The following is a 56,514-nucleotide window of genomic DNA, read 5'->3' as shown; positions in this document are numbered from 1 at the left end:
GTAGATCCAGGCGTCCGCGGCCAGCCAGCCCTGGGTTTCCAGGGCCGCGCAGGCCGGCTCCAGCAGGTCCTTGCCAAAGGGCGGATCGAGAAACACCAGGTCGAAGGGCGTCTCCGCCGGCTTGGCCAGCGCCTGCAGGGCGTCGGTCTGGCGCACCTCGGCGTGGGCGCAGCCGAGGGCCTGCAGATGGCCGCGCAGGGCACTGGCGGCCTGGGCATTGAGGTCGAAGGCCAGCGCCTGGCCGGCGCCGCGGGAGAGGGCTTCCAGCAGCAGGGCGCCGCTGCCGGCGAAGGGATCCAGCACCCGCGCGCCCGGGGTGACGGCGGCCAGCCAGTTGAACAGGGTCTCGCGGACCCGGTCCGGGGTGGGTCTCAGGCCCAGGGCATCGGGAAAGACGAAGCGCCGGCTGCGCCAGTCGCCACCGATGATGCGCAGTTGGTTGGCGGTCTTCTGGGCCATGCTAGTGCTCCGGAACGCCGCTGGGCGGCAGGTTGGGAAGAGGGCGGGGTGGCGGCAGCGGCTGCTGGACGACCCGCGGGCCGGCGGTGACCACGACGAGCTTTTCCGGATCCAGGTGGCGCTGCAGGGCGGCATGCACCTGCTCCACCGTCAGGCGGCGGATCTGCTGCAGGAAGTCGTCCAGGTAGCTGCTGGGCAGGTCGTAGAAGCCGATGTTGCCCAGTTGCGCGACGATGGCGCCGTTGCTGGCGTTGGCCAGCGGAAAGCTGCCTTCGATCTGCCGCTTGGCGCGGTCCAGTTCGGCCTGGGTGGGGCCTTGGGCCAGGTAGTCGCGCAGCAGGTCGCGGACCAGCGCCAGGGTGGCATCGCCCAGTTCGGCGCGGGTCTGCAGGCCGATGGTGAAGGGACCCGGCTGACGCATAGGGGTGAAGCCCGAGCTGACGCCGTAGGTGAGACCGCGGCGTTCGCGCAATTCGGTCATCAGCCGACTGCCGAAACCGCCGCCACCGAGGATCTGGTTGCCGACGAAGAGGGCGGCATAGTCGGGATCGCGGCGGGTGATGCCGAGCTGGCCGAGCAGCAGACGCGTCTGCTGGGCCGGGACCTCCAACTGCACCCGCGCCGGCGCGGCAGGTGCGGGCAGCGGCAGCGGCGGCAGGGCCGGACCGCGGGGCAGGGCGCGCGACAGCTGGGCGGCGATCTGTTCGGCGCGGGTCCGATCCAGATCGCCGGTGAGGGCGATCACGGCATTGCCGGCGGCATAGGCACGGGCATGGAAGGCCCTGAGGCTGGCCGCCTCTACCGGCGCCAGGCCGGCGGCCGTGCCCCGCGGCGAATGGGCATAGGGGTGGTTGCCATAGAGGCGCCCCTGCAGGGCTTCGCCCGCCAGGCTGGCCGGTTCGCGGCGGCTGGCGGCGATCAGCGTCAGCAGCTGGTCGCGGATGCGCTGGATGGCCTCGGTGGGAAAGGTCGGGCGGCCGACTACGTCGGCCAGCAGTGCCAGGGCCGGTTCGCTGTGGGCCGGATCGGCGAGGGTGCGCAGACCGACCACCGCCTGATCACGATAGGCGCCGTTGCTGAAATCGGCGCCCAGGCGCTCGAAACCGTCGGCGATGGCGCCGGCATCGCGTCCCGGGGTGCCTTCGTTGAGCAGGCCGTTGGTCAGCATGGCCAGGCCCGGGGTGGCGCCATCCTGGCTGCTGCCGGCGGCAAAGATCAGGCGCACGTCGAACATCGGCAATTCCGGCGCCGGCACGAACAGCACCTGGGCGCCCTCGGCGGTGCGCCAGCGCTGGATGTCCAGCTGGCGACCCAGGGGTGGTGCGTCCTTGAGCGTCCTGAGGCTGTCCACGGCGGGATAGGCGCGCGCCAGGTCGCCGACCGGGGTGGCGGACTGGCAACCGGCGAGCAGGCACAGCGACAGCCAGAACAGCGGCTTCATGGGCGATTCTCCGCGGTGGCTGCGGGCTCGAGCTGGGCCAGGGTCAGGCGCTCGCGGGTGAAGTAGGTGCGCGCCACCCGCCGCAGGTCGTCGGGGGTGACCCGGCCCAGTTCTTCGAGCAATCGATCGCCCTGGCGCCAGCCGAGGCCGACGCTTTCCAGCTGACCGATGCTGCTGGCCTGGGCGGTGATGGAGTCGCGGCCATAGACCAGCCCGGCCACCAGCTGGGCGCGGACCCGGGCCAGTTCCTCGGTGCTGGGCGGCTCGCGCTTGAGCAGGTCCAGCTGCGCCCAGAAGGCCGCTTCCAGCTGGTCGAGGGTCTTGCCGCGCTGGGTGTTGGGGGTGCCGCTGAGCAGGAAGAGGCTGTCGCCACGGGTGTAGGCGCCATAGGCGGCGCGCACGCTGCTGGCCACTTCCGCGCCGCGTTCGAGACGGCTGGGCAGGCGCGCGCCCGAACCGCCGCCGAGCAGGGCGGCCAGCAGTTGCAGCGCATAGGCATCGCGCGGCTGGGCGGCGGTGGCCAGGCTGGGCACGTTGAAGCCCATCAGCAGACTGGGCAGTTCGCGGGCCTGCAAGGCCAGGCGGCGCTCGCCCGGCGCCGGCAGCTCCAGCGGGCGGCGCGGTGCGGGCAGGTCGCTGCGCGGGATGGCGCCGAACCAGCGCTGCACCTCGGCACGGATCGCCTGGGGCTCGACGTCGCCCACCACCACCAGGGTGGCGTTGTTGGGCGCGTACCAGGTCTGGTACCAGCGGCGCAGGTCGTCCACGCCGAGGCGCTGCAGATCCTGGGGCCAGCCGATGGTGGGGTTGCGGTAGCCGCTGGCCGGGTAGGCGGCGGCCTTGAAGCGTTCGAAGGACAGTGCCTCGGGGCGGTCGTCGGTGCGCAGCCGGCGTTCTTCCTTGATGACTTCCAGCTCGCGGCTGACTTCGTCCGGTTCCAGGCGTAGGTGCTGCATGCGATCGGCTTCCAGCTCCAGGGCCACCGGCAGGCGATCGCGGGCGAGCAGCTGGTAATAGACGGTGTAGTCGTCGGTGGTGAAGGCATTCTCCTCGGCGCCCAGGTCGCGCAGCAGGTGCGAGGCCTCGCCAGCGCCGAGCTTGCGGCTGCCCTTGAACATCAGGTGTTCCAGGGCATGGGACAGGCCGGTCGCCCCGGGCGCCTCCAGGCTCGAACCCACGCGGTACCAGAGTTGCACCACGGCGACCGGCGCCCGGTGATCTTCGCGGACCACCAGCTTGAGGCCATTGTCGAGGGTGAATTCCTCGGTGTTCTGCCGGCTGGCCGTGGCCAGGGCGAGGGTGGGGAGCAGGCTGAGCAGGACGACCAGGGCGGTCCGACGGGAGCAGGAGGCGGGCATCGCGAGAGCAGGCCTTGTAGCGCGGTAGGGGACGAAGCGGCTGCGTCCTGGGGACGGTCGCGCGTTTTTCGCCGACGGGGAGGTCTTCCGCCCGGCAGGCTGCTAGGATACGCATCCCTTTTCCCGACGGCCATGCCTGACGGTCGAGCCCCGCCTGGCGGAGCTCCCGCAGCCGGTTCGTCCGTTCGATACAGAGCCCCGCATGTTTGGATCCGACGACAAGAAGTCTCCCCCCACGGAGAAGAAAGGCCTGTTCGGCTGGTTCCGCAAGAAGACTGCCGAACCCGTAGAGACGCCTGCCGAAGCCCCCGCGCCTGAAGCCGAGGAACGTCTGCCCGAGTCGCTGGCCAGCGAGCCGGTGCAGCACCCGGAGCCGGTGCCCGAGCCGCCGGAGGCGATTCCCTCGCTGATCCCGGTGCCGGTCGCCGAAGAGGAGGCGCCGTCGCCGGTGGCGCTCACCGCGCTGGTCGAGCCGCTGGTGGCCGATCCCATCGCGCCGCCGGTCGAGGTCGAGCCGGTGAAGGCTCCCGAGGTGGAGCCCGAGCCAGTGGCTGCGCCGGTCGCGCCGCTGCCTCCGGCTGTGCCAGCGCCCACTCCTGAACCTGAACCTGCCCCGGTCGTACCGGTAGCGCCCGTTGCCCCGGTCCGTCCCGAGCCCGTGGTGGTAGCGCCCGAGCTTGAGCCCGCTCCGCTCGCCGTCGCCGCCACCCCGGGCGAACCCGCCAAGCCGGGCTTCTTCGCTCGCCTTCGCCAGGGTCTGTCCAAGACCAGCGCCAGTCTCGGCGAAGGCATGGCCAGCCTGTTCCTCGGCAAGAAGGCCATCGACGACGACCTGCTCGAAGAGCTGGAGACCCGCCTGCTGACCGCCGACGTCGGCGTCGAGGCCACCGGCGTCATCATGCGCAACCTGACCCAGAAGGTGGCGCGCAAGCAGCTGGCCGACAGCGAGGCGCTCTACCAGGCGCTGCAGCAGGAGCTCACCGAGATGCTGCTGCCGGTGGAACAGCCGCTGGTCATCGATACCTCGCACAAGCCCTACGTCATCCTGGTGGTGGGCGTGAACGGCGCCGGCAAGACCACCACCATCGGCAAGCTGGCCAAGCGCCTGCAGAACGACGGCAAGAAGGTCATGCTGGCGGCCGGCGATACCTTCCGTGCCGCGGCCGTGGAACAGCTGCAGGTCTGGGGCGAGCGCAACCGCATCCCGGTGATCGCCCAGCACACCGGCGCCGATTCCGCCTCGGTGATCTTCGATGCCGTCCAGGCCGCCAAGGCCCGCGGCATCGATGTGCTGATCGCCGACACCGCCGGCCGGCTGCACACCAAGGACAACCTCATGGAAGAGCTGCGCAAGGTGCGCCGGGTGATCGGCAAGCTGGACGAGGCGGCGCCCCACGAGACCCTGCTGGTGCTGGACGCCGGTACCGGCCAGAACGCCCTCAACCAGGCCAAGCAGTTCCACAACGCGGTGCCCCTGACCGGCCTGGCGCTGACCAAGCTCGACGGCACCGCCAAGGGTGGGGTGATCTTCGCCCTGGCCAAGCAGAGCGCCCTGCCGATCCGCTATGTCGGCGTCGGCGAAGGCATCGACGACCTGCGGCCCTTCGAGGCACGGCCCTTCGTCCAGGCCCTGTTCGCGGAGCGGGGCGTCTCATGATCCAGTTCGACCGCGTCTCCAAGCGCTATCCCAATGGTCACGTCGGCCTGCAGGAACTGAGCTTCCGTGCCGAACGCGGCGAGATCCTCTTCGTCACCGGTCATTCCGGCGCCGGCAAGAGCACCCTGATGCGGCTGATCCTGGCCATGGAAAGACCCACCGGCGGCAAGCTGACCCTGGCCGGCCAGGACATCTCGCGCATCACCAATGCGCAGATTCCCTTTCTGCGCCGGCAGATCGGCGTGGTCTTCCAGAACCACCAGCTGCTCCATGACCGCACCGTGTTCGACAACGTCGCCCTGCCGCTGCAGATCCTCGGCCTGTCCAAGCCCGAGATCGCCAAGCGCGTGGCCGCGGCGCTGGAGCGGGTCAGCCTCAAGGACAAGCTCGACGACTATCCGGCCGAGCTCTCCACCGGCCAGCAACAGCGGGTCGGCATCGCCCGCGCGGTGGTGCATCGGCCGGCCCTGCTGCTCGCCGACGAACCCACCGGCAACCTCGATCCGCGCCTGGCCTCGGAGATCATGGGCGTCTTCGAAGACATCAACAGCCTCGGCACCACGGTGCTGATCGCCAGTCACGACCACGCGCTCATCGCCCGGCTGCACCATCGCATGCTGACCCTGCAGCGCGGTCGCCTGATCGGCGACGAAGAGGAGAGCCAGTCATGAGCGGCAACGAACTGCCCCGTGGCCAGGAGCAGGGCGGCAAGCCCCAGCGTCCGCAGCGCCAGGCCCCGCAGAAACCCAAGAGCGACTGGCGCAGTCCGCTGCATGCCTACCTCGAAGCCCACCGCACCGGTCTGAGGGACAGCCTCCGGCGCATGGTGCAGCAACCCATAGGCACCTTCCTCACCTGCCTGGTGATGGGCATCGCCCTGGCGCTGCCCATGGGCGTGTCGCTGCTGCTGAAGAACGTCGAGCGCCTCGGCGGCTCCTGGCAGCGCGCGGCGCAGATCTCGGTGTTCCTCGACCTGCGCACCGGTCAGGACCAGGCCGAGGTGCTGATGAGCCAGATCAAGGTCCTGCCCGATGTGGCCGAGGCGCGCTGGATCAGTCCGGACGATGCCCTGAAGGAATTGCAGCAGGACGCCGGCCTCGGCGAAGCGTTGCGCGAGTTGCCGCAGAACCCGCTGCCCGGCGTCATCGCCGTGACGCCCAGGGAAATCGACAAGAGTCGCCTCGACATGCTGCGCAGCCAGCTGGCCGAGATGAACGGCGTGCAGCAGGTGCAGTTGGACATGCAGTGGGTCGAGCGGCTCACCGCCATCCTCAAGCTCGGCGAGCGCTTCGTCTTCGGCCTGACCGTGGTGCTGGTGATCGCCCTGCTGCTGGTGATCGGCAACACCATCCGCCTGGCCATCGAGAATCGCCGCACCGAGATCGAGGTGGTCAAGCTGGTGGGCGGCACCGACGGCTACGTGCGCCGGCCCTTCCTCTACATGGGCGCGCTGTTCGGCCTGGGCGCCGGCATCGCCGCCTGGGCCCTGCTGGTGTTCGGCCTGGGCTGGCTCAACGCCGCGGTGCTGGATCTGGCCGGCCTCTACGGCAGCGATTTCGCCCTCGGCAGCGTCGCCGTCGAGGACGGGCTGCAGCTGCTGATCGGCGCCGTGCTGCTCGGCTACATCGGCGCCTGGCTGGCGGTTGCCCGGCACCTGCGCGAACTCGCCCCGCGCTGACGAACGGCCGTTTCCGACACCTGCGGAAACGGTCTAAACCCCTGATGGCACAAGCATTTCGCGGTGGTTTTCAGCTAGGGTTAAGGGAACCTCGGCTAGTCTGGCGCTGTCCAAAAAATCAGTGTTAGACTGCCCAGTGCTTAGTGAATCGGAGGATTCGCATGACCACTTCGTTGCAACCTGTTCCTACATTGGTTCCCGGCGCCAGCCTGGAAGCCTATGTGCATTCGGTGAACAGCATTCCGCTGCTCACTCCGGAGCGGGAGCGTGAACTGGCCGAGCGCCTCTTCTACAAGGAAGACGTCGAGGCCGCCCGGCAGTTGGTGCTCGCGCATCTGCGTTTCGTGGTGCATATCGCCAAGAGCTATTCCGGCTATGGTCTGGCCCAGGCCGACCTGGTCCAGGAAGGCAATGTCGGCCTGATGAAGGCCGTGAAGCGCTTCAATCCCGAAATGGGCGTACGCCTGGTGTCCTTTGCCGTGCACTGGATCAAGGCCGAAATCCACGAATTCATCCTGCGCAACTGGCGCATCGTCAAGGTGGCCACCACCAAGGCGCAGCGCAAGCTGTTCTTCAACCTGCGCAGCCAGAAGAAGCGGCTGGCCTGGCTGAACAACGACGAGGTCCATCGCGTGGCCGAAACCCTGGGCGTCGAGCCCCGGGAAGTGCGCGAGATGGAAAGCCGTCTGACCGGTCATGACATGGCCTTCGACCCGGCTAGCGATGCCGATGACGATGCGGCCTATCAGTCGCCGGCCCAGTACCTGGAAGACAGCCGTTACGATCCGGCGCGTCAGCTGGAGGAAGCCGACTGGACCGACAGCTCCACGGCCAATCTGCACGAGGCCCTGGAACGCCTGGACGATCGCAGCCGCGACATCCTCTACCAGCGCTGGCTGGCCGAGGAAAAGGCGACGCTGCACGAGCTGGCGGCCAAGTACAACGTCTCGGCGGAGCGTATCCGTCAGCTGGAAAAGAACGCGATGAACAAGCTCAAGGGCAACATCGCCGCCTGATCCGGTTCGTGATCGAAAAGCCGCGCCCCAGGGCGCGGTTTTTTTATGCCTGCGAGAATGACTATCGCAGTCGGATGCCTGGGTAGCGTGGAAAACCGCGCAGCGTTTTCCACGTGCGATCCGTAACGCCAGACGGCCCGCCTGAGCTAGGCGCCTGATGTGGAAAAGGCTGCGCCGTTTTCCACGCTACGCCGCCTTGTGCCGCTGCCCGGTTATCTGCCGCGGCAGGTAGGAGAGAAAACCGCGCAGCGTTTTCCACGCGTGAACTCAAGCGTCGCCTAGGTAACGTGTTGGGCGAGCGTCTCGCGGAAAAGCCTGCGCCGATTTCTTGCTACTGCCCGGTCATCCGTCGCAGGTAGTCGCTGCCGCCCAGTTGCCGTTCCTGCTGGCGGATCCAGGCGGCGCGTTCGGCGACGTAGGCGCTGGGGCGGCTCGGGCTCCATTCGCGAGGATTGGGCAGCACGGCGGCCAGCAGGCTCGCCTGGCGGTCGGAGAGGTAGGGCGCGCCTATGCCGAAATGGTGACGGGCCGCGGCCTCGGCGCCGAACACGCCGTCGTCCCATTCCACGCTGTTGAGATAGACCTCGAGGATGCGCTGCTTGGACCAGAAGGTTTCCAGTAGCACGGTGAACCAGGCTTCGAAGCCCTTGCGCAGATAGCTGCGGCCGCTCCAGAGAAAGAGGTTCTTGGCGGTCTGCTGGCTGATGGTGCTGGCGCCACGCAGGGAGCCACCGGCTTCGTTGTGGCTGAAGGCCTGGCGGATCGCCGCCATGTCGAAGCCCCAATGCTCGGCGAAGTGCTGGTCTTCGCCGGCGATCACCGCCATCTTGAGATCGTCCGGCAACTCCTTCCAGGGTCGCCAGTCACGCTGCAGGTCGATGGGCTTGCCGTCGATCCAGGATTCGACCTTGCGTTCCACCATCAGCATGCTGCCCGGCGGCGGCACCCAGCGCAGGATCAGCACCAGGGCGGCGCTGAGGACGGCGAACCAGAGGGCGATACGCAGGAGACGGCGGAGGAGGGTGAGCAGCATCGGCTTGGTCTTTGGCGGTTAGCGGGCCATTATAACCAGCGCTTCTCTCCCATCGCCCGGTAAAACCCATGTTGCGTCTCTTCCTGCTGTTCGCGGCCCTGGCCGGTTTCACCGGTGTCGGACTCGGCGCCTTCGCCGCCCATGGACTCAAGGGCCGGCTGACCGCCGACTACCTGGCCGTGTTCCAGACCGGCGTGCTCTATCAGCTCATCCACGCCCTGGCGCTGTTCGGCGTCGCCCTGCTGTCGCTGCACTTCCAGGGGCGCCTGGTGGCCTGGGCCGGTGGCTTTTTCATCGCTGGCATCCTGCTGTTTTCCGGCAGCCTCTATTTGCTGACGCTGACCGGCATCTCGCGGCTGGGCATCATCACCCCCTTCGGCGGCCTGTGCTTTCTCGCCGGCTGGGCCTGCCTGGCCATCCTCGCCTGGCGCCTGAGCAGCCTCTGAGCGAGTGCTGGCCGTCGTTCCCGGCCCGGCGCCGCTGCAATGAACGCCCGACCGGCGTAGAATGCCGGCTCACCCCGTGACGATGCCTTTGCCATGCAGATCCTGTTGAACGGCGAATCCCTTGAATTGCCGGACGGTGCCACCGTCGCCGACCTGCTCGTGCGTCTCGACCTGACCGGACGGCGAGTGGCGGTGGAACGCAACCTCGACATCGTGCCGCGCAGCCAGCACGCCACCACCGCCCTGGCGGACGGCGACCGGCTGGAAGTGGTCCACGCCATCGGCGGCGGCTAGCCGCGCAAGAGGAATCCAGATGAAAGACACTCCCTTTACCCTGGCCGGGCGCACCTATGAGTCGCGCCTGCTGGTCGGCACCGGCAAGTACCGCGATCTCGAAGAGACCCGCGTGGCCATCGAGGCCTCCGGCGCCGAGATCGTCACCGTGGCGGTGCGCCGCACCAACATCGGCCAGACGCCCGGCGAGCCCAATCTGCTCGACGTGATCTCGCCCGAGCGCTACACCATCCTGCCCAACACCGCCGGCTGCTATGACGCGGTGGAAGCGGTGCGCACCTGCCGCCTGGCGCGCGAGCTGCTCGACGGCCACAACCTGGTCAAGCTGGAAGTCCTGGCCGACCAGAAGACCCTGTTCCCCAACGTCATCGAGACGCTCAAGGCCGCCGAGACGCTGGTTGCCGATGGCTTCGACGTCATGGTCTACACCAGCGACGATCCCATCGTCGCCCGCCAGCTGGAGGCCATCGGCTGCATCGCCGTCATGCCGCTGGCCGGTCTGATCGGCTCGGGCCTGGGCATCTGCAATCCTTACAACCTGCGCATCATCCTCGAAGAGGCCAAGGTGCCGGTGCTGGTGGATGCCGGGGTGGGTACCGCCTCCGACGCCACCATCGCCATGGAGCTGGGTTGCGAAGCGGTGCTGATGAACAGCGCCATCGCCCATGCCCGCGAGCCGGTGCTGATGGCCGAAGCCATGAAGCACGCCATCGTCGCCGGCCGCCTGGCCTATCTGGCCGGACGCATGCCGCGCAAGCTCTATGCCACGGCGTCCTCGCCGCTGGACGGCCTGGTCAACTAGGACCTGGCGCCATCGCTCACGCGCCCGGCCTCTGCCGGGCGTCTCTTTTTCCCACTATCGATAACGCCATGACCGATCATCAAGACGACCAGACCCCCGACCGCCCCCGGCGCACCATCAAAAGCTTCGTGATGCGCGCCGGCCGCATGACCGAAGGCCAGCAACGCGGTCTCGACCAGGGTTGGCCGCGTTTCGGTCTGGAGCTGACCGACGGCCCGCGGGATTTCGACCAGGTATTCGGCCGCCAGGCGCCGCGCACCTTCGAGATCGGCTTCGGCATGGGTCATTCCACCCTGGAAATGGCCGCCGCCGCGCCGGAGCAGGATTTCATCGGCGTCGAGGTGCATCGGCCGGGCGTGGGCGCGCTGCTCAACGGCGCCATGACCCAGGAGCGGACCAATCTGCGGGTCTACAGCTGCGATGCCCTCGAGGTGCTGCGCCAGTGCGTGGCCGATGCCAGTCTGGACCGGGTGCTGCTGTTCTTTCCCGATCCCTGGCACAAGAGCCGCCACCACAAGCGCCGTATCGTCCAGCCGGCCTTCGCCGAACTGGTGCGGCAGAAGCTCAGGGTCGGCGGGGTGCTGCACATGGCCACCGATTGGCAGGCCTATGCCGAACACATGCTCGAGATCATGAACGCCGCCCCGGGTTACCGTAACCTCGGCGACGCCTCGGGCTATGTGCCGCGCCCCGAGGAAAGACCCATCACCAAGTTCGAACGCCGTGGCGAGCGACTGGGGCATGGCGTCTGGGATCTCAAGTTCGAACGCCAGAGCTGACCGTGTATCGCTGACGAATCGAGCTTGAGCTGCCAACGGGCAATTGGCATGATGGCCAATTGCCCTGCTGTGATGGCGGTTGCAGTCGAATTCGCAGAGACACCTGGATGTCAGTCCTTTCCAAGAACGCCAACCGGCCCCGTGCCGCCCTTCGTGAGCGGCGGCTGCGATGAGGGACCTGGTCCGTCCCGATTCGCCCACGGCCGAGTTGCACGCCGTACGCCGCTGGCTCGAAGTCGAACGCAGCGCGCGCCAGCGCACCGAGCGCTCGCTGCACCTCATCGCTTCGGCCTTCGCCCTCTGCCGCGACGCCATGGCCGTGCTGACCGAAAGCGGGCAGATCATCGAAGCCAATGACGCCCTGCGCGCCCTGATGCTCAGCGCGGAGCGCAGTGTCAGCGGCCAGTACCTGTCGCACTACATCAAGTTGCCCGAGGCGGCCATCCGCACCTTCGAGCGCGACGGCTATGCCCTGTGCGAAGCCCAATTCCACGTCTCCGCCAAGCGGGTCACGCCGGTGGAGATCAGTCTGAGTCGCTTCGCCGGCGAGGCGGATCGCGAAGGCTATGTGGTCGCCAGTCTGAGGGACATCACCGAGCGCAAACGCGCCGAACAGGCGCTGGAGCGCATGGCGCTCAGCGATGCCCTGACCCAGTTGCCCAATCGCACCTCCTTCTACCAGGATTTCGAGACGCGCCTGCAGGAGCTCGAAGAGACCGGCAACCTCGCGGTGCTGTTCATCGATGTGGACGGCTTCAAGGAGGTTAACGACTCCCTGGGCCACGCCGCCGGTGACGAATTGCTCTGCGCCCTGGTGCGCGAGTTGCGCCAGGTGCTGGGCGCTGGCGAGGTGCTGGCGCGCTGGGGTGGCGATGAATTCGTCGCCCTGCTGGACGTGAGCGATCGCGACCAGGCCCGCCAGGTCGCCGAGCAACTGGTGCAGGCGGTGGGCCGGCAGCAGTGCATCGCCGGTCACGATATCCGCGTATCGGCCAGCATCGGCCTGAGTCTGGCGCCCGAAGAAGGGCTGGATGTGGAGACCCTGCTGCGCAATGCCGATGCCGCCATGTACGCGGCCAAGGCCGCCGGCAAGAGCCGGGTGTGCTGCTACGATCCGCAGCTGACCAGCGAGGCGCGCAGCAAGGTGACCCTGCTGGCCCATCTGCACGGCGCCATCGAGGCGGAGCTCATCACCTTCGTCCTGCAGCCCAAGTTCGATGCCCGTCAGCGCATGGTCAGCGCCGAGTTGCTGGCGCGCTGGAACTGTCCCGGCGTCGGGGCGGTGCCGCCCAACGTCTTCGTCGCCCTGGCCGAGCAGAACGGCATGGCCTCGGCCCTCGGACGACTGGCGATCCGCCGGGCCGCCGCTTGCGCCCGGGCCCTGCAGGACGCCGGTCTGCAGATCCCGGTGGCGGTCAACATCTCGCCGCTGCAGGTCGCCGATGATGAACTGGCCGAGGTCCTGGCGGCCGCCTGCGGCGAATTCGGTATCGCGCCCAGGGCGCTGGAGCTGGAGGTGACCGAGTCGGTGTTCCTGCAGCAGGGCACGCCGGAGCGGCGCCTGGCCGCCTTGCGCGAGCAGGGCTTCCGGGTGGCGATGGACGATTTCGGTACCGGCTATTCATCGCTGGGCTATCTGCACCGCCTGCCCTTCGACACCATCAAGATCGACCGCAGCTTTCTGCTGGCGGTGGACGCCGACGACCGATCCCGGCAACTGCTGGCCGGCATCGTCAGCCTGTGCCGGGCGCTGGAGATGCAGATCGTCGCCGAAGGGGTGGAAACCCAGGCCCAGTTCGAATTGCTCAAGGACCTGGGCGTGGACACCTTCCAGGGCTTCCTGCTGGGTCGCCCGCAATCCCTTGAGTGCCTGCTGGACGGTATCCGCACCCGCTGTCGCTAGCCGCGACGTTCGGCCAGCACGCCCAGCAGGCAGACACCGATCAGCAGCACCGGGGCCAGGGCGTAGTTGTTGAACTGCGCCAGGCCCTTGACCACCCAGGGGGTCAGGAAGGTCATGGCGGCGCCATAGATGGCCAGGCAGGCCAGGGCGAAGGCCGGGACCCGAACGGCGGTCGGCAGGCTGCCCAGGCGCGCCTGGATAAAGGCGTTGACCTGGCTGCCGAACAGCACCAGCAGGGTGGCGGTGACCGCCAGGGCCACCTCGTCCAGGTGGCTGCGGCTCCAGCGGGAGAGGTCGGCGATATGGTCAAGTACGAAGTCCAAGGCAGAGCTCCTCGTCAGTCAGGCAGAAAGGATTGCAAGAGGTCGTTCAGGAACAGCTGGCCGCGGGCGGTGGGGCGCAGGCGCTCCTCATCCTCGGCCAGCAGGCCGGCACGGCGCGCCACGGCCAGCGCTGGCGCCAGGCTGTCCAGCGACTGGCCGGTCCGCTGCGGATACCAGGCGGCGGGCACCCCGTCGACCAGGCGCAGGGCGTTCATCATGAAATCGAAGGGCAGGTCGGCCGGCTCCAGGGGTTTCGCGCCCGCCTGGAAGTCCTTGGCCGGGTCGAGATAGTCCTTGGGCAGGCGGGTCTTCCAGGTGCGCAGCAGGGTGCCGTCCGGGGCGCTGAGCTTGGCGTGGGCGCCGGCGCCGATGCCGAGGAAGTCGCCGAAGCCCCAGTAGTTGAGATTGTGCCGCGCCTGGCGCCCGGGCTGGGCATAGGCGGAGGTCTCGTACTGCTGGTAACCGGCGGCCGCCAGGCGCGCCTGGCCGGCTTCCTGGATGTCCCAGAGGGTGTCGTCTTCGGGCAGCTCCGGCGGCTGGCTCCAGAACACCGTGTTGGGCTCCATGGTCAGCTGGTACCAGGATAGGTGCGTGGGCGCCAGCGCGATGGCCTGCTCCAGATCGCCGAGGGCATCGGCCACGCTCTGCTCGGGCAGGCCGTGCATGAGGTCCAGGTTGAAATTGTCGAAGCCGGCGGCGCGCGCCCGGTCGGCGGCGCGGATGGCTTCGTCGCGGCCGTGGATGCGCCCCAGGGCCTTGAGCTTGGCGTCCTGGAAGCTCTGGATGCCGATCGACAGCCGATTGATGCCCAGGCCGCGATAGGCGACGAACTTGGCCTGCTCGAAGGTGCCAGGATTGGCTTCCAGGGTAATCTCGATGTCCGGCGCGAAGCTCAGCCGTCGGGCCACGCCGTCCAGCAGGCGACCCAGGGCCTCGGCGGAAAACAGACTGGGCGTGCCGCCGCCAAAGAAGATCGAGGTCAGCGGGCGGCCATGGACGTGCACCAGATCGTTGTCCAGATCCGCCAGCAAGGCGTCGACATACTCGGCTTCCGGCAGGGTCGGACCGGCCGCATGGGAGTTGAAGTCGCAATAGGGGCACTTGCGCACGCACCAGGGGATATGGACGTAGAGCGCCAGTGGCGGCAGGGCGAACACCTGGGTCACAGGCCGAGCCGTTGCTTGAGCTGGGCCATGGCGCGGGCGCGATGGCTGCGCTGGTTCTTTTCCGCCGGCGCCAGTTCGGCCGCGGAGACCGCTTCGCCATCGGGCTGGAACAGCGGATCGTAGCCGAAGCCGTGCTCGCCCTGGGCGGCATGCAGGATGTGCCCGGGCCAGAGACCCTCGCAGAGGATCGGCAAGGGGTCGTCGGCGTGGCGCACCAGCGCCAGCACGCAGACGAACTGGCCGCTGCGCTCGGCGTCGGGCACGTCTCGCAGCGCTTCGAGCAGCTTGGCGTTGTTGGCGGCATCGCCCTGGCCGTCGGCATAGCGCGCGGAATAGATGCCGGGGGCGCCGCCGAGGGCGTCCACCGCCAGGCCGGAATCGTCGGCCAGGGCCGGCAGACCGGACAGCCGCGCCGCGTTGCGCGCCTTGAGGATGGCGTTCTCGACAAAGGACAGCCCGGTTTCCTCGGGTTCCACCTGGCTGAATTCACCCACCGAGCGCACCCTCACCCGGTCGCCGAGCATGGCCTGGAGTTCCTTGAGTTTGCCGGCGTTGTGGCTGGCGAGCACCAGTTCGGTAAGGTCGGACATGGGAGACACCGCGTCGCGTTGAGAAGGGCGGCGTATTGTACGCGAAGCCGTGCCCAGGCTGGCCGCGCCACCCATGCCTTACGTCATATCGCGACGCGAAGGTCGTGCAGGTGCGGCGCGCTGACCCGGTAGATGCCGATCTCGCCGAGCAGGTTCGGCCACAGCTTGCTGGCCCAGCCATGCCGATGCAGGCGGTCCACGGCGAGACGATCCAGCACCTGGGCGCGCTGCTCGCGGCAGAGGCGCTCGAAGTCCTCGAAGGTGCAGAAGTGGATGTTCGGCGTGTTGTACCAGGTGTAGGGCAGGAAGTCGGAAACCGGCATCCGGCCCCGGCCGCCCAGGTACAGTCGGCAGCGCCAGTGACCGAAGTTGGGAAAGGTGATGATGCACTGGCGACCGACCCTGAGCATCTCCTGGAGAATGCGATCGGGGTACTGCATGGCCTGCAGCGACTGGGTCATGACCACCACGTCGAAGCTGTCGCTGGCGAAGTTGGCCAGGCCGCCATCGAGATCCTGCTCGATGACGTTGACGTCCTTGAGCAGGCATTCGGCGATCTTGTCCGGGTCGATCTCCAGGCCGTAGCCGGTGACCTGCTTGTGATCGCGCAGCCAGGCGAGCAGCTCGCCGGTGCCGCAACCGAGGTCGAGGACCCGGCTGCCGGCGGGGATCCATTCCTGAATGATGTCCAGATCGGCGCGCACGGCAGCTATACCTCGATGCGGGTCATGTAGTGGGAGAAGGCCTGCAGATAGCGCGGGATGGGGATGAGGAAGGCGTCATGGCCCTGGGGGGCGTCGACCTCCAGGTAGCTGACGTCCTTGCGCGCGGCCATCAGGGCGTTGACGATCTCCTTGGAGCGCGCCGGCGAGAAACGCCAGTCGGTGGTGAAGGAGACGATCAGGAAGCGCGCCTGCACCCCGGCCAGGGTCTTGGCCAGGTCGCCGCCCTGGGCGTGGGCCGGGTCGAAGTAGTCCAGCGCCTTGGTCATCAGCAGGTAGGTGTTGGCGTCGAAGCGGCCGGAGAATTCCTCGCCCTGGTAGCGCAGGTAGCTCTCCACCTGGAATTCGACGCTGTGGAAGTCGTAGTTGAGCTGGTCGGTCTTGAGTTCGCGACCGAATTTCTCGCCCATGGCCTCGTCGGACAGGTAGGTGATGTGGCCGACCATGCGCGCCAGCATCAGGCCGCGCCTGGGGATCACGCCCTTTTCCTGGAAGTGGCCGGCATGGAAATCCGGATCCGAGAGGATGGCCTGGCGCGCCACCTCGTTGAAGGCGATGTTTTCCGCCGACAGCTTGGGCGCCGAGGCGATGGCCAGGCAGTGGCGGATGCGCTCGGGATAGCTGATGGTCCACTGCAGCGCCTGCATGCCGCCCAGGCTGCCGCCGATCACTGCCGCCCACTGGGCGATGCCCAGGCGATCGGCCAGCCGCGCCTGGCTGTTGACCCAGTCTTCCACGGTCAGCACCGGGAAGTCCGCGCCATAGGGGCGGCCGGTGTCGGGATTGGGACTGCTGGGGCCGGTGGAGCCGTTGCAGCCGCCCAGGTTGTTGAGGGCGACGACAAAGAACTTGCGGGTGTCGATGGGCTTGCCCGGACCGATGCAGCTGTCCCACCAGCCCGGCTTGCGGTCGTCCATGCTGTGGTAGCCGGCCGCGTGGTGATGGCCGGAGAGCGCGTGGCAGATCAGCACGGCGTTGCTGCGGCTGGCGTTGAGCTCGCCATAGGTCTCGACCATCAGGTCGTAGGCCGGCAGGGTGCGGCCGCAGGCCAGGGCCAGGGGCTCGTTGAAGTGCAGCAGCTCGGGGGTGACCAGGCCGACGGAATCTTCGGGAATGACGCTGGGCATTGACGGCTCGTCCGGGGCGGGGCTCGCCAGTCTAAAGAGCACCGCCGGGAGCGGCAAGGGCAGGCATGGCGCGGCGGCCGGGGACCGCGCCACGGGTGGCGGGCGGGGCTAGCCGACCCGCGCCAGCGGCAGCGCGACCACGTTGTCGTGGCGCTGGGACGGCGCCGGCCGATTGATCTGCTTGAGCATGTCGCTGACCTCGCTGAGCTGCCCGTGCAGGACGTCCTCGTGCACCTGCAGCCGGCGCACCTGCTCCTGGCTGTTGAGATTCTGCTGGGTGAGCTGCTTGAGCGCCAGCATGCTGGTTTCCAGCAACTGCTTCTGCTCGCGGGTGTGCTGCACCAGCGGGGTCAGGGCGCCGTCGTTCCAGCGCAGCACCTGGGCATGGGCGCCTTCCTGTAGCGCCTGGACCTCCTGGGCCACGGTGGCGAAGAAGCGGCGACCCAGGGCGCTCTGCTCGGTGAGCAGGGTCTTGACCTGGCGCTGGACCTCCTCGGTCTTGAGTTGCAGCTGGCGCAGCTCGCGGACATAGGGGCGGATGCGCAGTCGCGGCGCTTCCAGGGGATGCAGCGGATTCTCGACATTGTGCCGCTGGTAGACCGCACCGAGCACCTTGTTGGCGCGGTCCGCTTCGTTGTCCAGGGCCAGCAGGTCATGCTCGACCACGCGAAAGAAGCGGGCGATGGACTGGTTGATGCCGACGGTGGTCAGGCTGGTGCGGAATTCCCGGCGGGCGGTGTCCAGATGGGCGTCCAGGCGCTCCGGCGCGACCAGGTCGGTCAACAGCTTGCGCTGCCCGGCGAGCATGTTCTGGGTGGTGCGCAGGTCCAGCAGGCGCCGATGGTAGAGATCGTATTCCTGGCGCGTGCGGGCGGTCTGCAATTCCAGGCCGGCGCCGGGCAGTTCCTCGTCCGCCAGTTGCGCGTACTGGGCGCGGATGGCTTCCAGGCGCTGTTCGATCAGGGTGCGGCTGGCGCCCAGCAGACCACTGGCCTGCTGCACGATGCGCTGCTGCAACAGGCGTTCGCGGGCGCCGACGATGCGTTCGGCGAGCAGCTGTTCGAGGCTGTCCAGCTGGCTGCGCGCGAGCAGTTCCAGGTCGCCGCGGACCTTGCCCAGCAGCGCCTGCTTGGCCGACAGCGGCAGGATGTGCTCGGCCGGCAGCGCCAGTTGCCGCGCGCTGGCCTGGCGGACGTTTTCCAGGGACTGGGCGACATGGGCGACCCCGCCGAGGTCGTCCCAGAGGCTGTCGATCTTGTTCATCACCGCAAACAGCCGCTCCGGGGCATCGCCTAGGGACGGCTTGACGCACTGCTCCCAGAGCGCGAGATCCGAGGCGGTCACGCCGGTGTCGGCACCGATGAGAAAGAGCACGGCCTGGGCGTGGGGCAGCAGCGACAGGGTCAGTTCCGGTTCGGCGCCCAGGGCGTTGAGACCGGGGGTGTCGAGGATGCGCAGGCCCTGGCGCAGCAGCGGATGGTCGATGCTGATCAGCGCATGGCGCCAGGCCGGGATGCTGACCAGGCCGTCGCTGTCGAGTTGTTCCAGCTGCTCGGGATCGAAGCCCAGCTGCACGGCGGCGGCGGTTTCCACCTCGCGGGTCTCGGTGACCTTGGCCAGCAGGGCGGCCATGGCGTCCGGGTGACGGTCGTCCAGGGGGAAGCGCTGCCAGGCCTCGGGCGCCTTGCGCCAGGCGGTCAGGCTGCGTTCGTCCAGGCGGCTGTCGATGGGCAGCAGCTGCAGATAGGGACCGTCGGCCGCAGCGTCGAAGAAGATCTCGGTGGGGCACATGGTGGTGCGCCCGGCCTGCGACGGCAGCATGCGCTGGCCGTAGTCGGCGAAGAAGAGGGCGTTGATCAGCTCGGTCTTGCCGCGCGAGAACTCGCCGGCGAAGGCCAGGGTGATGCCGTCGGCCTGCAATTCGCTCTGGCAGGTCGCCAGGGCGGCGTCCAGGGCGGGGGAGGCGAGACGATTACGCTGCAACCAGTCGCGGTAGCGGCCCAATTGGGTATCGAGTTCGGCTTTCCACGTGGCATAGGCATCGACGTGGCGGAACAGGCGTTCCATAGGGGACTTCCTTGACCTGAACAGCAAAGGCTGGACGGTGCCCCAGCGTCCAGCGGGACGTCAATGCCGCCTCCGCCACGACGCGGCGGGCGGTCGTGGCGGGTGCGCGAGTGGTGCGTCAGAGGAAGGGGGCGAGAATCTGCGGCATGCCGGTGGCCGCGGCCAGCTGGCCGATGACGAAGCGGTCCAGCAGATTGATCACGATGAAGGCGAAGATCGGCGACAGATCCAGACCACCCAGGCTCGGCAGGATGCGGCGGAAGGGAGCCAGCAACGGCTCGCAGATCTGGTTGACCAGTTCGGCCGCCGGATTGTGGGTCTGGGGCGCGACCCAGGAGAGGATGACGCTGACGATCAGGGCGAAGAAGAACACCTTGAGGAACAGTGACGCCACGCCCAGCAGCGCCCAGATCAGCAGGGCGGGGAACAGACCGCCGATGCTGGCGCCGAGCAGCACCACCACGACCATCATCAGCGCCAGCTGGACCAGGATCGCCAGCACCAGGGCCGCCAGATCGACGCCGCCGAAGCCGGGGATGATGCGCCGTACCGGCTTGAGCAGCGGCTGGGTGGCGCGCACGGTGAATTGCGACAGCGGATTGTAGAAGTCGGCCCGGACCAGCTGCAGGATGAAGCGCAGCAGGATGATCAGCAGATAGAGGCTGCCGAGGGTCTGGATGACGTAGACGAGAGCTTGTGCGAAAGCGGACATGGATACTCCTTATCGATCCGGCAACTGGGCCAGTTCCGCAGCCCGGTCGGCCGCGGCGGTGAGGGCTTCTTCCACCAGGTCCGCGAAGGCCCCGGCTTGGAAGGTTTCGATGGCGCGTTCGGTGGTGCCCTTGGGGGACATCACCGAGCGACGCAATTGTTCGGGGCTGCGGTCACCCTGGCAGGCCATGGCGGCGGCGCCGCGGGCGGTGTGCAGCGTCAGCTGCTGGGCGACCTCGGCCGGCAGGCCGAGCTTGGTGCCGGCCTCGGTCATGGCTTCCATCAGCAGGAAGAAATAGGCCGGACCGCTGCCGGAGACGGCGGTGACCGCGTCCAGTTGCCGTTCTTCCTCGACCCACAGGGCCAGACCGACCGCGGCGAGGATCTCCTGGGCCCGGGCGCGCTGCTCGGCACTGACCTGGTCATTGGCGAACAGGCCGCTGGCACCCAGGCGCAGCTGCGACGGCACGTTGGGCATGCAGCGCACCAGGGCGCGCTGGCCCAGCCAGCGTGTCAGGCTGGCACAGGTGATGCCGGCGGCGACCGAGACGATCAGCTGGTCCGGACGCAGATGGGGCGCCAGCTCCTGGCAGACCTCGCCCATGACCTGGGGCTTCACCCCCAGCACCACCACGTCGGCGTCGGCGAGTACGGCGCTGTTGCTGGCCTCGACGCGGATGCCATGCTCGCGGGCCAGGGCTTCGCGCTTGGCCGGATTGCGATTGCTGGCGCTCAGCTGCCGGGCCGGCACGCCCTGGGCGAGCAATCCGCCGATGATGGCGCCGGCCATGTTGCCGGCGCCGATGAAGGCGATGCGGGTGTCGTTCATCGAGACTTCCTAGGTTGAAGAGGCGGCGCCGTAGTCGCGGGCGCCAAAGAGGGCGGTACCGACGCGGACCCAGGTGGCGCCCTCGGCGATGGCGGCTTCCAGATCCTGGCTCATGCCCATGGACAGGGTGTCCAGGCCCAGGTTCAGGGCTTCGCCCAGGGTGCGCAACCGGGCGAAGGCAGCGCGCTGGCTGGCCGGGTCCTCGGTGGGTTCGGGGATGGCCATCAGGCCACGCAGGCGCAGGTTGGGCAACCTGCTGACCGCGGCGGCCAGGGCCGGCAGATCGTCGGGGTGGCAGCCGGACTTGCTGGCCTCGCCACTGACGTTGACCTGCAGGCAGATGTTCAGCGGCCCGCGCTCGGGCGGGCGCTGTTCGGCCAGGCGCTGGGCGATCTTCAGGCGATCCACCGAATGCACCCAGTCGAAGTGGCAGGCGATGGCGCGGGTCTTGTTGGACTGGATGGGGCCGATGAAATGCCACACCAGGGGCAGGTCGGCCAGCGCCGGCTGCTTGTCCAGCGCCTCCTGCAGATAGTTCTCGCCGAAGTCGCGCAGGCCCGCGGCGGCGGCCTCGCGCAAGGCGGCGGCGGGCTTGGTCTTGCTCACCGCCAGGAGGCCGACAGTCGCGGGATCGCGGCCTGCCGTCCGGCTGGCGGCGGCGATGCGTTCGAGTACGGTTGCGCTATTCTCGGCTATCGTGGACATTCAGCCCCTGCTTGCGTCGGCGCATCCGGCAGGCCTCGGCGTACCGGATGAGTGAGTGGCGGTGACCAGGTCAGACCGCCAGTGCTGCGCGGCATTCTACCTGCTTGCTCGACATCTGGGAGTCCCATGGATATCACCGAATTGCTGGCCTTTTCCGCGCGGCAAGGCGCCTCCGACCTGCACCTGTCCGCCGGCCTGCCGCCAATGATCCGCGTCGACGGCGACGTGCGCCGCATCAACCTGCCGGCCTTCGAGCACAAGCAGGTGCACGCGCTGATCTACGACATCATGAACGACAAGCAGCGCAAGGACTTTGAGGAATTCCTGGAGACCGACTTCTCCTTCGAGGTGCCGGGCGTGGCGCGCTTCCGGGTCAACGCCTTCAACCAGAATCGCGGCGCCGGCGCGGTGTTCCGGACCATTCCGTCCAAGGTGCTGAGCATGGAAGAACTGGGCATGGGCGAGGTGTTCAAGAAGATCACCGACGTCCCGCGCGGCCTGGTGCTGGTGACCGGACCGACCGGTTCGGGCAAGTCCACCACCCTGGCGGCCATGCTCGACTATCTCAACAACACTAAGTACCACCACATCCTCACCATCGAGGACCCCATCGAATTCGTCCACGAATCCAAGAAGTGCCTGGTCAACCAGCGCGAGGTGCACCGCGACACCCTGGGCTTCTCCGAGGCCCTGCGCTCGGCGCTGCGCGAGGACCCGGACATCATCCTGGTGGGCGAGCTGCGCGACCTGGAGACCATCCGCCTGGCGCTGACCGCGGCCGAGACCGGGCACCTGGTGTTCGGCACCCTGCACACCACCTCGGCGGCCAAGACCATCGACCGGGTGGTGGACGTCTTTCCGGCGGAAGAAAAATCCATGGTGCGCTCCATGCTGTCCGAATCCCTGCAGGCGGTGGTCTCCCAGACCCTGCTGAAAAAGGTCGGCGGCGGCCGGGTAGCGGCCCACGAGATCATGATCGGCACCCCGGCCATCCGTAACCTGATCCGCGAGGACAAGGTGGCGCAGATGTATTCCTCGATCCAGACCGGTGGCGGCCTGGGCATGCAGACCCTGGACATGTGCCTCAAGGCGCTCCTGGCCAAGGGGCTGATCAGCCGCGACGCGGCCCGCGAGAAGGCCAAGACGCCGGAGAACTTCTGATGGATTTCGACAGGTTCCTGCAGCTGATGGTGGACAAGGGGGCGTCCGACCTCTTCATCACCACCGGCGTACCCCCTTCGATGAAGATCAACGGGCGCATGACGCCGGTCACCAAGGATTCGCTCACGCCCGAGCAGTGCCGGGCGCTGGTGCTGGGGGTGATGAACGACGAGCAGCGCCAGGAATTCCAGCAGAAGCGCGAGTGCAACTTCGCCATCAGCGCCCGCGGCATCGGCCGCTTCCGGGTCAGCGCCTTCTACCAGCGCAACCTGGTGGGCATGGTGCTGCGCCGCATCGAGGTGAACATTCCCACGGTCGAGCAGCTGCGCCTGCCGGAGATCATCAAGAAGCTGGCCATGACCAAGCGTGGCCTGGTGATCTTCGTCGGTGCCACCGGCACCGGCAAGTCCACCTCGCTGGCGGCCATGATCGGCCACCGCAACAAGAACTCGGCGGGGCACATCATCTCCATCGAGGATCCCATCGAATACATCCACCAGCACCAGGGCTGCATCGTCACCCAGCGCGAGGTGGGCATCGACACCGAGTCCTTCGAGGTGGCGCTGAAGAACACCCTGCGCCAGGCGCCGGACGTCATCATGATCGGCGAGATCCGCAGCCGGGACACCATGGAGCACGCCCTGGCCTTCGCCGAGACCGGTCACCTGTGTCTGGCCACCCTGCACGCCAACAACGCCAACCAGGCGCTGGATCGCATCATCCATTTCTTTCCAGCCGATCGGCACGGCCAGACCTGGATGGACCTGTCGCTCAACCTCAAGGGCATCGTCGCCCAGCAACTGGTGCCCACCACCGATGGCCAGGGCCGTCGCGCGGTGATCGAGGTGCTGCTCAACACCCCGCTGGTCGCCGACCTGATCCGCAAGGGCGAGGTGCACGAACTCAAGGCGCTGATGAAGAAGTCCGGCGAACTGGGCATGCAGACCTTCGACCAGTCGCTCTATGGTCTCTATCGCGACGGCGAGATCAGCTACGAAGCGGCCCTGGCCCACGCCGATTCCGCCAACGACCTGCGCCTGATGATCAAGCTGGGTTCGGAAACGGACGCCGATCACCTCAATCAGCTTACCCGCAACCTCTCGGTGGACATGGGCGACGATCCGCCCAAGCGCTTCCGCTAGCCTTCGCCTTCGCCTTCGGCTGCCAGGGTCCTGGCCTCGCGCAGGGCGGTGACCAGCGCCTGGCGCGCCTGCTCCTGCTGCTCGGCATCCGGGGTGCGCAGGATGTACGAGGGGTGATAGGTGGCGATGATCCAGCGTTCGTCCAGCCGCAACGGTCTTCCCATGAATTGCGCCAGGCCCCTTGGCTTGCGTTTGAGCAGGGCTTCCAGGGCGGTCGAGCCCAGGGCCACCACCACGGTCGGCTGGATGTCGCGCAATTCCTGCTCCAGCCAGTAGCGGCAGGGGGCGATCTCCGGTCCCGGGGTGACGTGCTTGCGCCTCCTGCCCTGGGGGATCCATTTGAAGTGCTTGACCGCGTTGGTGAGAAAGACCTCGCTGCGCTCGAGGCCGGCTTCGGCCAGGGCCGCCATCAGCACCTGCCCGGCCGGACCGACGAAGGGCCGACCCGCCAGATCCTCCTGATCGCCGGGCTGTTCGCCCAGCAGCAGGACGCGCGCGGTGCGCGGGCCCTCGCCCGCCACCGGCTGGGTGGCCTTTTCCCACAGCTCGCAGCGGCGGCACTCGTCGAGGGTGGTGGGTAGCGGTCGCTCCGGCTGCGCACGTTCCGCGGCGATCAACACCTCGCGACCGCTCTGGCGACCCACGGCCTCGGCCTGGGCCAGGCGCTGGGCGCCGGCTCGGGCCTCGCTGAGCAGCGCCGGGATGAGCGGCCCTTCCGGCAGATCCTTCCAGAAGCGCGCCGGCATGTTGCCCCTCAGGGTGCGCGGATTGGCCCGCGCCGGATTGAAGGTGCTGCGGTAATAGGCGCGCCAGAGTTCGTCACCGGCATTGCGGTCGTCGTCTTCCGGCGTCTGCCGGGCCAGCTGCTGCAGCTCGGCGGGGCAGGGCTCCACCAGTTGCAGCGCCTGGCCGTCCCAGAGCGCGGCCGCCTCCGGGGTCGCGATCAGCCAGCTGCTGTTGCCCATGCGGTCGCAGAAATGTGGCGCCGCCAGGGCGAGGACGTCGTGGGCCGGCTGGTGCCAGGCCACCCAGGCCGGTGGGCCGGCGCTTTCCGCCCGCGGACGAAAGCGCAGGAAGGCATGCACATGGTGGATCTCGCGGCGGATCGCCTTGACCCGGCGCTGCAGTTCGCTGCCGTCCTCGTCACCGGCCAGCATCGCCGCGCGTTCGCCCCGGGCGACGCGCCAGAGCACCTGATAGAGCAAGGCCCAGCGATCATCGCTGCGAAAGCAGGCGGCGTAGTTCAGCGCCTCGGCCAGTTGTGGCGGGATCCGTATGGCGCCGCTGGGCGGAGCCGCCGTGACCTCGACCGGTTCGTCGAACAGATCGCCCAGGCCGCGACTCTCCTGCCAGCTCACCTGTGCCGGCGGGATACCCGCTTGCAGCAGCCGCCGCGCTTCCTTGCGCCAGCCGGCGAAGGTACCGTCGAAATCGACTCTCTGCATCTAGAGCAGGGCGAGCTGGGCGGGCGGTTCGGCGAGTTGCCGGCGCAGGTCCAGGGACTCGGCCAGGCGCGGTTGCGGGCGGTAGTCCTGGGTGATGATGAAGGGGCGCGCCTTCTCCACGCTGCATTTCAGGCGGATCAGGTCGGCATAGCGGATGCGTCGCTCGCGCCTGAGCTCCACCAGCCGCTTGGCCGACAGCACGCCGATGCCGGGCACCCGGGCGATCAGCGCCTGGTCGGCGCGATTGAGATCCAGCGGGAAGATGGCTCTGTTATGCAGCGCCCAGGCCAGCTTGGGGTCCACGTCCAGCGGCAGCTGGCCGTCTTCGGTAGGCAACTCCTCCGCCTGGAAGCCATAGCCGCGCATGAGGAAGTCGGCCTGGTACAGGCGGTGCTCGCGCAGCAGCGGCGGCGGTTGCAGCGGCACCGTGCCCGGGCTTTCCGGGATGGGGCTGAACGCCGAGTAGTAGACGCGCTTGAGGCGATAGGCGCCATACAGCGTCTGGGCGGTATCGAGGATGGTGCGGTCGTCGGTGGCATCGGCACCCACGATCATCTGGGTGCTCTGGCCCGCCGGAGCGAAGCGCGGCGCCTTGGCTTCGGCCTCGGCTTCCTCCAGGCCCAGGCGAATGTTGCCCATGGTCTTGCGAATGCTGCTGCCGTTCTTTTCCGGCGCCAGCTTGATCAGGCTGCTCTCGGTGGGCAGCTCGATGTTCACCGACAGGCGATCGGCATAGAGGCCGGCCTGGGCGATGATCTCGGGATCGGCGTCGGGAATGGTCTTGAGGTGGATGTAGCCACGGAACTGGTGCTGTTCGCGCAACAGCTGGGCGACCCGGGTCATCTGCTCCATGGTGTAGTTGGAGGAGCGGATGATGCCGGAGCTGAGGAACAGCCCGCTGATGACGTTGCGCCGGTAGAAGTCGAGGGTCAGCTGCACCACTTCCTCGGGCGTGAATCGCGCCCGCGGCACGTTGCTGCTGCGGCGGTTGACGCAGTACTGGCAGTCGTACTGGCAGAAATTGGTCAGCAGCACCTTGAGCAGCGCCACGCAGCGCCCATCGGGGGTGAAGCTGTGGCAGATGCCCATGCCATCGGTCGAGCCCAGGCCGTCCTTGCCCTTCGAGCTGCGTTTGGGCGCGCCGCTGCTGGCGCAGGACACGTCGTACTTGGCGGCATCGGCGAGAATGATCAGCTTGTCGGCGAGCTCCATCGAGATCTCCTGGACTGTGATTGCATACAGTATCCGGGAAGCGGAGCGTCGTTCAATGGCTTTGCGCCAGGCGGCGCCGAGTGGAGCGACACTCCGCCGGGCGGTAGTGCCCGGCGGAGCGAGGGGGAGGGATCAGGACTTGCGGGTACGCTTGGTACGCGGCTTGTCCGCGACGGGATCGGTTTCCGCCGCCAGGGTGGTGGGCTGCTGCAGCACGCGCTTGGCCGAGGCGAAACGCTTGGTCCAGTAGGGCTTGCTCAGATGGTCGACGCGCACGCTCTCGCCACTGCGCGGGGCATGGACGAAGCGATCGTTGCCCAGGTAGATGGCGACGTGATCGATGCCGCTGCGCTGACCGGTCTTGAAGAACACCAGGTCGCCGGCCTTGAGATCGCCACGGGCGACCTTGGGTCCCTTGAGCTGGGCCAGTTCCCGGGAGGTGCGCGGCAGCTTGACGTTGTGCACGTCACGATAGACGTAGTTCACCAGGCCGCTGCAATCCAGGCCGTTCTGCGGATTGGTACCGCCGAAGCGATAGGGCGTACCGACCAGGTCCATGGCGCGGGTCGCGACCTGGGCACCGACGTTGCGGGTGGCCGCCTGGGCGGTGGCCTGCTTACGGTGCAGGGCGCTGGTGGCGCGGGCGGCGTGCTTGGCGCGGGCGGCGGAGGCTGCCTGGGTGGGGTCCACCTTCGCGACGTGGCGAGCGGCGGCCTTGGGCGCGGGAGCAGCGGAGGCGTGCCGGGCGGCGGTCTTGGGAGCTGAGGCGGCGGTGACATGCCGGGCTGCGACCTTGTGGACCGGAGCGGCAGTGCGCGCTGCAGAGTTCTCTTTCGCTTGCACCGCCGCTGGCAGTACAAGACAGGCGGAGAGCCATGTCAGAAGAAATAAACGCATTGTCGTAGGGGTGTCTGAAGATCGAAGCGAGGGATTCTATACCAACCCTGTGGATATTTTGTGCACCTCTCATCAAGAAATTATGTAATTTTTAGCGGAAAGTGAGGTCCCTTGAGCGCCAACCAGTGAGACTCCCTGGGCATTCATCCAGTTTTCGACATAAAGTCACGGTGAAGGTAAGGGTGTAGGTAAGGCGGGTCTTTTCCTTAAGTCGCGAGGTCGCAGGCATGCAGTATCAGGACACCCACAGCAAGGTCATGGGCTATCTGCTGTGGACCTTCGGTTTTCTCGGCGCCCATCGCTTCTACTATGGCAAGCCGGTCACCGGCACCATCTGGTTCTGCACCCTGGGCCTGCTGGGCATCGGCTGGCTGATCGATCTGTTCCTGATCCCGGCCATGGATCGCGAGGCGGATCTGCGCTTCCAGTCCGGCTCCCTCAACTACAGCCTCGGCTGGATCCTGCTGACCTTTCTCGGCATCTTCGGCGTCCACCGCCTCTACCTGGGCAAGTGGATCACCGCCATCCTCTATTTCTTTACGGCGGGTTTCTTCCTGCTGGGCGTGCTCTACGACTTCTGGACGCTCAACTCGCAGATCTCCGAGGAGAACCGCCGGCGGCTGGTGCGCTAGGTCCGGTTGAACGGCAAAAAGAAGGGGCTCCGCGGAGCCCCTTCTTCTATTCAGGCGTCACGCCGGTAGGTGGTGCGGCCGCCCACCAGGGTGCGCTCGACGCGTCCCGCCAGGGTGAGGCCCTGGAAGGGGCAGTTGCGGCCGCGGGACAGCCAGGGCGTCGCGGCCTGGGCGGTCGGCTGCTGGACGAACAGCACCAGGTCGGCCGGCAGGTCCTTGGCCAGGCGGCCCGCCGCGAGGCGCAGCGCCTGGGCCGGGCCGCTGGTCAGGCGTGCCAGCAGGGTCGGCAGATCCAGCAGGCCGTCGGCCACCAGGGTCAGGGCCAGCGGCAACAGCAATTCGACACTGCTGATGCCCGGCTCGGTAGCGGCGAAGGGCGCCAGCTTGGCGTCCGCCTCATGGGGCTGGTGGTGGCTGGAGATGGCACCGATCACGCCGTCCCGCACCCCGGCTCTCAGGGCGTCGCGATCACGCGCGGTACGCAGCGGCGGCTTGACGTGATAGAGGCTGGAAAAGCCCTGCAGCGCCTCGTCGGTGAGCAGCAGCTGGTAGAGCGCCACATCGGCGGTCACCGGCAGGCCGCGGGCCTGGGCGGCGGCGATCATCTCCACCGCGCGGGCACTGGTCAGCTGCCCGAAGTGGGCGCGTACGCCGCTCTGTTCCACCAGCAGCAGGTCACGCGACAGGGCGATGGTTTCCGCGGTTTCCGGGATCCCGGTGAGCCCCAGGAAGCTGGCGGTGGGGCCTTCGTGGGCCAGACCGCCGTGGGCCAGCTCGGCATCCAGGGCGGTAAAGACCACGGTGAGGTCGAAGGTGGCGGCATATTCCAGCGCGCGCCGCTGCACCCGCAGGTTCTCGAAGGGTTGCAGGCCGTTGGTAAAGGCCACGCAACCGGCGTCGCGCAAAGCCATCAGCTCCGACAGCTGCTCGCCGGCCAGGCCCTTGGTCAGGGCGCCGATGGGATGGACGCGGGCGTGATCGGCGGTGCGCGCCCGATCGAGGATGAGTTCGGCCACCGCGGTGGTGTCCAGCACCGGACGGGTGGTGGGCGGACAGCACAGGCTGGTGACGCCTCCGGCCGCAGCGGCGCGGGTCTCGCTGTCGACGTTGCCCTTGCGGGTCAGGCCCGGTTCGCACAGGGCGACATCCAGGTCGACCAGGCCGGGGGCCAGGATCAGGCCGCTGGCGTCCAGCTGCTCGTCGGCCTGAAAGCCCTGGGGTGCTTCACCGAGGGCGAGGATGCGACCCTGGTCGACATGGACATCGCTGATCTGGTCGAGGCCGGTGGCCGGGTCGATCACCCGGGCATTGCGGATGCTCAGGCTCACTGCGCATTCTCCTGTAGCTGACGCTGGGCCGTCTGCCCGCTCATGGTCATCGACAGCACCGCCATGCGGACCGCGATGCCGTAGGTGACCTGGTTCAGGATGACCGACTGCTCGCCATCGGCGACCGCCGACTCGATCTCCACACCGCGGTTGATCGGGCCGGGATGCATGACGATGGCGTCGGGCTTGGCGCGGGCCAGGCGCTGGCGGGTCAGGCCGAACAGCCGGTAGTACTCGCCTTCGCTGGGCAGCAGGCCGCCCTGCATGCGCTCGCGCTGCAGGCGCAGCATGATCACCACGTCCACGCCGTCCAGGCCCTCGGCCAGGTCGGTGCAGGTGCGCACGCCATAGAGCTCTTCGAGACCGACCGGCAGCAGGGTGCGCGGGGCGACCACGCGGATGTCGCGGCAGCCCAGGGTGCGCAGCGCCAGCATGTCGGAACGGGCGACCCGGGAGTGCAGGATGTCGCCGACGATGGCCACCGAGAGGTTGGCGAAGTCACCCTTGTGGCGGCGGATGGTCAGCATGTCGAGCATGCCCTGGGTGGGGTGCGCATGGCGGCCGTCACCGCCATTGATGATGGCCACATCCGGGCAGACGTGCTCGGCGATGAAGTGGGCGGCGCCGGAATCGGCGTGGCGCACCACGAACATGTCGGCGGCCATGGCTTCCAGGTTGCGCAGGGTGTCGAACAGCGTCTCGCCCTTGCTGGTGGAGGAGGTGGAGACGTTGAGGGTGATGACGTCCGCCGACAGCCGCTTGGCGGCCAGTTCGAAGGTGGTGCGGGTGCGGGTCGAATTCTCGAAGAAGACGTTGCACACGGTCTTGCCGCGCAGCAGTGGCACCTTCTTCACTGCCCGGGCCCCGACCTCGAGAAAGGAGTCGGCGGTATCGAGCAATTCGGTGAGGAGTTCGGCGGGCAGGTCGTCGAGTGACAGGAAATGGCGCAATTGGCCCTGGGCGTTGAGTTGCAGCGAGCGCGTAGCGTCGGTCATGGCAGCAGATCCAGGTCAGGCGGCGGGGACGTCGCGGTATTCGAGGGCGAGCGGCGAGGGGCCGGTCAGCTTGACGCGCTGGGTGGGGGCCAGGCTCAGGGTGGCGCCCACCACGTCGGGCTGGATCGGCAATTCGCGGGCATTGACGTCCAGCAGGCAGACCAGGGTCACACTGGCGGGACGGCCATAGTCGAAGAGTTCGTTGAGCGCCGCGCGCACGGTGCGGCCGCTCATCAGCACATCGTCCACCAGCACCAGGTGGCGACCGTCGATCTCGAACGGCAGGGCCGAGGGGCGCACCTGCGGATGCAGGCCCTTCTGGGTGAAGTCGTCGCGGTAGAAGGAGACGTCCAGGCTGCCCAGCGGGGTGTCCAGGCCGAGTTCGGCCAGCAGGGCCTCGGCGACCCAGAGGCCGCCGGTGTGGATGCCGACGAAGCCGGGATCGGTGATGCCACGGCGCTCCAGCGACAGGCGCAGGTCGGCGGCCAGCCGCGGCAGGAGCTCGGCGGGAGAGGGCAGGTGCATGGCTACTCCGATTGCGGGCGCGCGGCCCGTTCCAGTTGTTGGGTCAGCCAGCCTTCCAGGAGGAGGGCGGCGGCAAGGGCGTCCACCGGGCGTTCGCGATAACCGTCGCGCTGACCGCCCTGCAGGCGCTCGCCCTTGGCGGCATAGGTGGTGAGGCGCTCGTCATGGGTATGCACGGGCAGGCCGTAGCGCCCCTGCAGGCGGCGGGCGAAGCGTTCGGCGCGCTCGCTCATCTCGCTGGGCGTGCCGTCCATGTTCAGGGGCAGCCCGACCACCAGGGCGGTAGGCCGCCACTCGTCCAGCAGGCGCTGGATCTGCTGCCAGTCGGGTACGCCGTTCTGCGCCTTGAGGGTGAGCAGTTCACGGGCCTGGCCGGTCACGGCCTGGCCGACGGCGACGCCGATCTGCCGGGTGCCGTAGTCGAAGCCCAGGTAGAGTCCGCTGGGCGCGCTCATGCGTGGCCCGCCTGGCGCGAGAGCAGGCGCAGGTCGACCCCGAGCAGGGCGGCGGCCGCGCTGAGGCGCTGCTCGCTCGGCGTCTCGAACAGCAGGGCGCTGGTGGCCGGGGTGGTGAGCCAGAGATTGGCGGCGAGCTCTTCTTCCAGCTGACCGGGTCCCCAGCCGCTGTAGCCCAGGGTGATCAGGTGGCGGCTCGGGCCGGTGCCGTCGGAGAGGGCGAAGAGCACGTCCGGCGAGGTGGTCAGGCTGAGGGCTTCGAGTTCCAGGGTGTTCTGGAACACCGGGCCGGCGTCGTGCAGCACGAAGCCGCGATCGGTCTGTACCGGGCCGCCGGCATAGAGCACGACCCGGGCATCTTCCAGAGTGGCCGGTATCTCGGGACGCAGCTGTTCGAGCAGATCGTCCAGGTGCAGGCCATTGGGCCGGTTGATCACCAGGCCCATGGCGCCATCCGGGCCGTGGTCGACGAGGTAGATCACCGTCTCGGCGAAATTGGGATCGTCCATCTGCGGCATGGCGATCAGGAGCTGGTGCTGTAGGGTGGTGCTGGAGGTCGGCTTCATGACCGGCAAGTTTCCCGGTTGCGCGGTCCGGCTTCAAGTCCAACGGTGTCCCGGGCTATTGACTGGACAGGCGGTCGCCGCGCTCGAAGCGCCAGGTGCGGATGATCTCCAGCCGGTCGATGTCGGCCAGATCGCCGCTGAAGGGGGCGAAGGGCGCCGCCAGCCGGACGATGCGCAGCGCCGCCTGGTCGAGTACCGGGCGTCCCGAGGATTCCAGCACCTGGACCTCGTAGAGCGAGCCGTCCTTGTTGATGGCCACCAGCAGGCGCAGGCTGCCGTAGAGCCGGTCGCGCTTGGCCTGCTCGGGGTAGTTGAGATTGCCGATGCGCTCGATCTTGCGCCGCCATTCTTCCTTGTAGCGGGCGCCCTTGTCCTTTTGCGTCGAGGCGGCATTGATCCGCCAGATCTTCGGCCGCTTGGCGTATTGCTGGCGCTCCTCGGCGAGCTGGGCTTCCAGGCTGGCGAGTTCGGCGGCCTGGCTGTCGGACTCGGGGCTGGGTGCATCGCGCTGCTCCCGCTCCGGCGTCTCGCGACTGGGTTCGGCCTTGGTCGGGCGCGCGGCGCGGGTGGTCACCGCGGCCTTGGGTGCCTGGGCGCGATCCGCCGCCGGCGGGCGAGCCGGAGGCGCGGCCTGGCGGATCTCGCTGTCGTGGAAGGGCGCCTGCACCGGGGTGCTCGGCGCCGCCGCCTTGTCCAGCGTACCGCTGCCCTGCTGGTTTTCCTGGGCCAGGAAGTCGGCCTGCTTGGGCGCTTCGTCGCTCTTGAAGCTGGCCAGCGTCACCTCCAGGGTGCGACTGATCTGGGTAGGCTCGGGCAGCGAAAAGCCGACGCCGAGAATCAGCACGACGTGCAGCAGGGTCGCGATGAGCAGCGTGAAGCCCAGGCGGTCGGCGGGACGAACCTGGGCGGCGGGGGAAGAGGCGGTGCTGGGCATTGACTGGGTCGGCAAGGGCAGAGGACGCGCGGCAGGGCTGGCGCCAGTCTGCGGATTGTGTCCGCGGTTGTCCATGCCGCCGCGGGCGGCATGGACGCGCGCCTCAGCCCGCGCGTTTCTGCGCGATCACGTCCATCAGGCGCTCGGCGATGCGGGTGTCGTAGGCCGCATCGATCTCACGGATGCAGGTCGGGCTGGTGACGTTGATCTCGGTCAGGTGTTCGCCGATCACGTCCAGGCCGACGAAGAACAGGCCGCGTTTGCGCAATTCCGGGCCCACCGTCGCGGCGATCTCGCGATCCCGTGCCGACAGCGGCTGGGCGACGCCGCGACCACCGGCGGCCAGGTTGCCGCGAGTCTCGCCCTGGGCCGGAATGCGCGCCAGGCAATAGTCCACGGGTTCGCCGTCGATCATCAGGATGCGCTTGTCGCCGTCCTTGATGCCGGGCAGATAGCGCTGGGCGATGATCTGCTGGGTACCGTGGGCGGTCAGGGTCTCGAGGATCACCGAGAGATTGGGATCGCCTTCGCGGTGACGGAACACCGAGCTGCCGCCCATGCCGTCCAGCGGCTTGAGGATGACGTCGCCGTGGGTGCGGGCGAATTCGCGGATGATGTCGGCGCGGCGGCTGACCAGGGTCGGTGGCGACAGCTGGGGAAACAGGGTGGCGAAGAACTTCTCGTTGCAGTCGCGCAGGCTGGCGGGCCGGTTGACCACCAGGGTACCGCCACGCTCGGCCTGCTCCAGCAGGTAGGTGGCATAGACGAACTCGTTGTCGAAGGGCGGATCCTTGCGCATCAGGATCACGTCCAGCTCGCGCAGGGGCAGGTCGACGTCTTCGCCAAAGGCGAACCAGCGCTCCGGATCCTGGAACACGTCCAGCTGCCGGCCACGGCCGCGGGCCTCGCCATCGACCTGGTACAGGTCCTGCATCTCGAAATAGTGCAGGGTCCAGCCGCGCGCCTTGGCCGCCCACAGCATGGCCATGGAGCTGTCCTTCTTATAGGAGATGCGTTCGATGGGATCCATGACGATCCCCAGACGGATACTCATTGACGCTAGACCTCGGTTCTACGTGGGCAAGGCGTCAGAATAGCCCTTCGATCCCCTTCAGTGCCAATGCTTGCGCGATCGTCGTGGCGGGCGGGCCGGTGGTCCGCCACCAGGGGATCTGCGTGGTACGTCACGGTATTGTGTGCTACAAAGAGGCGCCGCCAAAGTGCCCGGATCGACATCATTCACGTTGCATCGACGATGAGCTGGTAGCTTGAACATGGAACAGTATTCGGAAGGGCTGAAGGTCATGGTGATCGACGACTCGAAGACGATTCGTCGGACCGCCGAGACCCTGCTCAAGAAAGTTGGCTGCGAGGTCATCACCGCCATCGATGGATTCGATGCGCTCGCCAAGATCGCCGATAGTCATCCCCACATCATCTTCGTGGACATCATGATGCCGCGACTGGATGGCTATCAGACCTGCGCGCTGATCAAGAACAACAGCGCCTTCCGCGCGACGCCCGTCATCATGCTCTCCTCCCGTGACGGACTCTTCGACAAGGCCAAGGGCCGCATCGTCGGCTCTGACCAGTACCTCACCAAACCCTTCAGCAAAGAAGAGCTGATCGGTGCGATCAAGACCCACGTCCCCAGTTTCACTCCGCTCGAACAAGCGTCCTGAGTGTCCTGAGGCGGGCGATTCTATCTAGTAGGAAATTTTCATGGCTCGAATTCTGATCGTCGACGACTCTCCCACCGAGATGTACAAGCTCACCGCCATGCTGGAAAAGCATGGTCATCAGGTGCTCAAGGCCGAGAACGGCGCCGACGGCGTCGCCCTGGCCCGCCAGGAGAAGCCGGACGCGGTCCTGATGGATATCGTCATGCCCGGCCTCAACGGCTTCCAGGCGACCCGGCAACTGACCAAGGATGCCGAGACCAGCCATATTCCGGTGGTCATCGTCACCACCAAGGACCAGGAAACCGACAAGGTCTGGGGCAAGCGCCAGGGCGCCAAGGACTACCTCACCAAGCCCATCGACGAAGACACCCTGCTGCGCACCCTGGCGGGTGTCCTGCAAGGCTGAGGTCTTTCGTCCGTTTCTCGCGGCAGCGCCCCACTGGGCAGGGAATCCTATGAGCGACGCCACCACGCCCTACGAGCTCTTGCGCCTGATCGATCTGCGCTGCCGCGAGCGGGCAGCCGGTCTGCCGGCGCAACAGGAAAACCAGCGCAGCTGGAGCGGCATCGGCTTTCGCCTCGGTGAATTGCGCTTCGTGATTCCCATGGGCGAGGTCAGCGAGATCCTGCCGGAGCCGCGTTTCACCGCCTTGCCCGGCGTCAAGCCGTGGCTCAAGGGCGTGGCCAACGTGCGCGGTCGCCTGCTGCCGATCGCCGACCTGGGGCAGTTCCTCGGCGTGAAGATCCAGGCCCTGCGCAAACAGCGGCGCATCCTGATCGTCGACCATGGCGACCTCTTCGTCGGATTGGCGGTTGACGAAGTCCTGGGTATGCAGCATTTCGACATCGAGGCCTATCGCGAGCACGCCGACAGCGTGCCGTCGGGCCTGCACTTCTTTCTGGAAGGTGTCTTCCAACGCGACGTGCCCTGGCTGGTCTGCAGCCCGCGCGCCTTGGTCGAGCATCCCGAATTCATGGACGTCGCGGCCTAGGTCGCCAGACGTCCGGACGCTGCAAGGCGGATCGGGGTCGGGATGGCAGGAGCCGTCGCCGACGGGTGGGGGTAGGGCGCCGAACACCGGTTTCAAGCGAACCGGTCCGGTGTCCGACAAGGATAGAACTAAAGGAACCAAGGTCCAGGCGGGGGCCGCTGATGAACAAACTCAATACCGGGAAACTCAACGCGTGGGTCGCGGGCATGTTCGTGGTGCTGATCGTCGCGATCGTGCTGCTGTTCGCCAACTTCGCGTACCTGGGCACCCAGACCAACTACGACAACCAGTACCAGGGCCAGGCCACCGAGCTGCGCATCCTCTCGCAGCAGCTGGCCAAGAGCGCCAGTGAGGCCGCCACCGGCAAGGCCGAGGCCTTCAAGGACCTGCGGCAGGCCCGTGCCGAATTCGAGCGCCGCCTGAACATCCTGCGCAGCGGTGATCCGCAGACCGGCCTGCCGCCTTCGCCGGCGATCCTCGGTCCGCGCCTGGATACCCTGGAATCCCAGTGGGAAAACCAGCGCAAGCAGGTCGACACCATGCTCGGCAGCGAGCAGACCGTGCTGTCCCTGCACCAGCTGTCCGGCGCCCTGGCCGATACCATTCCCCAGCTGCAGGTCGAGAACGAAGAGATCGTCGACATCCTGATCGAGCGGGGCGCGCCCGCCAGTCAGGTGGTGGTGGCCCAGCGTCAGGCGCTGCTCGCCGAGCGGATCCTCGGCGCCATCAACAAGATCCTCACCGGCGACGAAGCCGCCGTACAGGCCGCCGACAGCTTTGGTCGCGACGCCAGCCTGTTCGGCCGGGTGCTCAAGGCCATGCGCGAAGGCAACGCCTCCATGGGCATCGCCAAGATCACCGATCCCGAAGCGGTCGGTCGCCTCAACGAAGCCAACAAGCTGTTCGAATTCGTCTCCGGCAACGTCGACGAGATTCTCGCCACCTCGCCCGAGCTGCTGCAGATCCGTTCCGCCGTGGGCCTGATCTATCGCGGCTCCCAGGCGCTGCTGGGTTCCGCCTCCGACCTCAGTGGCAGTTATGCCGCCCTGGCCCAGAGCCGCAAGATCAATACCGTGGGCAGCTACCTGCTGGTGTTCATCGCCCTCGGCGCCATCCTCTGCATCGGCTATATCCTGGTGCGCGACACCCGCCGCCGCCTGGCCGAGACCGACGAGAAGAACCAGCGCAACCAGACCGCCATTCTGCGCCTGCTGGACGAGATCGCCGACCTGGCCGACGGTGACCTGACCGTGCAGGCCACGGTGACGGAAGACTTCACCGGCGCCATCGCCGACTCCATCAACTACTCCATCGACCAGCTGCGCGAACTGGTGGAAACCATCAACCAGACCGCCGTCCAGGTGGCTGCCGCCGCCCAGGAGTCCCAGGACACCGCCACGGTGCTGGCCGAGGCCTCGGAACACCAGGCCCAAGAAATCGCCGGGGCTTCCGCGGCGATCAACGAGATGGCCGTGTCCATCGACCAGGTATCCACCAACGCCTCCGAATCCACCGCGGTGGCGGAGCGCTCAGTGGCCATCGCCAACAAGGGCAACCAGGTGGTGCACAACACCATCATCGGCATGGACAGCATTCGCGAGCAGATCCAGGACACCGCCAAGCGGATCAAGCGCCTGGGCGAATCGTCCCAGGAGATCGGCGACATCGTCGGCCTGATCAACGACATCGCCGACCAGACCAACATCCTGGCCCTGAACGCCGCCATCCAGGCGTCCATGGCCGGTGACGCCGGCCGCGGCTTCGCCGTGGTCGCCGACGAGGTCCAGCGCCTCGCCGAGCGTTCCTCGGGTGCCACCAAGCAGATCGAGGCCCTGGTCAAGGCGATCCAGACCGACACCAACGAAGCGGTCATCTCCATGGAGCAGACCACCTCGGAAGTGGTGCGCGGGGCCGCCCTGGCCCAGGACGCCGGTGTGGCCCTGGAAGAGATCGAGAAGGTTTCCCAGAGCCTGGCCGGGCTGATCCAGAACATCTCCAACGCCGCCCGCCAGCAGTCTTCGTCCGCCAGCCACATCTCCAGCACCATGAACGTGATTCAGGAGATCACCTCGCAGACCTCGACCGGTACCACCGCGACCGCGCGCAGCATCGGCGAGCTGGCCAAGCTGGCCAGCGAGATGCGGCGTTCGGTTTCGGGCTTCAATCTGCCGAACGAGCAGCCGCTGGGCTGAACACAGCGGCCACATCGCGGTGTGGCGAGGGGGAGACGGGGTGGGGGAGTCGAGTTGGGCGTTGCGCCGTGCTCCCGAGCTGCCGGATGCGGACTTCGAGCGTTGGCGACAGTTGCTGGAAACCCGGGCCGGCATGGTGCTGGACGATCGCCAGCGCAGCTTTCTGCAGATCCAGCTGGCCGCGCGCATGCGCGAACTGGCAATCGCGGACTACGACAGCTACTACCAGGTCGTCTGCGCCGGCATCGGCGGGCGCATCGAATGGGTCCGGCTGCTCGACCGCCTGACCATCCAGGCCACCCGCTTCTTTCGCCATCCGCCGTCCTTCGCGCTGCTGGAAACCTATGTGAACGAGTTCGCCAAGACCGCCGAGGGCGATAGCCTGACCCTCTGGAGCCTGGGGTGTGCCAGTGGAGAGGAAGCCTTTTCGATGGCCATCAGCACCGCCGAAGTGCTCACGCGGCAGACACGCCCACTGACGTTCGCCCTGACCGGTACCGACATCAGCAGCGAAGCCCTGCGCCAGGCGCGGCAGGGTACCTACAGCCTGCAGCGGCTGGCCGGGGTGCCGGCCGCCCTGCGCGAGCGGTATTTTCGTCCCCGCGGCGACGGCAACTTCGACGTTGCCGCCGGGTTGGCGGAGCGACTGTGCTTTGCCCGGCTCAATGTGCTGGAGCTGGGCCAGGCCCCCTTGCAGGGGCTCAACGTCATTTTTTGTCAGAACTTGCTGATTTATTTCCGCCGCTGGCTGCGTCGAGACCTGCTCAACCAGCTGGTCCAGCGGCTTGCACCGGGTGGGCTCTTGGTCCTGGGTGTCGGTGAGGTGAGCAATTGGAGCCACCCGCAACTGATACCCGTCGATCATCCCGAAGTCCTGGCGTTCACCCGCCAGCTGGACCACCCGGCATGACAGGAGCCGAGATGATCGATCGACACGACTACGTAGCCCTCGAGTGGGTCAAGGGAGAGATCGCCGAAACCTTGCAGCAGGCCCGCAAGGCGCTCGAGGCGTTCGTCGACAACCCGCACGACCGTAGCCGCCTGGGTTTCTGCCGGACCTATGTGCACCAGGTCTACGGCACCTTGCAGATGGTGGAGTTCTACGGCGCCGCGCTGCTCGCCGAGGAGATGGAGCTGCTGCTGCAGGCCCTCCACGAAGAGCGGGTGAACAGCTCCGACGAGGCGCTGGAAGTGCTGATGCAGGCCATCCTGCAGGTACCGCCCTATCTGGACCGGGTCCTCGAGGCCCGCCGCGATCTGCCACTGGCCATTCTGCCGCTGCTCAACGACCTGCGTTCGGCGCGCGGCGAGAAGCTGCTCTCCGAGACCAGCCTGTTCTCGCCGGATCTCTCCGCCACGCCGCTGTCGCTGAGCGACGCCGAACTGGCCGACCGCGCCGCGCCGGACTGGCTGCCGCGCCTGCGCAAGTTGCGCCAGGCCCTGCAGGGCGCCCAGGTCGGGCTGTTCCGCGATCGCGATGTCCAGCTGCACCTGGATTACCTGCTACGGGTCTTCGAGCGCCTGGACCAGCTTTGCGCCGGTTCGCCCTTTGGCGCGCTCTGGCCGGTGGCGGCGGGCCTCACCGAATTGCTGCAGGCCGGCGAGCTGGACAACAGCAGTTCGATCCGCGGCCTGTTGCGGCAATTGGATCGTGAACTCAAGCGACTCATCAGCGACGGGGTGACCACCCTCAACCAGCCGGCGCCGGCCGATCTGCTGAAGAATCTGCTGTTCTACCTGGCCAAGGCGCCGGTGCAAAGTCCGCGCATCGCCGCGCTCAAGGCGCACTATCGCCTCGACGAGGCCCTGCCGGATGCCGAGCTGGTGGGCTTCGAGCGTTCGCGCATCGTCGGTCCGGATCGCGAAGCCATGCGTTCGGTGGTGACCGCGCTGTGCGAAGAGCTGGTGCAGATCAAGGACAGCCTGGACCTGTTCGTGCGCAGCGATCGCCAGCAGCCCGCCAGCTTGCGCGGCCTGCTGGCCCCGCTCAAGCAGATCGCCGATACCCTGGCGGTACTGGGCTTCGGTCAGCCGCGCAAGGTGGTGCTCGAGCAGCACGAAGCCGTCGTCGAACTGGCCGAGGGCGTGCGCGAGGCCAGCGACGCCGCCCTGATGGATATCGCCGGGGCGCTGCTCTATGTCGAAGCCACCCTGGCCGGCATGGTCAGCGGCAACGAGGTGGGCGATGCCGAAGAGAGCCGGCTGCCCACCACCGACATCGATCAGTTGCATCGGGTGGTGGTGCGCGAGGCGCGCAATGGCCTGGAGCAATCCAAGGACGCCATCATCGAGTTCATCGCCTCCCAGTGGAACCATGTCCACCTGGAGTCGGTGCCCCTGTTGCTGACCCAGGTCCGCGGCGGCCTGGCGATGATCCCGCTGGAGCGGGCCGCGGCCCAGGTGCAGGCGGCCAACGACTACATCTGCCAGCAGCTGCTGGGCAAGCAGGCCGTGCCGGACTGGCAGAGCCTGGACACCCTGGCCGACGCCATCACCAGCGTCGAGTACTACCTTGAGCGCCTGGCGGAAGATCCCTCCACGCCCCACGACATGATCCTCGACATCGCCGACGAGAGTCTCATCGCCCTCGGCTATCCGCCCAGGGCGGCTGGCGACGGCGAGATGGCGGCAGCGCCCCTGGCCGCCAGCGAAGACGCGACGCCGGCTCGGGATCTGCCGGAAGACCAGCTTCTGGTGGCGGAACCGGTGGCCGAAGAGGCGCTGGAACTCACCGCCCTGCCGGTCGAGGAGCCTGTAGCGGCCGGCGAAGCTTCCCCGGCCGAGTTCGAGCCAACCGCAGCGGAAGCGCCGCTGACCGCCGCTCTCCAGGCAGACGCAGACGCAGCCGCCGAGGGGGCGAGTGACGAGCCGCCTGGCGCGACCGAGCCCGCGCACGACGAACCCGAGGCGCTGCTGGCCGACAGCGAGCCGGACAGCCTGTCGCTGGCTACCGCCGATGCCATCGCCGAGGTATTGGCCGCGCCGGTCAGTCCCATCAACCCCCCGGCGGCGCAGGTCCCGCAAGCGCTGCTGCCGCCCGCGGCCGACGCCGAGCCGGTCGAGGACGAGCTGCGCGAGGTCTTTATCGAAGAGGCCGGCGAGGTCCAGGCGGAGCTGGAACGCTGGCTGCCGATCTGGGAGGCCGAACCCGAGCAGCGCACTGCGCTGAGTGAATTGCGGCGCAACTTCCACACCCTCAAGGGCAGTGGCCGCATGGTCCAGGCACTGGTCATCGGCGAATTGGCCTGGGCCCTGGAAAATCTGTTCAATCGTCGGCTGGAGCACAGCGTCGCCCACAGCGCCGCCGTGCAGACGGTGGTCGAGCAGACCTGCGCCCTGCTGCCGGAGCTGGTCGAGGAATACGCCGAGAATCGTCAGCGGCAGCGCGACGACGTCGACTGGCTGGCCCACGCCGCTCATGCATTAGCCCGTAACGAAGCCTTGCCCGAGCGGACGTCATCGGGCAGCGCAGCCGCCTCCGCGTCGACGATGCCGTCCGAGGCGGAGGGGGGCGAGCCTGAGGTCGCGGCACCCGCTGCCGTTGAAGCCGATACCCAACTGCTGGACATCTTCCGCACCGAGGCCCAGGCGCACCTGGAAACCGTGCGCCGCTTTCTCGAGCAGTCCGAGGTCGGCAGTGCCCAGCCGGTCTCCGACAATCTGCTGCGCGCCCTGCACACCCTCAAGGGCAGTGCCCATATGGCGGGCAGTTCGCCGATGGCCGAGCTGGCGTCCGCGCTGGAGCGGCTGGCCAAGGAATACAAGCTCGCCCATGTCGCCTTCGCCGAACCCGAGTGCGCCTTGCTCGCCCAGGGTGCCGAATTGCTGGAGCGGCGGCTGGGCGAGCTCGACGAAGGGTCGCTGGCAACACCGCTGGCAGGCGCGTCGGAAGTCATCGCGTCCTGCGAGGCGCTGCTGGAGGAGCTGAATCCCCAGTTGCCGCTGCCCGAGGCACCGCTGCCGGAGCAGCGTGACGTCCTGCGGCTGACTGATTTCCTGATGCCGGGAATGGACCTGCTGCTGGAAGCCGATGACCGCCTGCATGCCTGGCGGACCGAAGGTGACCGGGCGGCCTGCGCGGACCTGCTGGCCGAGCGCCTGAATACCTTTGCCGACGGGGCCGCCCGGGTCGGACTGGCCGATGTCGAGCAACTGGCTGAAGCGCTGCAGGTGGTCTATGCCGCCGCGGCGAGCGGTTCGCTGCCCACCGACGATGCCTTCTTCCGCGAAGCGGCAGAGGCCCAGGAAGCCCTGATCAGCATGCTCAATCAGCTGGCCGGTGGCATGCGGGCCACGCCCAGCGAGGAGCGGATCCAGGGCCTGCGCGGCCTGCTGGCCGGCATTCTCGCCGGATTGCCCATGGCGGCCACCACCCTGCTGGCCGAGCCCGAACCCGAAGAGCTCTTCGATCCGGCAACGGCCACGCCGGTCGCACCCGAGCTGGCACTGGACGTCGAATTGCCCGCCGAAGCCGAAGCCGAAGCCGAAGCCGAAGCCGAAGCCGAAGCCGAAGCCGAAGCCGAAGCCGAGCCTGATCTGGAGTCGCTGGAGCAGCCGGAAGAGCCACTGCCGCCGTTGGCGGACAGCGAGCCGGCGGATGCCGTTGCGGTCGAGCCCGAGCCCGAGGTTGCCGAGCCGGTCGATCCTGAGATGCAGCTGATCTTCCTCGAGGAAGCCCAGGACCTGCTGGACAGCGCCGACCGGGCCCTGAAGCGTTGGCTGGTGGAGCCGCAGCAGCGCTTCCACCTCGGCACCCTGCAGCGCGATCTGCATACCCTCAAGGGCGGCGCCCACCTCGCCGGCGTGATGCCGGTCGCGCATCTGGCGACGGAGCTGGACGCCATCTACGAAGGCCTGCTCGACGGTCGTCTCGCCGGCGGCGCCGAGCTGGCCAACCCCCTGCATGACGCCCATGGCTGCCTGGCCGCGCAGCTCGAAGAGCTGGCGGCGGGGGAGCCGGTCAGTGAGCATGCCGAGCAGGTCGAGCGCCTGCAGCGCATCCGTACCGGTCATCTCGATGAACTGCCGGTGCTGGACGCCGCCGGGTCTGCCCCGGGCGAGTCCGAACTCGGCGAAGCTATCGCGGACCATCCGGCGGCTGCCGAGTCGCCGCTGCGGGAGCCAGCGTCCCTGGCTGCTGCGCCGGAGGCGGACGAGGGGCCCGACGCCGAGTTGCTGGCCATCTACATCGAAGAGAGTCGCGACCTGCTCGACAGCATGGCGACCTCGTTGCGCGCCTGGGAAGCCGATCCGCGCAACAGTCTCGAACTGGAATCCCTGCTGCGCGACCTGCATACCCTCAAGGGCGGAGCGCGCCTGGCGGAGGTGGATGCCATCGGCGATCTGGCCCACGCCCTGGAGGCCTTCTACGAGGGTCTGGCGCGGGGAAGGATCAAGCCCGGTGCCGACCTGGGCGGCTTGCTGCAGCGCTGCCACGACCGCCTGCACGAGCAACTCGAAGCCCTGGCCCAGGGGCAGGTCCCGGCGCCGGCTGGCGACCTGGTCGAGGCCTTGCGTGACTACCGCGGCGAGCCGCTGACGGCCGGCGTGACGGCCGCGCCCGTGGTCGCCGCACCGGTCTTCGACGCCGACACTGATGCGGAAATCCTCGAAATCTTCATGGAGGAAGCCCAGGACCTGCTGGTCAGCATGGACGAGGCCCTGGCGGACTGGCCGGCCGCGCCCGACGTGGCGGTGGACGAGTTGCTGCGCTGCCTGCATACCCTCAAGGGCGGTGCGCGCCTGGCCGGTCTGCACGGCCTGGGTGAGCAGGCCCACGACCTGGAACAGCAACTGGCGGAATTGCGCTCGCTCGCCGTGGGGTTGAGCGAGGGCGACCGCGAGCGGGTGCGCGCCGTGGCGACCCAGGGCGTCGACGGACTGCAGCTGGCGGTGGCTCAGCTGGCACTGCCGGCCGCCGCGCCGGAGAGTACGCCTCCGGTACCGGTCGAGACGGCCGAAGCCGAAGCGGACGTCGCGATCGAGCCTGATCTGCCGGCGGCCGCGGAATTGGCCGAGGATGGCGAGACGCCAGGCCCGGACGCCGAGTCCGTCGTCGCCAGCCCGCTCGCCGCATCGCCGGAGCAGGACATCGCGGCACCCGTCATGGTAGCGGCCGAGACGCCTGCGACAGCGGTTGCGCCGCTGCCCTTCGTGCAGCGCCTGCAGCAGGTCCGCCAGCAGGCGGCGCAGCGGCGTTCGTCCCAGGAACTGGTGCGGGTGCCGGCCGCGTTGCTGGAGCAACTGGTCAACCTGGCCGGCGAGACCTCGATCTTCCGCGGTCGCGTCGAACAGCAGGTCAGCGACATCGGTACCACCCTCGGCGAGATGGAAGCCACCATCGAGCGGGTCCGCGATCAGCTGCGCCGGCTGGATACCGAGACCCAGGCGCAGATCATCAGTCGTCACCACGAAGACGTGGATCGTGCCGGCTACGAGGATTTCGATCCCCTGGAGCTGGATCGCTATTCCCAGCTGCAGCAGCTCTCCCGGGCGCTGTTCGAATCGGCTTCCGACCTCCTGGATCTGAAGAACACCCTGGGCCAGCGCAATCGCGATGCCGAGACCCTGCTGCTGCAACAGGCGCGGGTCAACACCGAGTTGCAGGAAAGCCTCATGCAGACCCGCATGGTGCCTTTCGAGCGCATGGTGCCGCGGCTGCACCGGGTGGTACGCCAGGTCAGCGCCGAACTGGACAAGCCGATCGAGCTCAGGGTCGGCAACGCCGAAGGCGAGCTGGACCGCACGGTGCTGGAGCGGATCATTCCGCCGCTGGAGCACATGCTGCGCAACGCCATCGACCACGGGGTCGAGGACGCCGCCGGGCGCCAGCGCGCCGGCAAGCCGGCCGAGGGCGTGATCAGCCTGGATCTGCGCCGTGAAGGCGGCGACATCATCCTGACCCTGGCCGACGACGGCCGGGGCATCGACCTGGCCGCGGTGCGCCGCAAGGCCATTGAGCGCGGCCTGATGGCGGAAGACGCGCAGCTCACCGACCAGGAGCTGCTGCAATTCATCCTCGAATCCGGCTTCTCCACCGCGCCGACCGTCACCCAGATTTCCGGGCGGGGCGTGGGCATGGACGTGGTGCACCAGGAGGTGAAGCAACTCGGCGGCAACATGGACATCCACAGCGTGGCGGGCGAGGGGACGCGCTTCACCATCCGCCTGCCGTTCACCGTGTCGGTGAACCGCGCGCTCATGGTGCATGCCGGCGACGACCTCTATGCCGTGCCGCTGAACACCATCGAGGGCATCGTGCGGGTGACCGCGGCCGATCTCGAGCGCTATTACCGCCCGGGGGCGACGACCTTCGAATACGGCGGCCAGCACTATGACCTGCGCTACCTGGGGCATCTGCTCAACAACGGCCAGCAGCCCAAGCTGAGCGGCCAGAGTCTGCCGCTGCCGGTGGTGCTGGTACGTGCCGCCGAATACGCGGTGGCGGTGCAGGTGGATGCGGTGGCCGGCTCGCGGGAGATCGTGGTGAAGAGCCTCGGTCCGCAATTCGCCGGGGTACCGGGTCTGTCCGGCGCCACCCTGCTGGGGGACGGGCGCGTGGTGGTGATTCTCGACCTGCTGGCGATGATCCGCAGCCAGCGCGCCAGTGGCGAAGAACTCGCCCGGCTGGCGCAGGGCCCGGCCACGGTGGCCGAGGTCACCCGGCCGGCGCTGGTCATGGTGGTGGATGATTCGGTCACGGTGCGCAAGGTCACCAGCCGCCTCCTGGAACGCCACGGCATGGAGGTCTTCACCGCCAAGGACGGGGTGGATGCCATCGCCCAGTTGCAGGAGCGGCAGCCGGACATCCTGCTGCTGGACATCGAGATGCCACGCATGGACGGCTTCGAGGTGGCGACCCTGGTGCGCCATGACGCGCGCCTCAAGGACCTGCCGATCGTGATGATCACCTCCCGGACCGGGGAAAAGCACCGCGAGCGGGCGCTGAGCCTGGGCGTGAACGAATACCTGGGCAAGCCCTACCAGGAGAGCGAACTCCTGGCCCACATCCATCGGTTGGTCAGGCAAGATGACTGAGATGCACACCGCCCGCGTCGCCATCCTGGCCGACAGTCCGCTGCAGCGCCACGTGCTGCAGCAGGTGCTGGCCGACAATGGCTATCACGTCGTCCTCAACAGCGATCCGGAGCGCTTCGACGAAGCGGCCTGGCCCACGGTCGCGACCGATCTGTGGCTGATCGACCTCAGCCAGACGGAGGAGTCGCCACTGGTGGACGCGCTGCTGGAGGGGGCCGAGGTCCCCATCCTGTTCGGCGAAGGCCAGGCGCCGGAGCGCTTCACCGATCCCTTCACCCAGTGGGAAAAGCGCCTGATCGGCAAGCTCAAGCGGCTGATCGGCGATCCGGTGGCGGCAGTCGGTCCGGCGCTGGAGACCCTGCTGCAGGACCAGCCGCGACCGCCGCGCCTGACCCTGCCCGAACCCCTGGCCAATCTGCCGCTGCCCGCCGGCGATCCGGCCCCCGAGGTCTGGTTGCTGGCCGCCTCCCTGGGCGGTCCGGCGGCGGTGAAGGCCTTTCTCGATGCCCTGCCGGGCGGTCTGCCGGTCGGCTTTCTCTATGCCCAGCACATCGGCGACGGCTTTGCCGCCAGCCTGCTGCGCGCGGTCGGCCGGCACAGTCAGTGGCACATCCAGGGCGCGCGCCCGGGTGAGCCGGTGCGCTGCGGCGAGGTGGTGGTGGTGCCGACCCAGCAGGAACTGACCTTTCGCGCCACTGGCGCGCTGGACATCGTCGAGCGTGCCTGGCCCGAGCCCTATACGCCGTCGATCAGCCAGATGATGCTCAACCTGGCGCAGCATTTCGGCGCGCGCTGCGGAGTCATCGTCTTCAGCGGCATGGGCAACGACGGCACCGCCTCTGCACCCTATGTGCGGCGTCGCGGTGGCACGCTCTGGACCCAGTCGGCGAGTACCTGCATCGCCCCGAGTATGCCGGAAAGCCTGCGCGAATCGGGTCTCGCGACCCTTACCGCCGATCCCCGCGGCCTGGCCGAAGCCCTGGTGGCACGCCTGGCCGAGCAGCGAAGCTAAAGGAATTCCCCATGTCGACCACCGCGCCCGCCGAACACCTGACCGGTCTGCTGCTGACCCTCGCCGATCGCACCCTGCTGCTGCCCAACGCGGCGGTCGCCGAGCTGGTGCCCTGTCGCGAGATCCGGCCGCTGCCGGTGCAGCCGGACTGGTGCCTGGGCCAGGTCGCCTGGCGCGATCTGCGTCTGCCGCTGATCAGTTTCGAGGCGCTGTCCAGCGGCAGTGCCGCGCAATTCGATGGCGATCGCCATGCGCGGGTGGCCATCCTCAACGCCCTGGGCGGCCGTGAGCGGGTGCGCTTCCTGGCGCTGCTGATCCGCAGCATCCCGCGCTCGTTGCGCATCACCCCCGAGCTGGTCGCCGCCGAGGTGCCGCTAGCCGCCCTGGAGTTGGGCGCCGTGGCCTACGAAGGCGGCACGGCGCGCATTCCCGATCTGATCGGGGTGGAAGAGCGCCTGGCCGCCGCCGGCGTCTTCTAGTGTGGTGTTTCAGAAGTTGACTGCACAATTTTGGCGGCGCTTTTTCGTCTTGGGCGGCGTTGCCACTCCTCGCCATAGCCCTGCTACGACTCGTCGCGGCGCCTGGCCCAAGCCAAAAAATCACTCGCCAATTCTTGCACGAACTTCTTAAACACCACACTAGTCCTGCCGGATCAGGCGCAGGGCGCCGCTTTCCTCTCGGCTAATGCCGACGCCGCGATAGTCGGCCAGGGTCGGTAGGCCCAGGTCCAGCGGCTGGCGATGGGTCGCGGTGATGGCCACCGCGTCGGCGCCGGCGGCCTTGGCAGCGGCAAAGCCGGCGTGGGCATCCTCGAACACCAGGCAGTCGCCGATCGCCACCCCCAGCTTGCGCGCACCCGCCAGGAAGCAGTCCGGCGCGGGCTTGCCCTGGGTGACGTCTTCGGCGCAGATCATCACCGGCGGCAGGTCCATTCCAGCGGCGGCGAGCCGCACTTCGGCCAGCCGGCGCGAGGCCGAGGTGACCAGCGCCCAGCTGCCGGCTGGCAGACTGGCGAGAAAGGCCGCGGCGCCGGGGATTTCCTGGATGTCGGCGACATCGGCGATCTCCAGCTCGGTGATGGCGCGGGTCTCGGCGTCGATGTCCGCGCCCGCCGGGGCGAAGCGTTTCACCGTTTCCACCGCCCGTACCCCGTGCATCACGGCGAGCACGTCCGCCGGATCGAGGCCGTGGCCGAGTGCCCAGGTGCTCCAGGCGCGTTCAGCAGAAGCCACGCTGGTGAGCAGGGTGCCGTCCATGTCGAACAGGAAGGCGGCGTAGGGGCGAGAGGGCAGGGTCATCCAGGGCTCCAAAACTATCCGTGGGGAAAGGGACGGACCGCCGAGGGCAGCGGCCCGCAGGGCAGGTCAGGGGGTCTGGAAGTCACCCCAGAGTTGCTGGGCCACGCTCAGGGCCACCACCGGCGCGGTCTCGGTGCGTAGCACCCGCGGTCCCAGGCGGGCCGGCTGGAAACCGGCGGCGCGGGCGGCCGTGACTTCGGCCTCGCTGAGGCCGCCTTCCGGGCCGATCAGCAGGGCCAGGCGGGTGGGCTGGGCATGACTTTCCAGAGGCTCTGCCACCGGGTGCAGGACCAGCTTGAGATCGGCGTCCAGTCCGGCCTGCCAGTCCGCCAGCAGCTGCGGCGGATGGATCAGCGGCACCGTGGAGCGACCACACTGTTCGCAGGCGCTGATGGCGACCTGGCGCCAGTGCTGCAGACGCTTGTCGGCGCGTTCGTCCTTGAGGCGCACCTCGCAGCGTTCGCTGACCAGCGGGGTGATCTCGGTGACCCCCAGTTCGGTGGCCTTCTGGATCGCCCAGTCCATGCGCTCGCCGCGGGACAGGCCCTGGCCGAGGTGGATCCGCAGCGGCGAATCGGGTTGGCCAGGCAATTCCTCGGTGAGCTCGACGCTGAGGGTCTTCTTGCCCACCTCGGCGACCTGGCCGAGGTATTCCCGCCCGCTGCCGTCGAACAGTTGCACGGCATCCCCCGGCGCCAGGCGCAGCACGCGGCCCAGGTAGTGGGCCTGGGCCTCGGGCAGGTCGAGACGGCCGAGGGCCAGGGGCAGGTCGAGGTGGCAGCGGGTGAGACGCATGGCGGACTCCAGATCAGCCGGGATCGCGGTGGTTGGGGTGCAGGTCGCTCAGGGCGACGCTGACCGAGGTGCGGGTGGCGAGGTCGATGCCTTCGCTCGCCACCTCGGCGAGGAAGTCGATCTGCTCGGGGGTGATGACATAGGGCGGCAGGAAGTAGACCACGTTGCCCAGGGGTCGCAACAGGGCGCCGCGGGAGAGGGCGTGCTGATAGACGGCCAGGCCGCGGCGCTCCTGCCAGGGGTAGGGCGTGCGGCGGGCCTTGTCGGCGGTCATCTCGATGGCCAGGGCCATGCCGGTCTGGCGTACTTCACCAACGTGGGGATGATCGACCAGGTGCGCGGTGGCCTCGGCCATACGGCGGGCCAGGGGCTTGTTGGCTTCGATGACGTCGTCCTCGGCGAAGATGTCAAGGGTCGCCAGGGCGGCGGCGCAGGCCAGCGGATTGCCGGTATAGCTGTGGGAATGCAGGAAGGCGCGCAGGGTGTGGTAGTCGTCGTAGAAGGCCTGGTAGACCGCATCGGTGGTCAGGCAGGCGGCCAGTGGCAGGTAGCCGCCGGTGAGGGCCTTGGACAGGCAGAGGAAGTCCGGGCGGATGCCGGCCTGTTCGCAGGCGAACATGGTGCCGGTGCGACCGAAACCCACGGCGATCTCGTCATGGATCAGGTGCACGCCATAGCGGTCGCAGGCCTCGCGCAGGAGACGCAGATAGACCGGGTGGTACATGCGCATGCCGGTGGCGCCCTGGATCAGCGGCTCGACGATGACTGCGGCGACGCTGGCGTGGTGCTCGGCCAGGGTGCGCTCCATGTGCGCGAACATCTGACGCGAATGCGCTTCCCAGTCCAGGCCCTCAGGGCGCAGGTAGCAATCGGGACTGGGCACCTTGAGGGTGTCCAGCAAGAGGCCCTGGTAGGTCTCGGTGAACAGCGCAACATCGCCCACCGACATGGCCGCCACCGTCTCGCCATGGTAGCTGTTGGTCAGGGTGACGAAGCGGCGCTTGTCCGGCTGGCCCACGTTGCGCCAGTAGTGGTAGCTCATCTTCAAGGCCACCTCGATGCACGAGGAGCCGTTGTCGGCATAGAACACCCGGTCGAGACCGGCCGGGGTCAGGGCGACCAGGCGCTCCGACAGCTCGATCACCGGCTGGTGGCTGAAGCCGGCGAGGATGACGTGCTCCAGCTGGTCGACCTGGGCCTTGATGCGGTCGTTGATGCGCGGATTGGCGTGGCCGAAGACATTGACCCACCAGGAGCTGACGGCGTCCAGGTAGCGCTTGCCATCGAAATCCTCCAGCCAGACGCCTTCGCCACGGCGGATCGGGATCACCGGCAGCTGCTCGTGATCCTTCATCTGGGTGCAGGGGTGCCAGAGCACCTCCAGGTCACGGCGCATCCAGTCGTGATTGGTCATTGGCGGTCTCCTGGCGGTGGGCCCGGCGATAAAAAGGGGGCGCAAGCCTAAGCCAGGGCGCGCGACGGGAGCAAGGCGCGGGCCGATTGCCGGTCATGGCGCCGTCTGGTTGCCCCGGGGCCGCTGGCGTATGCTGCGCCACCGCCGTTTCCCGGTCCCAGGAGTCTAGAAAAGATGTCGTCGCGTTGGACAGGTTTTACCGTCTGCTTGGCAGCCGGCGTATTCGCTACCAGCCTGAGCGCAGGCGCTGCCGAGAAGGCCCACAAAGAGACGCACAAGGCGCCGGAAAAGGCTGCCGCGGCGCCCGTCGCGCCCAGTGGTCCCTCGGTGATCGTGGTCGGTGCCGGCATGGCCGGTCTGGCCTCGGCCTATGAGCTGCAGCAGGCCGGCTGGAACGTGACCCTGCTGGAAGCCGGCGCGCGCGTCGGCGGTCGTTCCGGTCTCGCCTCCAGTGAGTGGATCGGCGACACCAAGGCCCAGCCGGTGCTCAACCACTACCTGGACACCTTCAAGCTCAAGACCGTGGACGCGCCGTCCTTCGTGCGCACCCCGGGCTATCTGATCGAAGGCCAGTACTATTCCCAGGAAGACCTGGCGCAGAAGATGCCGGCCGTGGCCGATGCCCTGAAGCGCGTCGACAAGTCCCTGGACGACCTGGCCGCCGCCGTCAGCGATCCGCTGCAGCCGACCGCCACCCCGACCCTGCATGCCCTCGACCAGATCAACGCCGCCACCTGGCTGGACAAGCAGAATCTGCCGCCGGTGGCCCGCCAGCTGATCAACCAGCGCATCCGCGTCCGCTACGACGAGCCTTCGCGGCTGTCGCTGCTCTATCTGGCCCAGCAGACCCGCGTCTATCGCGGCGTCGAGGACAAGGATCTGCGCGCCTCGCGGCTGCCCGGTGGCAGCGACGTCCTGGCCCAGGCCTTCGTCAAGCAGATCAAGACGATCAAGACCGACAGCAAGGTGTCGAGCATCGTCCAGGACCCGAGCGGCGTGACGGTCAAGGCCGGCAACGCCGGCTACAAGGCCGACTACGTGGTGATGGCGGTGCCGCTGCGCGCCCTCGGCCAGGTGCAGATGACCCCGGCGCTGGACGCGACCCAGCAGGCCGCCATCAAGGGCACCACCTACGGCTGGCGTGACCAGATCCTGCTCAAGTTCAAGACCCCGGTGTGGGACAGCAAGTCGCGCATGAGCGGCGAGATCTACAGCGACCAGGGCCTGGGCATGCTGTGGGTGGAGCCGGACGTCAAGGGCGGCGCCAATGTGCTGGTCAACCTGGCCGGCGACAGCGCGCGCCTGGTGCAGGCCTTTGGCGACAAGCAGATGGTCGATCAGGTGCTGATCCGCTTCCATGCCTTCTATCCCAAGGCGCGGGGTGCCTTCTCCGGCTACGAAGTCCGCCGCTACAGCCGCGATCCGGGCGTGGGCGGTGCCTACCTGGCCTATGGTCCGGGGCAGATCACCCGTTACTGGCGGCTGTGGGAAAAGCCCACCGGCCGGGTGATCTTTGCCGGCGAGCACACCGATCCGCTGCATCCGGGCACCCTGGAAGGCGCCCTGGCCAGCGGTCAGCGCGCCGCCGGCCAGGTCCGCGACCTCAAGGCCGGCAAGGCCGTGGTGCCGGTCGTCGCCAGCGCCAAGGCCCAGCCCCAGCCGGCTGCCGCGCCCAAGGCCGCCGACGCCGCGCCAGCCACGGACAGTGGCGAGCACGGTTTCTTCTGGAAGCTGTTCCACTGGTCGTTCTGATCCAGGCCCAGGCCCGGACGTTGCCCCTGCGCAGCGTCTGGGCCGGAGCGGACGGGGCACTCGCGCGCCGTCCGATCCATCGATTCCTTCGATATTGATTCGATACTTTTTCCGCTTTCCATCGATACGTTTGCGGCTAGGCTTAGGCAAAGCTTTTTCAGGAGAGAAAAGCGATGCACTGGCGCAACGACGGCCTTCGCTACGGTCTGGTAAGTCTGGTTCTGCATTGGGTCATGGCCCTGGCGATCATCGCCATGTTCGCCTCCGGCCTGTGGATGCGCACCCTGGACTACTACGACACCTGGTACCACACCGCCCCCGAACTGCATAAGAGCGCCGGCATCCTCTTGCTGATCGCCCTGGTGCTGCGCCTGCTCTGGCGCCTGGTCAGCCCGCCGCCGCCGGTGGAGGGCAGCCCCCTGGTGCGCCGCGCCGCGGGTGCCGGGCACTTCCTGCTCTATGCGCTGATGCTCAGCGTCATGGTGGCCGGCTACCTGATCTCCACCGCCGATGGCGTGGCCATCGATGTCTTCGGCTGGTTCAAGGTCCCGGCGACCCTGAGCGGCCTGCCGGACCAGGCCGACACCGCCGGCAAGATCCACCTCTGGTTCGCCTGGACGCTGATCATCCTGGCCGGTCTGCACATGCTGGCCGCGCTCAAGCACCACTTCGTCGACCGCGACGGCACCCTGGTGCGCATGCTCGGCCGGGTCCACACCCCTTCCTGATGTTCGCTTCCCACCACCACATGGAGCTCCATCCAATGCTGAAGAAAACCGTTGCCGCCCTGGCCCTGGGTACCGCTCTGCTGGGCGCTGGCCAGGCCATGGCCGCCGATTACAAGATCGACAAGCAGGGCCAGCACGCCTTCATCCAGTTCCGTATCCAGCACCTGGGCTACAGCTGGCTGTACGGCACCTTCAAGGACTTCGACGGCAACTTCAGCTTCGATGCCAAGGATCCGTCCGCCGACAAGGTCAAGGTGACCATCAACACCGACAGCGTCGACACCAACCACGCCGAGCGTGACAAGCACCTGCGCAGCGCCGACTTCCTCAACGTCGCCGCCCATCCCCAGGCCAGCTTCGAATCGACCAAGGTCACCCCCACCGGCGACGGCACTGCCGATGTCACCGGCAACCTGACCCTGAACGGCGTGACCAAGCCGGTCACCATCAAGGCCCACTTCATGGGCGAGGGCAAGGATCCGTGGGGCGGCTACCGCGCCGGCTTCGAGGGCACCACCACCCTCAAGCTCAAGGACTTCAACATCCAGAAGGACCTCGGCCCGAAATCCCAGGAAGTGGAATTCATGCTGTCCTTCGAAGGCGTGCGCCAGTAACGGGACGCCTGCAGGTTGTAACCAAAGATGCCGGATTCGTCCGGCATTTTTATGCCTGGTCGTTTTTGCCGACGAGGCGGGCGCCACCGGGATTGCCCGGCAGAACTCGGCTCCCGCCTCATGGTCTGCTACCGAGGTCGGTCGCACTGGCCTGACTTTTGTCGGAATAGCCGTTTTCACGAGGCGTCGGCACCGCCGGCGAGATACCCGAGTGTGGCCCTTGGGTTATTTACAAACAGTCGTGAACGTAAGTATATTTGTCTGATAATAATTCCTATGCTCGAGCCGGTGCGGATCCACAAGGCGCGCTGCGCATGCTCATTTCCCCGCTTTCAAGGACTTTTGATATGCAGATCAAGCCGGCGCATGCCTTTTTCGCTCCCGCCCTGCTGGCCGTGGCCCTGGCCCTGGGCGCCTGCGGCAAGCAGGACAACAAGGACCAGCAGCAGCAACAGCAGCAGAAGCCCGCGGAGGTCGGGGTGGTGACGATGCAGCCGCGCACCGTGACCCTCACCGACGAATTGCCCGGGCGCACCGCCGCCTTCCGCATCGCCGAGGTCCGTCCCCAGGTGAGCGGCATCCTGCTCAAGCGCTACTTCACCGAGGGCGCCGACGTGAAGGCCGGCACCCAGCTCTATCAGATCGATCCGCGCACCTACGAAGCCAACGTCAACTCGGCCAAGGCCTCGCTGGCGCAGGCCCAGGCGACCCTGGCCTCCAACCGGCTCAAAGCCCAGCGCTATGGCGCCCTGGTCAAGGAGCAGGCGATCAGCAAGCAGGAAGCAGACGATGCGCTGTCCATGCAGCGGCAGAACGAAGCCCAGGTGGAATCGGCCAGGGCCGCCTTGCGCAACGCCGAGATCAACCTGGCCTACACCAAGGTTGCCGCGCCCATCTCCGGGCGCATCGGTCGCTCGATGATGACCGAAGGCGCCCTGGTCACCGCCGACCAGACCAGCGCCCTGACCAGCATCACCCAGCTCGATCCCATCTATGTCGACGTGACCCAGTCCGCCACCGATCTGCTGCGCCTGCGCCGCGAGCTGGACAGTGGTCAGCTGCAGCGGGTACAGGGCGAGAACGCCGCCGAGGTCAAGCTGATGCTGGAAGACGGCAGCGCCTACAGCCGTTCCGGCAAGCTCAAGTTCGCCGAGGTCTCGGTGGATCAGGGCACCGGTTCGGTGACCATCCGTGCCGAATTCCCCAACCCCGACAAGCTGCTGCTGCCCGGCATGTTCGTCCGCGCCCAGCTGCAGTCCGGCGTGCGCCAGAACGCCCTGCTGGTGCCGCAACAGGGTGTGACCCGCGATCTCAAGGGCCAGCCCACCGCCATGGTGGTCAACGGCGAAGGCAAGGTCGAGCAGCGGATCCTCAAGACCGAGCGCACCGTCGGCTCCGAATGGCTGGTCACCGATGGCCTCAAGGCGGGTGACAAGGTCATCACCGAGGGTCTGCAGAAGATCAAGCCGGGTGCCACCGTCACCACCAAGCCGGCGAGCAACATCGCCTCCGCCGAGCAGAAGCCGGCGGGTCAGGGTCAGTAAGGGGAGCGCCCGATGTCCAAGTTCTTCATCGACCGGCCCATCTTCGCCTGGGTAATCGCCCTGGTGATCATGCTCGCCGGCATCCTGTCGATCCTCACGCTGCCGATCAACCAGTACCCGAACATCGCCGCTCCGGCGGTCTCGATCCAGGTGAGCTACCCAGGCGCCTCGGCGCAGACCGTGCAGGACACCGTGGTCCAGGTCATCGAGCAGCAGATGAACGGGATCGACAACCTCAGGTACATCTCCTCGGAGTCCAACTCCGACGGCAGCATGACCATCATCGTGACCTTCAACCAGGGCACCAACTCCGACATCGCCCAGGTCCAGGTGCAGAACAAGCTGCAGCTGGCGACGCCGCTCCTGCCGCAGGAAGTCCAGCAGCAGGGCATGCGCGTCGCCAAGTACCAGCGCAACTTCATGATGGTGGTGGGCCTGGTCTCCATGGACGGCTCCCTGACCAAGGAAGACCTGTCCAACTACATCGTCTCCAACATGCGCGATCCCATCGCGCGGACCAGCGGTGTGGGCGACTTCCAGGTGTTCGGTGCCCAGTACGCCATGCGCATCTGGCTGGATCCGCAGAAGCTGGTGAAGTACCAGCTGACGCCGGTCGACGTCAGCAGCGCCATCCAGAGCCAGAACGTGCAGATCGCCTCGGGTCAGCTCGGTGGCCTGCCGGCGGTGCCGGGGCAGCAGCTCAACGCCACCATCATCGGCAAGACCCGGCTGACCAGCGTCGAGGAGTTCGGCAAGATCTTCCTCAAGGTCGATCAGAGCGGTGCCCAGGTGCGCCTGCGTGACGTGGCGCGGGTCGAGCTGGGTGGCGAGAACTACTCCATCGATGCCCAGTTCGACGGCAAGCCGGCCTCCGGCATGGCCCTGCGTCTGGCCACCGGGGCCAATGCCCTGGACACCGCCAAGGCGGTCCGCGCCACCATCGAACGCCTCAAGCCGTTCATGCCCCCGGGCATGGAAGTGGTCTATCCCTATGACACCACCCCGGTGGTGACCGCCTCCATCCATGAGGTGGTCAAGACCCTGGGCGAGGCGATCCTGCTGGTGTTCCTGGTGATGTTCCTGTTCCTGCAGAACTTCCGGGCCACCCTGATCCCCACCATCGCCGTGCCCGTGGTGCTCCTGGGCACCTTCGCGGTGCTGCTGGCCGCCGGTTTCACCATCAACATCCTGACCATGTTCGGCATGGTGCTCGCCATCGGCCTGCTGGTGGACGATGCCATCGTGGTGGTGGAAAACGTCGAGCGGGTGATGGCCGAGGAGGGGCTCTCGCCCAAGGAGGCGACACGCAAGTCCATGGGCCAGATCCAGGGCGCCCTGGTCGGCATCGCCCTGGTGCTGTCGGCGGTGTTCGTGCCCATGGCCTTCTTCGGTGGCTCCACCGGGGTGATCTATCGCCAGTTCTCCATCACCATCGTCTCCTCGATGGTGCTCTCGGTGCTGGTGGCGCTGATCCTGACCCCGGCGCTGTGCGCCACCCTGCTCAAGCCGGTCAAGCAGGGGCACCACGAGAAGCGCGGTTTCTTCGGCTGGTTCAACCGCAAGTTCGAGAGCGGTCAGCACCGCTACGAGCGCAGCGTGGCCGCGGTGATCCGCCACAAGGTGCCCTTCCTGCTGCTGTACGTGCTGATCGTCGGCGTCATGGTGTTCCTGTTCACCCGCATCCAGTCGTCCTTCCTGCCGGAAGAGGACCAGGGCGTGATCTTCGCCCAGGTCACTACGCCGCCGGGCTCCAGTGCCGAGCGGACGCAGAAGGTGCTCGACACCATGCGCGAGATGATGATGAAGAACGACGCGAGCGCGGTCAGCTCGATGTTCACCGTCAACGGCTTCAACTTCGCCGGTCGCGGCCAGAGTTCGGGCCTGGCCTTCATCCAGCTCAAGCCCTGGGAACAGCGCCCGGACGCCAGGGACGGCGCCAGCGCCGTGGCCGGTCGGGCCATGGGCTACCTGTCGGGCATCAAGGACGCCATCGTCTACGCCATCGTCCCGCCAGCGGTGCTGGAGCTGGGTAACGCCACCGGCTTCGACTTCTATC

51 protein-coding genes (2 of these 51 only partly in view) are annotated in these 56,514 nt (G+C 67.6%); 25 read left to right on the top strand and 26 right to left on the bottom strand.

The features are described from left to right. The 3 genes in view from rsmD to FHR73_RS20300 are tightly spaced (at most 1 nt apart) and all read right to left on the bottom strand, a layout consistent with a single transcriptional unit that may run on beyond the window. Nucleotides 1–459, bottom strand: partial view of a 16S rRNA (guanine(966)-N(2))-methyltransferase RsmD gene (rsmD, locus tag FHR73_RS20310; RefSeq protein ID WP_183633676.1) — the 5' portion only. 111 nt of this gene lie to the left of the window's left edge; the window shows 459 of its 570 coding nt (coding positions 1–459); the start codon lies at nt 457–459; its stop codon lies off the left edge, out of view. Nucleotide 460: 1 nt separating this feature from the next. Then, nucleotides 461–1,900 (bottom strand): pitrilysin family protein, encoded by a 1,440-nt coding sequence (locus tag FHR73_RS20305; RefSeq protein WP_183633673.1) that lies wholly within the window; start codon nt 1,898–1,900, stop codon nt 461–463. Continuing rightward, complete coding sequence (locus tag FHR73_RS20300; RefSeq protein ID WP_183633671.1) at nt 1,897–3,258, bottom strand: pitrilysin family protein; 1,362 nt, start codon at nt 3,256–3,258, stop codon at nt 1,897–1,899. Before FHR73_RS20300 ends, FHR73_RS20305 begins: the two co-directional genes overlap by 4 nt. 202 nt (nt 3,259–3,460) lie before the next feature. Here FHR73_RS20300 and ftsY point away from each other — a divergent pair, with 202 nt between their 5' ends. The 4 genes from ftsY to rpoH all read left to right on the top strand — a co-directional run bounded on the left by ftsY (nt 3,461) and on the right by rpoH (nt 7,609). After that, a complete protein-coding gene (gene ftsY / locus FHR73_RS20295) occupies nt 3,461–4,915 on the top strand; it encodes a signal recognition particle-docking protein FtsY (protein ID WP_183633669.1) in 1,455 nt (484 codons plus the stop codon). After that, nucleotides 4,912–5,586, top strand: coding sequence for a cell division ATP-binding protein FtsE (gene ftsE / locus FHR73_RS20290; protein ID WP_183633667.1), 675 nt, complete (start codon nt 4,912–4,914; stop codon nt 5,584–5,586). The genes ftsY and ftsE overlap by 4 nt, the downstream gene beginning before the upstream one ends. Beyond that, entirely contained in the window at nt 5,583–6,593 is a 1,011-nt protein-coding gene (gene ftsX / locus FHR73_RS20285) for a permease-like cell division protein FtsX (protein WP_183633665.1), read from the top strand. Before ftsE ends, ftsX begins: the two co-directional genes overlap by 4 nt. A 161-nt stretch (nt 6,594–6,754) precedes the next feature. Continuing rightward, on the top strand, nt 6,755–7,609 hold the full coding sequence (gene rpoH, locus FHR73_RS20280) for an RNA polymerase sigma factor RpoH (RefSeq protein WP_059229776.1): 855 nt from the start codon (nt 6,755–6,757) through the stop codon (nt 7,607–7,609). A 331-nt stretch (nt 7,610–7,940) separates the two neighbouring features. Here the strand turns inward: rpoH and mtgA are convergent, their stop codons facing one another. Continuing rightward, nucleotides 7,941–8,642, bottom strand: a complete 702-nt coding sequence (gene mtgA / locus FHR73_RS20275) for a monofunctional biosynthetic peptidoglycan transglycosylase (protein ID WP_183633663.1) — start codon at nt 8,640–8,642, stop codon at nt 7,941–7,943. A gap of 68 nt (nt 8,643–8,710) precedes the next feature. On the opposite strand from mtgA, the gene FHR73_RS20270 reads away from it, so the two are divergent. The 5 genes from FHR73_RS20270 to FHR73_RS20250 all read left to right on the top strand — a co-directional run bounded on the left by FHR73_RS20270 (nt 8,711) and on the right by FHR73_RS20250 (nt 12,866). Beyond that, the gene (locus FHR73_RS20270; protein ID WP_183633661.1) at nt 8,711–9,088 is read left to right on the top strand and encodes a DUF423 domain-containing protein; all 378 of its coding nucleotides are present in this window, start codon (nt 8,711–8,713) and stop codon (nt 9,086–9,088) included. A 93-nt stretch (nt 9,089–9,181) separates the two neighbouring features. Beyond that, on the top strand, nt 9,182–9,382 hold the full coding sequence (gene thiS / locus FHR73_RS20265) for a sulfur carrier protein ThiS (RefSeq protein ID WP_007161653.1): 201 nt from the start codon (nt 9,182–9,184) through the stop codon (nt 9,380–9,382). Nucleotides 9,383–9,401: 19 nt separating this feature from the next. Next, nucleotides 9,402–10,184, top strand: a complete 783-nt coding sequence (locus tag FHR73_RS20260) for a thiazole synthase (RefSeq protein ID WP_133861468.1) — start codon at nt 9,402–9,404, stop codon at nt 10,182–10,184. 68 nt (nt 10,185–10,252) lie between these two features. Then, the gene (gene trmB, locus FHR73_RS20255; protein ID WP_183633659.1) at nt 10,253–10,963 is read left to right on the top strand and encodes a tRNA (guanosine(46)-N7)-methyltransferase TrmB; all 711 of its coding nucleotides are present in this window, start codon (nt 10,253–10,255) and stop codon (nt 10,961–10,963) included. Nucleotides 10,964–11,132: 169 nt separating this feature from the next. Further along, nucleotides 11,133–12,866 carry a bifunctional diguanylate cyclase/phosphodiesterase gene (locus FHR73_RS20250; protein ID WP_183633657.1) on the top strand — a complete coding sequence of 578 codons (1,734 nt, stop codon included), beginning with the start codon at nt 11,133–11,135 and terminating at the stop codon, nt 12,864–12,866. Here FHR73_RS20250 and FHR73_RS20245 read toward each other — a convergent pair. The 9 genes from FHR73_RS20245 to FHR73_RS20205 form a co-directional block, all read right to left on the bottom strand. After that, nucleotides 12,863–13,189 carry a DUF3392 family protein gene (locus FHR73_RS20245; RefSeq protein ID WP_007161657.1) on the bottom strand — a complete coding sequence of 109 codons (327 nt, stop codon included), beginning with the start codon at nt 13,187–13,189 and terminating at the stop codon, nt 12,863–12,865. The two genes, FHR73_RS20250 and FHR73_RS20245, sit on opposite strands and share 4 nt — an antisense overlap. Nucleotides 13,190–13,203: 14 nt before the next feature. Continuing rightward, nucleotides 13,204–14,355, bottom strand: coding sequence for a radical SAM family heme chaperone HemW (gene hemW / locus FHR73_RS20240; protein WP_183633655.1), 1,152 nt, complete (start codon nt 14,353–14,355; stop codon nt 13,204–13,206). Then, entirely contained in the window at nt 14,352–14,945 is a 594-nt protein-coding gene (gene rdgB / locus FHR73_RS20235; protein ID WP_183633653.1) for an RdgB/HAM1 family non-canonical purine NTP pyrophosphatase, read from the bottom strand. The genes hemW and rdgB overlap by 4 nt, the downstream gene beginning before the upstream one ends. 83 nt (nt 14,946–15,028) lie before the next feature. After that, on the bottom strand, nt 15,029–15,649 hold the full coding sequence (gene metW, locus FHR73_RS20230) for a methionine biosynthesis protein MetW (RefSeq protein WP_133861462.1): 621 nt from the start codon (nt 15,647–15,649) through the stop codon (nt 15,029–15,031). A 5-nt stretch (nt 15,650–15,654) separates the two neighbouring features. Further along, nucleotides 15,655–16,794 (bottom strand): homoserine O-acetyltransferase, encoded by a 1,140-nt coding sequence (locus tag FHR73_RS20225; RefSeq protein WP_183633651.1) that lies wholly within the window; start codon nt 16,792–16,794, stop codon nt 15,655–15,657. Between the two features lie 108 nt (nt 16,795–16,902). Further along, nucleotides 16,903–18,861 carry a dynamin family protein gene (locus FHR73_RS20220; RefSeq protein ID WP_183633649.1) on the bottom strand — a complete coding sequence of 653 codons (1,959 nt, stop codon included), beginning with the start codon at nt 18,859–18,861 and terminating at the stop codon, nt 16,903–16,905. Nucleotides 18,862–18,979: 118 nt separating this feature from the next. Next, complete coding sequence (locus FHR73_RS20215) at nt 18,980–19,573, bottom strand: YggT family protein (protein WP_017640989.1); 594 nt, start codon at nt 19,571–19,573, stop codon at nt 18,980–18,982. 9 nt (nt 19,574–19,582) lie between these two features. Further along, nucleotides 19,583–20,401 (bottom strand): pyrroline-5-carboxylate reductase, encoded by an 819-nt coding sequence (gene proC / locus FHR73_RS20210; RefSeq protein WP_183633647.1) that lies wholly within the window; start codon nt 20,399–20,401, stop codon nt 19,583–19,585. A gap of 9 nt (nt 20,402–20,410) precedes the next feature. Then, on the bottom strand, nt 20,411–21,106 hold the full coding sequence (locus FHR73_RS20205) for a YggS family pyridoxal phosphate-dependent enzyme (protein WP_183633645.1): 696 nt from the start codon (nt 21,104–21,106) through the stop codon (nt 20,411–20,413). Between the two features lie 126 nt (nt 21,107–21,232). On the opposite strand from FHR73_RS20205, the gene pilT reads away from it, so the two are divergent. Together pilT and FHR73_RS20195 are read left to right on the top strand one after the other, a co-directional pair. Beyond that, complete coding sequence (gene pilT / locus FHR73_RS20200; protein ID WP_007161666.1) at nt 21,233–22,267, top strand: type IV pilus twitching motility protein PilT; 1,035 nt, start codon at nt 21,233–21,235, stop codon at nt 22,265–22,267. Next, nucleotides 22,267–23,409 (top strand): PilT/PilU family type 4a pilus ATPase, encoded by a 1,143-nt coding sequence (locus FHR73_RS20195; protein WP_183633643.1) that lies wholly within the window; start codon nt 22,267–22,269, stop codon nt 23,407–23,409. The genes pilT and FHR73_RS20195 overlap by 1 nt, the downstream gene beginning before the upstream one ends. On the opposite strand, the gene FHR73_RS20190 is transcribed toward FHR73_RS20195, so the two are convergent. From FHR73_RS20190 to FHR73_RS22595, 3 genes are all read right to left on the bottom strand, one after another. After that, entirely contained in the window at nt 23,406–24,854 is a 1,449-nt protein-coding gene (locus FHR73_RS20190; RefSeq protein WP_183633642.1) for a UdgX family uracil-DNA binding protein, read from the bottom strand. The genes FHR73_RS20195 and FHR73_RS20190 overlap by 4 nt on opposite strands. Continuing rightward, complete coding sequence (locus FHR73_RS20185) at nt 24,855–26,066, bottom strand: putative DNA modification/repair radical SAM protein (RefSeq protein WP_017640984.1); 1,212 nt, start codon at nt 26,064–26,066, stop codon at nt 24,855–24,857. Between the two features lie 132 nt (nt 26,067–26,198). Beyond that, a complete protein-coding gene (locus tag FHR73_RS22595; RefSeq protein ID WP_311630583.1) occupies nt 26,199–26,756 on the bottom strand; it encodes a C40 family peptidase in 558 nt (185 codons plus the stop codon). A 434-nt stretch (nt 26,757–27,190) separates the two neighbouring features. Here FHR73_RS22595 and FHR73_RS20175 point away from each other — a divergent pair, with 434 nt between their 5' ends. Continuing rightward, nucleotides 27,191–27,595, top strand: a complete 405-nt coding sequence (locus FHR73_RS20175) for a TM2 domain-containing protein (protein WP_183633640.1) — start codon at nt 27,191–27,193, stop codon at nt 27,593–27,595. 50 nt (nt 27,596–27,645) lie between these two features. Here the strand turns inward: FHR73_RS20175 and FHR73_RS20170 are convergent, their stop codons facing one another. From FHR73_RS20170 to gshB, 7 genes are all read right to left on the bottom strand, one after another. Then, nucleotides 27,646–28,923 carry a dihydroorotase gene (locus FHR73_RS20170; RefSeq protein ID WP_183633639.1) on the bottom strand — a complete coding sequence of 426 codons (1,278 nt, stop codon included), beginning with the start codon at nt 28,921–28,923 and terminating at the stop codon, nt 27,646–27,648. Then, nucleotides 28,920–29,918, bottom strand: coding sequence for an aspartate carbamoyltransferase catalytic subunit (locus FHR73_RS20165; RefSeq protein ID WP_133861452.1), 999 nt, complete (start codon nt 29,916–29,918; stop codon nt 28,920–28,922). The genes FHR73_RS20170 and FHR73_RS20165 overlap by 4 nt, the downstream gene beginning before the upstream one ends. 15 nt (nt 29,919–29,933) lie before the next feature. Next, nucleotides 29,934–30,443, bottom strand: coding sequence for a bifunctional pyr operon transcriptional regulator/uracil phosphoribosyltransferase PyrR (gene pyrR, locus FHR73_RS20160; protein ID WP_183633638.1), 510 nt, complete (start codon nt 30,441–30,443; stop codon nt 29,934–29,936). A gap of 2 nt (nt 30,444–30,445) precedes the next feature. Beyond that, nucleotides 30,446–30,898 (bottom strand): Holliday junction resolvase RuvX, encoded by a 453-nt coding sequence (ruvX, locus tag FHR73_RS20155; protein ID WP_007161675.1) that lies wholly within the window; start codon nt 30,896–30,898, stop codon nt 30,446–30,448. After that, a complete protein-coding gene (locus tag FHR73_RS20150; RefSeq protein ID WP_183633637.1) occupies nt 30,895–31,464 on the bottom strand; it encodes a YqgE/AlgH family protein in 570 nt (189 codons plus the stop codon). Before FHR73_RS20150 ends, ruvX begins: the two co-directional genes overlap by 4 nt. A gap of 55 nt (nt 31,465–31,519) precedes the next feature. Continuing rightward, nucleotides 31,520–32,398 carry an energy transducer TonB gene (locus tag FHR73_RS20145; RefSeq protein ID WP_183633636.1) on the bottom strand — a complete coding sequence of 293 codons (879 nt, stop codon included), beginning with the start codon at nt 32,396–32,398 and terminating at the stop codon, nt 31,520–31,522. Between the two features lie 103 nt (nt 32,399–32,501). After that, on the bottom strand, nt 32,502–33,452 hold the full coding sequence (gene gshB, locus FHR73_RS20140; protein WP_183633635.1) for a glutathione synthase: 951 nt from the start codon (nt 33,450–33,452) through the stop codon (nt 32,502–32,504). A 220-nt stretch (nt 33,453–33,672) separates the two neighbouring features. Here gshB and pilG point away from each other — a divergent pair, with 220 nt between their 5' ends. From pilG to FHR73_RS20100, 8 genes are all read left to right on the top strand, one after another. Further along, nucleotides 33,673–34,080 (top strand): twitching motility response regulator PilG, encoded by a 408-nt coding sequence (pilG, locus tag FHR73_RS20135; RefSeq protein WP_007161679.1) that lies wholly within the window; start codon nt 33,673–33,675, stop codon nt 34,078–34,080. A gap of 40 nt (nt 34,081–34,120) precedes the next feature. After that, nucleotides 34,121–34,486: a twitching motility response regulator PilH gene (gene pilH / locus FHR73_RS20130; RefSeq protein ID WP_007161680.1), complete on the top strand. Its 366-nt coding sequence runs from the start codon at nt 34,121–34,123 to the stop codon at nt 34,484–34,486. 49 nt (nt 34,487–34,535) lie between these two features. Beyond that, nucleotides 34,536–35,072, top strand: coding sequence for a chemotaxis protein CheW (locus FHR73_RS20125; protein ID WP_133861446.1), 537 nt, complete (start codon nt 34,536–34,538; stop codon nt 35,070–35,072). A gap of 161 nt (nt 35,073–35,233) precedes the next feature. Further along, nucleotides 35,234–37,264, top strand: a complete 2,031-nt coding sequence (locus FHR73_RS20120) for a methyl-accepting chemotaxis protein (RefSeq protein WP_183633634.1) — start codon at nt 35,234–35,236, stop codon at nt 37,262–37,264. Nucleotides 37,265–37,325: 61 nt separating this feature from the next. Then, nucleotides 37,326–38,174 carry a protein-glutamate O-methyltransferase CheR gene (locus FHR73_RS20115; protein WP_183633633.1) on the top strand — a complete coding sequence of 283 codons (849 nt, stop codon included), beginning with the start codon at nt 37,326–37,328 and terminating at the stop codon, nt 38,172–38,174. An 11-nt stretch (nt 38,175–38,185) separates the two neighbouring features. Further along, nucleotides 38,186–45,301, top strand: a complete 7,116-nt coding sequence (locus FHR73_RS20110) for an Hpt domain-containing protein (RefSeq protein ID WP_183633632.1) — start codon at nt 38,186–38,188, stop codon at nt 45,299–45,301. After that, nucleotides 45,294–46,313, top strand: coding sequence for a chemotaxis protein CheB (locus tag FHR73_RS20105; protein WP_183633631.1), 1,020 nt, complete (start codon nt 45,294–45,296; stop codon nt 46,311–46,313). Before FHR73_RS20110 ends, FHR73_RS20105 begins: the two co-directional genes overlap by 8 nt. Before the next feature lie 11 nt (nt 46,314–46,324). Continuing rightward, on the top strand, nt 46,325–46,792 hold the full coding sequence (locus FHR73_RS20100; RefSeq protein WP_183633630.1) for a chemotaxis protein CheW: 468 nt from the start codon (nt 46,325–46,327) through the stop codon (nt 46,790–46,792). A 159-nt stretch (nt 46,793–46,951) separates the two neighbouring features. Here the strand turns inward: FHR73_RS20100 and FHR73_RS20095 are convergent, their stop codons facing one another. The 3 genes from FHR73_RS20095 to FHR73_RS20085 form a co-directional block, all read right to left on the bottom strand. After that, nucleotides 46,952–47,611, bottom strand: a complete 660-nt coding sequence (locus FHR73_RS20095; protein WP_183633628.1) for an HAD-IA family hydrolase — start codon at nt 47,609–47,611, stop codon at nt 46,952–46,954. A 66-nt stretch (nt 47,612–47,677) separates the two neighbouring features. Continuing rightward, entirely contained in the window at nt 47,678–48,406 is a 729-nt protein-coding gene (locus FHR73_RS20090) for a 16S rRNA (uracil(1498)-N(3))-methyltransferase (protein WP_183633626.1), read from the bottom strand. Between the two features lie 13 nt (nt 48,407–48,419). Further along, on the bottom strand, nt 48,420–49,820 hold the full coding sequence (locus FHR73_RS20085; protein WP_183633624.1) for an adenosylmethionine--8-amino-7-oxononanoate transaminase: 1,401 nt from the start codon (nt 49,818–49,820) through the stop codon (nt 48,420–48,422). Between the two features lie 174 nt (nt 49,821–49,994). Here FHR73_RS20085 and FHR73_RS20080 point away from each other — a divergent pair, with 174 nt between their 5' ends. The 5 genes from FHR73_RS20080 to FHR73_RS20060 all read left to right on the top strand — a co-directional run. Beyond that, nucleotides 49,995–51,572: a flavin monoamine oxidase family protein gene (locus tag FHR73_RS20080; RefSeq protein ID WP_183633623.1), complete on the top strand. Its 1,578-nt coding sequence runs from the start codon at nt 49,995–49,997 to the stop codon at nt 51,570–51,572. A 173-nt stretch (nt 51,573–51,745) separates the two neighbouring features. Further along, nucleotides 51,746–52,300, top strand: a complete 555-nt coding sequence (locus FHR73_RS20075; RefSeq protein WP_183633622.1) for a cytochrome b — start codon at nt 51,746–51,748, stop codon at nt 52,298–52,300. 35 nt (nt 52,301–52,335) lie between these two features. Next, nucleotides 52,336–52,914, top strand: a complete 579-nt coding sequence (locus FHR73_RS20070) for a YceI family protein (protein ID WP_059313566.1) — start codon at nt 52,336–52,338, stop codon at nt 52,912–52,914. 347 nt (nt 52,915–53,261) lie between these two features. Continuing rightward, the gene (locus FHR73_RS20065; protein ID WP_183633621.1) at nt 53,262–54,458 is read left to right on the top strand and encodes an efflux RND transporter periplasmic adaptor subunit; all 1,197 of its coding nucleotides are present in this window, start codon (nt 53,262–53,264) and stop codon (nt 54,456–54,458) included. A 12-nt stretch (nt 54,459–54,470) separates the two neighbouring features. After that, nucleotides 54,471–56,514, top strand: partial view of an efflux RND transporter permease subunit gene (locus FHR73_RS20060; RefSeq protein WP_183633620.1) — the 5' portion only. It continues 1,094 nt past the right edge of the window; only the first 2,044 of its 3,138 coding nucleotides appear in the window; the start codon lies at nt 54,471–54,473; the stop codon falls past the right edge of the window.

It is taken from the genome of Pseudomonas sp. AS2.8, from assembly GCF_014190935.1.
GTDB lineage: Bacteria > Pseudomonadota > Gammaproteobacteria > Pseudomonadales > Pseudomonadaceae > Chryseomonas.
This window is presented reverse-complemented; position numbering and strand designations above follow the sequence as displayed.

Coding starts and splice junctions, on each gene's coding strand:
- FHR73_RS20075 (WP_183633622.1), top strand. CDS start 51,746: ATGCACTGGCGCAACGACGGCCTTCGCTACGGTCTGGTAAGTCTGGTT.
- FHR73_RS20250 (WP_183633657.1), top strand. CDS start 11,133: ATGAGGGACCTGGTCCGTCCCGATTCGCCCACGGCCGAGTTGCACGCC.
- ftsY (WP_183633669.1), top strand. CDS start 3,461: ATGTTTGGATCCGACGACAAGAAGTCTCCCCCCACGGAGAAGAAAGGC.
- FHR73_RS20270 (WP_183633661.1), top strand. CDS start 8,711: ATGTTGCGTCTCTTCCTGCTGTTCGCGGCCCTGGCCGGTTTCACCGGT.
- ftsX (WP_183633665.1), top strand. CDS start 5,583: ATGAGCGGCAACGAACTGCCCCGTGGCCAGGAGCAGGGCGGCAAGCCC.
- FHR73_RS20195 (WP_183633643.1), top strand. CDS start 22,267: ATGGATTTCGACAGGTTCCTGCAGCTGATGGTGGACAAGGGGGCGTCC.
- FHR73_RS20090 (WP_183633626.1), bottom strand. CDS start 48,406: ATGCGTCTCACCCGCTGCCACCTCGACCTGCCCCTGGCCCTCGGCCGT.
- FHR73_RS20065 (WP_183633621.1), top strand. CDS start 53,262: ATGCAGATCAAGCCGGCGCATGCCTTTTTCGCTCCCGCCCTGCTGGCC.
- FHR73_RS20225 (WP_183633651.1), bottom strand. CDS start 16,794: ATGCCCAGCGTCATTCCCGAAGATTCCGTCGGCCTGGTCACCCCCGAG.
- pyrR (WP_183633638.1), bottom strand. CDS start 30,443: ATGCACCTGCCCTCTCCCGCCGAGCTCCTGCCGCGGCTGGCCGCCGAC.
- FHR73_RS20145 (WP_183633636.1), bottom strand. CDS start 32,398: ATGCCCAGCACCGCCTCTTCCCCCGCCGCCCAGGTTCGTCCCGCCGAC.
- FHR73_RS20070 (WP_059313566.1), top strand. CDS start 52,336: ATGCTGAAGAAAACCGTTGCCGCCCTGGCCCTGGGTACCGCTCTGCTG.
- ftsE (WP_183633667.1), top strand. CDS start 4,912: ATGATCCAGTTCGACCGCGTCTCCAAGCGCTATCCCAATGGTCACGTC.
- FHR73_RS20205 (WP_183633645.1), bottom strand. CDS start 21,106: ATGTCCACGATAGCCGAGAATAGCGCAACCGTACTCGAACGCATCGCC.
- proC (WP_183633647.1), bottom strand. CDS start 20,401: ATGAACGACACCCGCATCGCCTTCATCGGCGCCGGCAACATGGCCGGC.
- pilG (WP_007161679.1), top strand. CDS start 33,673: ATGGAACAGTATTCGGAAGGGCTGAAGGTCATGGTGATCGACGACTCG.
- trmB (WP_183633659.1), top strand. CDS start 10,253: ATGACCGATCATCAAGACGACCAGACCCCCGACCGCCCCCGGCGCACC.
- FHR73_RS20185 (WP_017640984.1), bottom strand. CDS start 26,066: ATGGAGCTCGCCGACAAGCTGATCATTCTCGCCGATGCCGCCAAGTAC.
- pilH (WP_007161680.1), top strand. CDS start 34,121: ATGGCTCGAATTCTGATCGTCGACGACTCTCCCACCGAGATGTACAAG.
- FHR73_RS20175 (WP_183633640.1), top strand. CDS start 27,191: ATGCAGTATCAGGACACCCACAGCAAGGTCATGGGCTATCTGCTGTGG.
- FHR73_RS20085 (WP_183633624.1), bottom strand. CDS start 49,820: ATGACCAATCACGACTGGATGCGCCGTGACCTGGAGGTGCTCTGGCAC.
- FHR73_RS20080 (WP_183633623.1), top strand. CDS start 49,995: ATGTCGTCGCGTTGGACAGGTTTTACCGTCTGCTTGGCAGCCGGCGTA.
- FHR73_RS20150 (WP_183633637.1), bottom strand. CDS start 31,464: ATGAAGCCGACCTCCAGCACCACCCTACAGCACCAGCTCCTGATCGCC.
- FHR73_RS20215 (WP_017640989.1), bottom strand. CDS start 19,573: ATGTCCGCTTTCGCACAAGCTCTCGTCTACGTCATCCAGACCCTCGGC.
- FHR73_RS20260 (WP_133861468.1), top strand. CDS start 9,402: ATGAAAGACACTCCCTTTACCCTGGCCGGGCGCACCTATGAGTCGCGC.
- FHR73_RS20220 (WP_183633649.1), bottom strand. CDS start 18,861: ATGGAACGCCTGTTCCGCCACGTCGATGCCTATGCCACGTGGAAAGCC.
- rdgB (WP_183633653.1), bottom strand. CDS start 14,945: ATGTCCGACCTTACCGAACTGGTGCTCGCCAGCCACAACGCCGGCAAA.
- FHR73_RS20300 (WP_183633671.1), bottom strand. CDS start 3,258: ATGCCCGCCTCCTGCTCCCGTCGGACCGCCCTGGTCGTCCTGCTCAGC.
- FHR73_RS20110 (WP_183633632.1), top strand. CDS start 38,186: ATGATCGATCGACACGACTACGTAGCCCTCGAGTGGGTCAAGGGAGAG.
- mtgA (WP_183633663.1), bottom strand. CDS start 8,642: ATGCTGCTCACCCTCCTCCGCCGTCTCCTGCGTATCGCCCTCTGGTTC.
- rpoH (WP_059229776.1), top strand. CDS start 6,755: ATGACCACTTCGTTGCAACCTGTTCCTACATTGGTTCCCGGCGCCAGC.
- FHR73_RS20095 (WP_183633628.1), bottom strand. CDS start 47,611: ATGACCCTGCCCTCTCGCCCCTACGCCGCCTTCCTGTTCGACATGGAC.
- FHR73_RS20305 (WP_183633673.1), bottom strand. CDS start 1,900: ATGAAGCCGCTGTTCTGGCTGTCGCTGTGCCTGCTCGCCGGTTGCCAG.
- gshB (WP_183633635.1), bottom strand. CDS start 33,452: ATGAGTATCCGTCTGGGGATCGTCATGGATCCCATCGAACGCATCTCC.
- FHR73_RS20105 (WP_183633631.1), top strand. CDS start 45,294: ATGACTGAGATGCACACCGCCCGCGTCGCCATCCTGGCCGACAGTCCG.
- thiS (WP_007161653.1), top strand. CDS start 9,182: ATGCAGATCCTGTTGAACGGCGAATCCCTTGAATTGCCGGACGGTGCC.
- FHR73_RS20120 (WP_183633634.1), top strand. CDS start 35,234: ATGAACAAACTCAATACCGGGAAACTCAACGCGTGGGTCGCGGGCATG.
- FHR73_RS20190 (WP_183633642.1), bottom strand. CDS start 24,854: ATGCAGAGAGTCGATTTCGACGGTACCTTCGCCGGCTGGCGCAAGGAA.
- ruvX (WP_007161675.1), bottom strand. CDS start 30,898: ATGAGCGCGCCCAGCGGACTCTACCTGGGCTTCGACTACGGCACCCGG.
- FHR73_RS20100 (WP_183633630.1), top strand. CDS start 46,325: ATGTCGACCACCGCGCCCGCCGAACACCTGACCGGTCTGCTGCTGACC.
- FHR73_RS20125 (WP_133861446.1), top strand. CDS start 34,536: ATGAGCGACGCCACCACGCCCTACGAGCTCTTGCGCCTGATCGATCTG.
- FHR73_RS20165 (WP_133861452.1), bottom strand. CDS start 29,918: ATGACCGACGCTACGCGCTCGCTGCAACTCAACGCCCAGGGCCAATTG.
- pilT (WP_007161666.1), top strand. CDS start 21,233: ATGGATATCACCGAATTGCTGGCCTTTTCCGCGCGGCAAGGCGCCTCC.